The following is a 57,671-nucleotide window of genomic DNA, read 5'->3' on the forward strand; positions in this document are numbered from 1 at the left end:
TGATAAGAACGATGCACATCGGTACAAAATGGCGGTTGATGTGGATTATGTTGCAGTGATTGTAAGAAGTTTTCACTGCCACGCCCCGCCCGTTGATGGGCGAGTAATCCGGTGGCGGTATAATGGCTGGAATTGACAAACCCCGCCTCACTGCGGCGAAGGTATTCTTGCCCGACCGCATTGTAGCTGAATTCCAGTGGCGCATGTTGGTTGATTTGCAGTGAAGTCAGCTCACCGAGTTGCCCAAACTCGTAGTTCAGTTCACGCTCACCAAAGCGTGTGCGCGTGGGCGACTGCTCATTCGTATCCCATTCATGCTTAATTTCTTGGCCGTTGATCCGTTCACACGTTAAACGTCCTTGCGCATCATATTCAAACTCTACCACTGAATCGGGATTGGTGGCTTTCACCAATTGTAAGCGTGCGTTGTATTCATAGGTTGTGGTGGATAAGCATTTATGTTCAACACTATTATCAAGCCATTCACTTTGTTCAACAACCAAACCAGATGCATCATAACGCCAACGTAATTCGTGTTGGTCTGGATAACATGTTGCTATTCGGCGACCTAACTGATCATAACGGTGCTCTTGCACACGCCCAGTAAAATCGGTTTCACGAATGATTTGACCGGCGAGGTCACGCTCGTAGGTGTATTTATCACCTGTTGCGTTAATCACCGCTTTTAAACGTATCAACGAGTCATATTCAAAACAGATTTCAGTACCATCAGGGCGAACCATGGCGAGCAGTAAATCAAAGGGGCCATAACGATAACGGGTGATTTTACCTTCACCGTCCGTGACGGCAACCACACGGCGTTCACTGTCATATTCAATATGTTGACGCGCGTCATCCGGTAGCAAAATATCGCTGACACTGCCATTGACGCCTGCATGCTCTGAACTGTAACGATAGTGGGTGGTATGTTTTAGGGCATCGGTATATTCTTGCAAGCGTCCCAGCTCATCAAACTGATATTCGGTGCTGTTTTGGTACGGGTTGGTCGTTTTGATTAATTGATGGTTATCATTATATTCATATTGCCACTGCGCTCCATTGGGTTGAATGGCTTTGAGCAGCTCACCGTGTTGGCTGTATTCGTAGGCTTGAATGTGGCCTTGAGGGTCTGTGATGTTCGTAAGGTTACCTTGGCTATCATAACTTAACTGCCAGACATCACTAGTCGGAGACACCATTTCAATAAGTTGTCCACGTTCATTATATTGATATTCAACTGAACGATCATCGGGATAAATAACTTGGGCTAAGTTACCATCATAATGATAAAGATAACGGGTCATTTCCCCTAATGCATTGGTTTCACTGATTTTGAGATTATTTTCCCACTCTGTTACGGTTTCTCGTCCTAACGGGTCAATGGCATGGGTAACCAACCCTGTATCGTTATAGTAATAGTAAGATTGCCCCCCTTCATTATCATAGAAGGTGGTCATGCGATGAATATCATCATAGATAAACCCACCGCACCAATAGCCTGATGGGGAGTGATTGCGGACAGCCCGTCCTTGTTCATCATACTCAAGGTAATAATCCGTTTGGTCGGTGTCGTGCCAACGGGTCATATACCCTTCGTGAGAATATTCGTGCCACAAATGGTTTTGCTGAAAAGCATAACATTCGTTTAAATACCCCTGTTCATCATACTGACACGTTACGAGAGGTTGTGTCATTGATGAATCCACTAACGAGATACTCTGGAGTCGATGTTGTTGGTATTTCAAACGTAATAAGGCTTGCCCATTACGCGTAATAAGATTTAATCGGTGCTCATTATCGTAGTGAAAATCAATGCGCTGCTGATTATTATCTGTAATAGCAGAAAGGCGACGGGTTGCGCCACTGTGATAATTAAAATGCTGAGTAAGTTGAGTGCGGTTATCGAAGAGGGAGATTTCTCCCTTTAGATCACCCGATAGCAAGGCGTGAGCATAATAGGTATGGCGAATAGTAAAGCGCTCACTATATACAGGGTAAGTGATCGCCACGCCTTCCTCGTTCCAATAAACCAATTTATTTGACGTGATATCTAAACGGGTTGACCAGTTATCCGTCCATTTATGACCAAAGAGTCCTTGTTGTGAACTGGTTGAACGGTAAATACGGTATAATTGAATAGGTAATATACCAGGTAATGACAATACCGACCAAACCTGAATAAAATCCCCTGTAGCTACATTCACTGGATCGAGTTTACATACCGCATTACTTGTGGGTCCATCTGGTTTATTGGTGTTGACCGCATGCTCATTTTTAGGAGGCGTGGCAATTGATGCATTTTTTGTTGCTGGTGCCTCTTTTTTAAAAAACCGCGGCAGCGCTTTAAAACCTGTTTTCACTAAATTTACAGCCGCTTTGGTCAAAAAGGCATATTCAATAATTTCCTCTGCCACGGCCCCCATTTTCTGCCCTTCACTTGTTAATTCAAATTGAGGAAGAGTTGGCAAATTTTCTTTTTTCTTAAGCTCCTCAGCCAATTCTAGCATTTTTTGAGTATGCTCTTCAGGCAGAAAAGGGGACGCAAGATAAGCTTGAGATTCCATCTCATAAGCACCTTGCAGAGCTGCACCTTGTAATAATAATTCGCCCAATGAAATGAGTGAATTAGAAAAGTTTTTAGCACCACCAATGATGACTTCACCAGATTGCTCGTTAGCCATTCTCTCCATTTCATTCATTTGAACATATGCTTCCCCCCAGCGCTCAAAAAAAGATTTTTCATCATCCTCTTTTTCTTCTTGTCTATTAATTAACACTGCTTCGGTTGCAATATTATGCGCTTTCTCTACGGTATACAGCAGTCCTGGCACATTACCATTATTCATCATCACATCAGAGCCGTGATAAGCTACTGCGTTACCATAAAAACGTACGGTTGGCGAACCGCTGGTGATAACACAATCACCTCCACCTTGGCTTGTACCTGAAATAATGCCCGAACCAGCATTACTTTGAGTACCTTTAATGACACTCCCGACGGTTAACGACGGCACGCCATTAACACGAACACTTTTGACATACGACTGCTCTGAACTTAATTGCTGATAACTATCAAAGGGAACTACGCTATTACCCACTTTACAGACATCAGGCCCCGATGAGACAACACAATAATCCCCATTTTTGTTTCCGACGACTTTTTTCATGCCTGACATTATCCTTATGGTAGCTTGTAAGCATTAAGTTGCAGCACGGTCCCTGCCTGTAAAGCCACTTGACTGTAACGCCATGTCAAATACAACTTGCGCTCATCGAGTGACACATGCACTGTATCAAGATTGAGTTGATGATATGCATTAGCTAGATCCGGAACTCGCTGTTCTGCTAAAAAGCCGATTTTCGGTAAGGTTAGTGTGACTGTGGGGCTTTCAGCAAATACGCCTTTTAGCGTGAGAGTTTCATCCCCTTTAAAATAGGCTTGCTGTTGGTCAACAGGTGCGCCCATTAAAAAATCAGTTTTAAAATCAGCGGGGTAATAAGGACGAGTTTCATTGATCCACCTATCGTCATACGTTCCCGCATATTGAAGCCGTTGTTGCCACCATCGGCTGTATAAGCCAAAGCCCGCAACAGGGGAAGGTACTCCAATTTCATGTTCTAATTGTGGATAGCTAATTTGTGGCGCCCCATATCTCTCAGACGTATTCAATTTTATCACGTCATGCCAACCTAACCCTATCGGGTTATCGGGATAAACTTGCCTGTCATGATGATAACCGCCAAATGCATGTTCATAAATTAGCGGCAATGCCGTAATCGGCAAAGGCTCTGTGAGCCGCCATGTATCTTGGTATTCCCAATAACGCGGTCCGCTCAAGGTCAGTTGCTTATTTAGCGAACCAAAGGTAAAACCACTTTTCCACTGAGGGACAGCTTGCCCTTCGAGTGCACGTGCGGTGCCGGTCAGATAAAACTCCCCTCGCGGTTTATAAAACACTAAATCCGTTTCGACTAATAAACTGCTATTTTCAGGCGTAGTACGGTATTTATCTGCCATCACAATCGGTAATTGTGTATCGGAAAACTCACAATAGCCTGTCGTTGGATCAATATCACACGTTGCCTTAATGACAACAGTAAACCAATGCTCATTCATATAACCGAGCTTTTCAAAAGCAAAATGAGAAAAAGGTGTTTTATTTATCACTTGAGCTAACATGAAAAGACCTCAGTTAATATCCACATCTTTACCCGTAATCTGTACTGGGCCTGATGCTTCGAACTTAAATTCCGTACCATTAATCGTGACATGGCCACCACTGTCCATGCGTAGAACACTTGCGCCACAACGCAGCTCAATCACATCCCCCACATTGATTGAGAGCGTGTTCCCCACCGTGATGCTCTTGTGTTGACCCACCGTTTCCGTGTTATTTTTATCAATATTTTCAGTTCGGTTGCCTTTGACCAGCATGGCTTGATTGTTATCAATAACCTCTACATGGTCATGAAGCACATGTGTGGTACGGTCATTCAATACTTTAGTATTCATATCCTTTTGGGCATGAATAAACACTTCCTGTTTGCCGTTTTCATCCTCAAAGCGCAGTTCGTTAAACCCTTCCCCTTTATGGGTTTTCGTCCGAAACGTGGTGCGAGTTTTATTTTCAGGAAAACTAATTGGAGTGGCATTACGCCCATCGTAAGTACAGCCCGTAATAATCGGCCTATCAATGTCTCCATTTAGGTAACTAATTTGCACGACCGTCCCGATGCGTGGTACTGCTGAAAATCCATAGCCGCCACCGCTCCACCCCATGGCAACGCGCACCCAACACGAAGCACTGTGGTCAGGCTCGCCACGTCTGTCCCAATGAAAGTGGACTTTCACCGCACCATGTTCATTGACATAGATTTCTTCACCCGGAGGTCCCACCACAGTCGCTACTTCATCACCATCCGCCGTGGGTTTATAACGATAAGGTGGCCGCCATTCTTGTGTTCCAGGGATAAAAGAAACGCTGTTCGACAACTGAGTACCGTCCCCTCCGCCATTGTCTGCCAGAGGTTGGACACCATGATGGCTCACGCTAATCACTTGCCAACGGTCATTCATCGGGAGGTGTGGATGATTCGATAAAGTGAAGATTTTACCCGGCATCAAGGCAAAACAATTTGTTGTGGCACTACCCACCTTGCTTCCATTACGTAACTGTTCAAAACGAATTTGGGTGAGTGGTTTACCTTCTTCATCCAATTGGAAGCGACCGTAACTTTCAAAAACACTGTGTTGCCCACCCTTTTCTAATTTATTTTCATGTTTGAGCGGGTAAGAGGGGCGAATAAAATTATTGTCTTTATGAATGGTTTCATCCACACACAAGTATTCACCGTACTGCCATGTCATAGCGGTACTGTCGCTGATATCCGTATCCGCTTGCGGGTTATACATCAGGTTAATTCCCGCCGTCATCCCCATATGTTCGTCACTGTAAAACAATTGGTTTTCTTCAAACCAAAAGTTAATCCCTTCCTCAAAGGCGAGGCGACACCAAAAATCAAAAGCAGACTCTCGTTTTTGGGTGGTGTAAATACGTTTAGGATGTAAATCATCACGGTAAAATTTACAGTCCGATTTCACATGCGCTTCATCCAGCAGGATTTTTAAAATCGTCGGCACATTTTGGTTTTGAAAAATTCGGCTATCTTGATTAAGGGCCATCACCCACATTTCCGGGCGAATATCAAAGTGATACCACGTCTTCACGCCATCTGTGTTCCCTTGAACCGCGCCAGATAAAATGCCATTCACTTTACGGACCTGGACACCATCACGCTTGACGGTTAAGGAAGAGGCGACACCAAGGCGTTGCTGAAAATCGATAAACGGTAAGGCACTGACGGCACTAATCGAAAGAGAAAATAAAGACGATAACCCTTCCGTTAAATTAAATTCGGTGACTTGAAAAGTTTCCTCGGGTAGCCCTGCAATCGAGCAAGTAAACACCAAGCCACTTTCTAGACTTCCCATACCTAATGCATCTAACAAGGCGCCATGAGCTGCCTGTAATGCCTGACTTTCTGAATAAGTTTGCCCACCTCCGAGCTTCAACCCACCACCAAATCCACCACCATGGATAAGTGGGTTATTGGCCACACTGCTCAATTGGGATGTCGCCTGAGTTGTCATGGATGCCGCTGTTGATACCAAAGCCCCACCTTGCTGTGCTAATGCTGCTGCTTTTTGTACTTTGCTAGACACCAACTCATTGACTTGAGATTGCACTTTATTTTTAACTTGATTTACCGCTTCATCCTTTACAATAGAAACGGGGTCAATAGTATTTTTTTTGGGGTCTTTGCTAAACATCACTAGCCTCCATGATGAATGGATAAAGAGTGGAGAACGAAATAAGGCAATGACGAGCCCCAAAAGGACTCGCCCAAAAGGTATTAAGACTCGAGCGGTGCACGCCAGTCATCGGCACCTGAAGTACCCGCCACAGTATGTTCCCAGTCCACTTTACGGTAAGACAGTGATACTTCGATAAGCTGAGTGAAATCCGCTTTCGCAGGGTCTTGGCAATGTGGCATTTGGCAATCAATATTGACGATAGTGGCATCGGTTAACGTAGTAGTGAAGAAATGCTCTTGTTTACCTTCAACCGATGTGCGGTACCATTTCAGTTCAACTTTCGGCAGCATTTCACCGGAGGCTAATGCGTTATACAGCAGCGGAACCGCTTTATTTAACGCCACCGTGAAACGAAACGGTTTATGTGCACGTTGACCTGAAGGTTGTCCGGATTGTGGGTCAGTAGGTACAGTCACAACGTGAGAGAACTCTTGTACAAGCATTTGGTCTTCATGACCTTGTACATAGATATTACCCACAGAATCCGCAGTAAACGCACCTGCAGTGATGTTGCCTTGGGTTTTTCCTTCAATGGAAATATAACATGGAGTTGGCATAGCGATATCCTTTATCAAGAATGACAAATTGAATTAATTAAGCATAATTAACTAGTAATTTCCGTCATCTCAGCCAGTGCGCACGGTAAGATTTTAGTTAAGGATAATAAAAGCTTATGAATGGGCTGTAAATACGTGAACAACTTACGTATCTCCCTAGGATAAGTGACTTAGCGTAAACTGGTTGAAATATCGCTATATTATTCTGATAAAAAAATTAAAAACCAACCAAAACAGGATAATAATCGGGTAAAAAACACACTAAAATACAGTGAGCCCTGTAAGTTCTAATGTACATAGAAATAAACTATGTTACTAAATATTTCAGCCCAAGAAATAATTACAATATATTGATTTTATTAGCATAATAACCTCAACACCATACAAGCCTTGTAATCTCAATCTTTTCATCTTCATTTTAATGGCGTATTAATCTAAAAAATAACCTTTAAATAAAATTAAATTCATATTAAATAAAATTAACTTTATTTAACTCTTATTGAGTGGGTTTTTCATAACATTAATAACAACTTCATCAGTATAGTGCTCGTATATTAGCTATGATCAAGGCATTCTATGAACCGATAAGTCCTCCGAAGGCCTTTCTGAAACCGAAGAAGCCGAAGTGGAATATATTAGTAGGCGAGCAAAATACGCCAACTTGAGTAGTTGGCGTATTTGTTTTTATTACTTTGCTGATACTGACTGAAAATAATCTTTAACTCTAGAGGATTTAAACAGAATATAAGTCAAGAAAATCATTATTATTGGTAATAATAATGCACCTATAACTCCGCCTGTTTTCTCTGCCATGCTTGAAAATCCATTCCCATCAAGTGCGTTATTAATTCCTTTAAATGCAGAAAAAATTGACATTAGCGTTATAATTGACCATAAAATTTTCAATAAAGCTGCTCCGATTTTTTTCTTCATTAAAACTAAAACCACAGTTAAAACTTCTACTGTAGGTAGTACAAGTTGATACAATGTCAACCCAATAATTAATAACGCCCCATCAGAGCTACTCCAGACATCGACTGATGAACTTAATCTCAACATGCTAGAAACGTAAAAAAAAGCACCCGTTATATGTATAAGCATGAAAAGGGAAAAAATAATTAATATAACCCATAAAGAAGCGGGCATTTTCATAACGACCTCCTGTGTCAAAGGTCGTTATGCTAATTTAACTTAAGTAGAATGTCATTGTTTTGTTCAACACCTCCCTGCACTGAGTTATTAGCTTTTTCTTTTGCTAATAACTCACATTCCGTCTCTGCAAGGCTCTCTGCTCCAGCTTGTTTTTAATGGTAGATAGAATTACAAGGCAATTTCACTCGAACATCAGCCCTATACTCCACAGGAAATATATTCTGAGTCTGTGGTTATTTAGAAGCATGCTTGCGCTTGCGCCTTCTTTTACCGCTGATATCACGACTTTCTCTAGTATGAGATTTTCAGTTTTTGCTTCATTTTCAATTAAAGATCTTTGCTTCGATTAATATTTCTAATTGCTTTAACTGTTTGAGATTATATTTTAACCGGATAGTATTTCATTCATGCCTCTAATGATTAGCTGATGGCTATGAATATTTACCTTAAGTGTGTATAGTTTCTGATTACTCAATAAACTACAAAGAACTTGTATGCAGGATTTACTGGATGTAATTATTGATTTTCTCTCTTCGTTCAAATGGCGTACCGCAATAATGATTGTTGCAGGTGTCGTCGTGCTAATCAGTCGATTTAATGACTATTTTATCATCGGGTTCTTTTCTATTGCTTTAGTATTATACTTTCCAGAAATCTGGCGATTTATGAGCAAAAAAAGAAAACTAAGAAATCCTTTTAAATAACCAAGGATTAAATGTGCTGACGCCGACAATTGGGCTTATAACAACCCTTATCATTGATATTATCTTGATATATTTAATTTTTTTCTGTTTCAAAGGAATTCGACGTTCAAGTCTTTCAACCGTGTTTGTCAGGCTTGCTCTTGCATCATGTTATAGCATCGTGATGCTATATAGCATTTCAATTAGCTTACTGCTCTTAGGCTCGGTATTGAGATAAATGAAAAATCGACTCTAGAATTACTCGGCTGGCATAAAAATATCTTGTACTCAAAAGTTTCTAATGTATACCACGATAATTTAAGAGAAAATGAGTCATTAAAGAGCTCTACTTTTATGATCTATTAACAGCCAGCTGAAGCCAAATACAACCGATGCTATCTAAATGTATAAAATAGATACGGCGCTATCAGGTAAACTTTTTATAACGTGTTTCGGCTAATACATATACTCCATTATAACGACTAAGCCCGCAACGATAACAGCTTTCCTAGCCAATCGTTACTGTTCAACATTCGGACGCTTAGACTAGCCTTAGCGAACCGATAGCGCACTATAAGACGATATATCATTCTCGAGCGAAGAAACGGTGCCTTGACCACACCTCATTTTTTTGCGAATAATGCCAAGATACGGCTTACTGGTATCGGTGAGGCTGTCAGCACAATGTGTTTAAACCAATAACCGTAGGTGTGTATACGTACGGATGAAAACGCATCAATGCATGCCAGTAGCTTTTGGGGATCCACTGACTCAGAACGAAAGTAAACCAACTCGATACATTCCCTACCCATTTTTTCATCACATCGATACAATAATCGCATAATCACCTAGTATGACGACCCCAATAAGTATTCAGTCTTATAAATAACTGACAGAGTGCTGCATTCTTGATATGTGCTGGAATAAACCCACAACAACTCTATTAACAATGAATCCCCTTATAATATAAGATGTTTATTCATATTCTTTCCCCCGCCCTGTATTACCCTCGGCTCATGCCAATAGAGCGATACCCATCGTGATACCTCTTCGTGTTATCCTTTGCTAAGTAATCCATACGATCTTGTAATACAGATAGTTCTTGGATATAGGTCGAGCTATTTGGATTTTAATAAAACACAGTTCCTTTTGGAAAGTGGACTAAACTAGCATACTTCTTCACTAGTAGTTTTAACGCACTACACCATGCCTTCTGAATGAAAGAACCTAAACTTGTAGTCGAACTATAATGACCTACCGAATGGTAAAAATCTTTATTCAGTAATAGCAAAACATGATAATGCTTACGGTGATTACGCTCACCAATCTCACGAACCCAAATATAACGTAAGCGATTAGGAAACAACAACTCACACAGTTAGAAATCCGGCTACGACAAAGCATGGTTAAACGGCAGAAACAGATTGAAGAAGTAATGACCCCGTTTAAAGCCCAGCAAAACGTTGGGATACAAGAAACACAGAAGTATACTCATGAGTTAAAGCAAGCTCAGAAAAACTCGTCAGATTGGGCACTGACTCAAGTCTTTATTTGGAGTCTCGTTAATCCTGAAAAACCCGTATTGACTCACGCGCTATTTAGTCTCGAGGACTCAAGAGGAAGAGAAGACTTCACGCCATGGATAACCAAAGTTATGGGCCAATCAGCCCGTACGGATGCATTAGCTTGGGTATATCAAGATAAAATGAACTCAAAAGATTATATCAACCACTTAGCAAAAGCGCTCTTTTTCTACCAAACACAATCTATTACAAAACCTGAGTTTTCTCGCTACCGTTACTAATCGGCTCATCGTGAAAATTTGCCCAACTCTTCACGTTCTCTTTTGCGTTTACACTCTGTAGGCGCATTCATTAAGGTTAATTTATGTCAATTTTTAAACTTATCGCGACCTCCGTAAGCGTTGTGACACTGGTATCTATCACCTACTACGCCCAAAAGATGGTCAATGAGCAACTCACGCTTGAAGGCGAGTATTCCGACACTGAAATTCAAGCTGCTCGACTTGGGGCGACACTCGCGTGTACCACGTTATTAGGTGGCGCCATTGAGCGACTGCTTAACGGGCTATTTAGCGAACACTAAAACTTAACTATTTCAATGTAATAACAATATAGCGGCAGGCCAATAGGTCTGCCTTTTTTATTTCTCAATATCCCTAATAAGGTTTTCTTATGACACTCGATTCAATATCTGCAACACTCGTCCCAAACCACCAACGCACGCATTTCTGGCAAAGCCACTTTGGTACAGTAAAAGGTTTCGCCACGTTTGAGGTGGTGATTGTCACTATCATGGGGCAGTTCTGTGATGAGTATACAGGCGGCTATTGGGAATACTGCACCTTATCCAATGCTGGCGCATTTATTTATCCCGATTTGAGTTCTGAAAAACTCACGCTATTCAATATGCACAATGGCAATGAAGCGGGACTCAGCCCTGAAGCGGCAGGTGTCGCCGTCTGCTTGATGCTATATAGCCAATGGTCGTTCAGAACGGAAAGTGAACTACTGGTTGACCGTTTCTACCAGCTTCGTGATTATGCCATTCAACACCCTGAAAGTTCAGCTATTTTCCATCTTATCGATTAACTACTCCCTTGCTTCATTCTTTCAGCTTTACCTATCTTATTTATTTTCAAGGAAATTAACTATGACTCGTTTAGCTTCCCGTTTTGGTGCAGCGAATAGCATTCGTCGCGACCGCCCATTAACCACAGAAGAATTATTTCGTACCGTACCGAGTGTTTTCTCAGAAGAAAAACACGATTCACGTAGTGAACGGTACACTTACATCCCAACCATTACCTTATTGGATAGTCTTCAAAAAGAAGGCTTCTATCCGTTCTTTGCTTGCCAGACTCGTGTGCGTGATGCTAGCCGTCGAGAACACACCAAGTCTATGGTCACCCCGCATTTTGCAAGATAAAAATTTCAGGATTGGGCTTGCTTAAATCTATCCGGCGTCTGTTGAAAAATATATTTTCGCGCCATGATGAGAGTCGCGCCTAATGAAACTTAAAACACATCCGGCTTGTATCAGCCTGCTTCGTGGTCAGTTTTGTCATCAGGCCGTTGAGCCGTTTATGCCATCAATCTATATCTTCGCAAACCAGGAGTAACGTTAAAATCTTATGAATTAATTTCAATAAACTAGTTAGAACTGGGCATAGGGCTGTTTATGATAACTTACAGCCCATGCAATCCTCGCAAGTTTGTTCGCTAGGGCACATGCCACTACATTTGAATGCCGCCTAGTTAATAATTCCCTAACCCAATCAGCAAGCCTACCTTGCTGATTATTCAACCTTATCATAAATATTCTGGCACATTGTACAAGGAGCCTTCGGAGGTTTTTATTTCCTCTTTTACTTATCCCCATCAGGACATTTTTACCGCCAGTACTATACTGTCTTGGCACGATCCCCAGAGACGCCGCAAAATTTCGCCCATTTTCATATTGCTTCCCGTCACCGAGCTCGCAGCTCAACAGGCTAGCTGTTATTAAACCAATACAAGGAATACTTTGCAGATGTGATGCATTCTCATCTTGTAAAAGGGAATCTTCCAGTTTTTTATCCAGCGCGTGAATCTGAGCCAGTAAGTAATTGTAATGTTCATGCAGCATTAACAATAATCTGACGAGTTGCTCTGGCAATAAGTTATCCGCTAACACACTAGAAAGTCGCTTAATTACGGCTTCACCTTTGGGAAGACTGACGCCAAATTCAAGGAGGAAGCCGTGCATTTGATTAGCCGTTTTGACTTTATCAGCAACCATTGATTCTCTAAGCCGATGTAGGGCTGACATCATTTGCTGATTTTCCGTTTTCGGTAATACAAATCGCATAGAAGGACGGGATGCCGCTTCACAGATAGCTTCCGCATCAATGAAATCATTTTTATTACTTTTAACAAAAGGACGAACAAACTGTGGTGATATCAATTTCGCTTCATGGCCTAAATCAGCAATCCGACGAGCCATATATTGAGAGCCAGAGCAGGCCTCCATAACTACGGTTGCTGAAGAACATCCAGCCAGAAACTCAAACAATTTCGCTCGTGTAAACTTTTTGCGAAGCACCATCCTTCCAGCATTATCCTGACAATGAATATGAAAAGAGTGCTTACCAATATCAATTCCGATAAGAGAGACATTTTTCATGATGATTCCTCCCAAAAGACACATTGCTATCGTACTACGCACGGGACGGGGTGACCATCTCATTACACATGTTACGGTTACGTCGCCATGACCAAATCACAGGAATACAAGTACCTGAAATTATTCTCCTAAATAGTCATGATGGTTCAAGCAGCTACCAGATGTTGCCGAGGCTTTTTCGCCAAGTTTGTCAAAATGGTTTAGTGTGCGGCGATACCTTTGGTGAGGTGCGTGTACCCCATAAAGGTGATGTTATCGGCAAGGTAATTGAAGGAGCTTATGAAGTATTGGAAACCTTTGATACGGTTGCTGAAAAGCGTGAACAGATGCAATCTCTTCTATTACCGCCACCAGCACAGCAAGCCTTGGCACAAGCTGCCTTGACGTATCGCTTTGATGAGGAACATAAACCTATTACCGAGGAACAAGTATTACAGCCTCGTCGTTGGGAGGATAAGAAAGATGACCTATGGACTGTATATCAACGCTTGCAGGAGAATTTAATCAAAGGAGGCTTATCAGGCTGGAATGCGAAAGGCAAGCAAGCTCGCACTCGTTCGGTGAATGGCATTGATGGGGATATTAAACTGAATAAGGCACTGTGGGTAATGACTGAAAAGATGTATGAACATTTTAACGGAAGGAGGGTGATATAATAACCATCATACTATTCCAAAAATAAAAAGAATATCTAATACTATCTAACCGTAGCTGAGCAAAGCCAATCAATAATGGCATACTGAATGGCATATCGATATAACCTTAAAAGCAAAAACGCCACGCTAATCAATAGCATGGCGTTAAATAATGGCGGAGGAGGAGAGATTCGAACTCTCGGATGGTTTCCCATCGGCGGTTTTCAAGACCGCTGCCTTCAGCCGCTCGGCCACCCCTCCGCAATGACGTGCACTATAAACATCCTCACTTTGGATGTAAACCCCTAATTTGTTCGTTCGCCTTAAAAATATACGCATTTCAGCCTGTTAGGTGAAAATATCAACATTTTGATTCGTTTGCTTGGGTTATGGGATGATTTTTGCTAAATTTGGGCTCTGTTTTTTTAGGATTTAAAAAGTATGTTGCTGTTCAACAATCAAGAAATTGAAACGGACCCACAAGGTTATCTGCTTGATAGCCAACAATGGTCAGAGGAACTGATTCCTTTACTTGCACAAGAAGAAGGCATTGAACTCACTCACGAGCACCTCGAAATCATTCGTTTTGTGCGTAATTTCTACTTAGAATTTAATACATCTCCAGCGATTCGTATGCTAGTCAAAGCGGTTTCTCAGCAATTTGGCGAAGAAAAAGGCAATAGTCGCTATTTATATCGACTCTTTCCAAAAGGGCCTGCTAAACAAGCGACTAAACTTGCAGGCCTACCTAAACCTGTGAAATGTATTTGATATCTCACTCATAGCGGACATTAAAATCCGCTATTGGTGCTGTTTGCCAGTTTTCACTAAAGAAGTGGTCAATTTTTGCACCTGGTGGCCCCCCTGCTTTCAGCCAGTCATCGACAAATTCAATATCTTGCTCTGTACCATAAATCGCAAGCTTTACACTTCCGTCATCACGGTTACTTACAAAACCTTTAAGTCCATTTTGATTGGCCCAATGATATGTTTGATAACGAAAGCCACCCCCTTGAACTCGCCCATAAATATAAAAGTAACGACCTGATGTTGCCATGTTCGCCTCCTTTCAGAGCATAATTGAATGATTCTCTTTTTTAGCTGTTGTTTTTTACGCATTGAACAGATAATCTGCTGTTGAGGCACTGCTTTTTCATCGTTGCGTATAAAGACAGTGTATTGCGTTATTGCTAATTGTCCATACGTTAACTTGAAAACGCGCAGCACTGCCCACATATAGATTGAAGTACAAGCAAGGCTTTTAGGAGGTCGCTATGATGATCACCAGTAAATATGGAATCGGGCAACAAGTCAGGCACAAACTTCTCGGCTACTTAGGGGTCGTTGTTGATGTGGACGCTGAATACTCGCTCGAACAACCACATGATGATGATATTGCCTCAAACAGTACGCTACGCGATCTGCCTTGGTATCATGTTGTTATGGAAGATGACAACGGGGATGCTGTTCATACTTATTTGGCTGAAGCACAAATTACTTATGAATCTGCGGATGACCATCCTGAACAACCGTCGATGGATGAACTTGCAGAGTCAATAAGGTCTCAGTTACAGGCACCGCGTCTGCGTAACTAATTTTTCTTGTCATTAATGAACGCAACCGTAAAGCAGCAACTAAGCTGCTTTACTTTTTAGCGGCTGGCTAAAATCATTACTTCTCAAGCCCCAAAGCTGGAATTTCTTGTTTTGGGCACTTATCCATTACAAACGTTAGCCCTGCTTCTAACGCAATTTTTTGGGCTTCTTCACTGATCACGCCTTTTTGCAACCATAAAACTTTCGCTTTGGCAGCAATCGCTTCCTGTGCAATACCAACAGCAGCTTCAGCATTACGAAACACATCCACCATATCTATTGGTGTCGGTATATCACTTAATTTCTCATAGACTAATTGCCCTAACAACATTTGCCCAGCTAATTTAGGACTGACAGGAATAACGTTATAGCCTTGATGTAATAGATATTCCATAACTTCATAACTGGGTCTATTTACTTTTTCGCTCGCACCGACTAACGCAATGGTCTTCACGCTTTTTAAAATTTCAGCAATTTCTTGATCTTTCATCAAAATATCTCCCAAAACCAGTAAACTATTCACTTGCATTATGATATATCTGGTACATCTTTGCCCAATCAATTTTAACGATATTTAAAGTTCATCTGACTTAAGGGAAAACCATGGAATCAACAACCCGTATCATTGGTGCCTCAAAAAATATTGCTCTAGTTGCCCATGACCACTGTAAGCCCTCATTGTTGTCTTGGTCCAAGAAAAACACGCAGCGCCTACAAGCCCATAAACTGTACGCAACTGGGACAACGGGAAATTTGATTAATCAGCACACTGGATTACCAGTCACAAGTATGCTGAGTGGGCCAATGGGGGGAGACCAGCAAATCGGTGCCATGATTGCGGAACAAAAAATTGATCTTTTGATTTTCTTTTGGGATCCGCTCAACGCTGTTCCTCATGACCCCGATGTTAAAGCCTTGCTACGTTTGGCTACAGTTTGGAATATTCCTGTCGCCACTAACCCTGCAACCGCAGATTTTCTCATCACTTCACCATTTTTTGATGAGGCAATCGATATTGTTATCCCTGATTATCAAAGCTACTTAACCAAACGTACTAACTAATACAACAATGACCCTGTGCCTAAGGCTTTCGGCACAGGGTCGTACCATTACGGTTTTTTCTGTCTCGGTACGCCCAGCAGCCTAAGTTCTTCAACAAACTCAGATGGTTGCTCCGGGTTATAGAGTAGCCAAACTTGCTGCTTTGCTCGTGTTATTGCAACGTACAATAGACGCCGTTCTTCAGCATGCTCAAATGATTCAGGTTGTGGTAATAAAGCCCGCTCAATAATCGACTCTCTTGCCGGTGCTGGAAAGCCATCTTTTCCACTGTTTAATCCACAAATAATCACGTGATCAGCTTGTTGCCCCTTGGAAGAATGGATCGTCATAAACTGAATATTCAGCTTAGGCCAACGTGTTTGCGCTTTATTTAGAATCTCAGGTTTTAAATAATGATAACGAGCTAACACCAGTATCGTTTCATTATCAAGCACATACCCACTCATTTTATCAAGCAAACGTTCCAATGCATCTTCATACAAAAGCACTACTGATTTTTTATTGCCTTTAGTTAAGCTATTTAAAGGTTTATCAATCTGAATCGGATTCTGCAAAATAAACTGATTCGCAATGTCGCCAATGCGTTCATTAAACCGATACGTGGTGTCCAGAGCACAAAGCTCCCCTTCACCAAAGTTATGCTCAAACGATGTCGTTAAATCTAATTCAGCACCACTGAAACGATAAATAGCTTGCCAATCATCACCTACCGCAAACAGCGTCGTTTGCTTATTTTGTTGGCGCAAAGCTTGTAATAGCTTGGCTCTTAACGGCGAAATATCTTGAAATTCATCGACTAAAATATGCTTCCATGGGCTAATAAAACGCCCTTTTTCAAGGATATTAACCGCTTGATGAATAAGACCCGAAAAATCAATCGCGCCTTCTTCTTTTAAGGCCCCCTTCCATACTTTTAATAATGGAGCCATTAATTTAATACGTTTTTGAAATAGCTCTCGCACCTCTTCTGGCGCGTTATCAACCATCTCTTTTTGGCTGCCACCATGCATGCGCATCAAACTTAGCCAACTTTCTAATCGCGCAACGACTCTCTGCGTGATTTTTTCATTTTGCCAAAACTCGCCCTCTGGGATATCCCACACAAGTTCTTCACTTAACCACTCTCGCCAACCTTTGGCTTGCGCTTTTTTACTCGAACACTGTTCACGCCACTCTTTTAACAATAACGCCTGACGCTTTTTCGTATCCGTTTCTAATTCACTCACTACAGGGGATTTTTTACTGCCTTCTCGAATAATGTGCAACGCTAAAGCATGGAAGGTTTTTGCTTGAATATTATCGTGCTGTAAACGAGCCTGAATACGTTCATTCATTTCATCGGCAGCTTTACGGCCAAATGCCAACAATAAAATTTGATCAGGTTGCGCCAGCCCCCGTAAGACCAACCACCCTGCACGAGCAACTAAAACCGAGGTTTTACCGCTTCCTGCGCCTGCAAGTACAAGGACATTATCTTCACCATTAATGACAGATAACGATTGTGAATGATTGAGTGGCGATGATTCCACTTGCTGAAAGAAATCGTGATAGCGAACCAAAACAGATTCACACCACTTTTCATTGATTTGCTTACGACACTGCTGGCTATGATTCAGCCATTGTAGACATAATTGATACTGTGACGAACAGTTTTCAAACTGTGAAATTCTGACTAGGGGCAAAGGCAATGACGAAAACTGCTGCTTAATGTTATCTTTAATGGCAGTTAATTGGCGTAAACTCAACCACGCATCTTGCTGTGATATTTGCTCAATTTTGTTCACCAAGTGAGAGAGAACCTCTGCACTCACCTCGCTCATTTCACCACTCCATTGCTGCCATTTTTCATTTAAATAATGAAAGAATCGCTGAGTTTGCTTCCATTCAGTACCATGTAAACGAACCACCTGTTCATTCACAATTTCAAATTCCAACTCCCCCCAGACAATGCCCCGCTTACAACGAAGATCAACCAGTTCATTAAAAGGGATAAGATATTGGTGATTTTCACCGCTAACTTCAATACCAGCGTTGAGTAAGCGAACCCGATTGTAGGGATGCTGAGCCAGACGCTGTCCAATCTGTGTTGATTTCAGTTCCATACGTCCTGCACCTGAAAATATCAATGATGAAAATACGGTTGGCTTGATTCCAAACGGTTTTTTATTCCGAGCAAACACGCTATCCTATAAGGCATAGGGATTTTCTTACCTTTGAGGTACTTTGTGCTAACGCTGCTAACCAGTTATCGTCGTGTGCTATATAACAGCCATATTTTATATTATATCCGAATCTTTATAGCCCTGACAGGCACAACCTTATTGCCATGGATCTTAGGGCAAGAGCCAAAGGTGACCATTCCACTAACATTAGGCGTCGTTGCTGCTGCATTAACTGACTTAGATGATAGGCTAACTGGCAGAATAAAAAATTTAATTATCACCCTTTTTTGTTTTTTTATTGCCTCAGTTTCTATTGAGCTTTTATTCCCTTACCCCGTATTTTTCTTTTTTGGTCTAGCATTTTCCACTTGTGGCTTTATTCTTTTAGGTGCATTAGGTCAACGTTACGCTACCATTGCATTCGGTGCGTTGTTAATTGCTATCTACACCATGTTAGGTGTTCCCATTTTTGATACCTGGTACCAACAACCAGCACTTCTTCTCACTGGGGCAGTTTGGTATAACCTTTTAACCTTAATCGGCCATATTTTGTTCCCAGTTCGGCCACTACAGGATGCAATTACCCAATGTTATCAACAGCTATCAGCTTATTTGGATGCAAAAGCCAACTTATTTGATCCTGACCTCGAGGATGATTATCAGCAATCTGTTTACGATTTGGCAATTGTAAACAGCAACTTAGTTAATACAATGAACCAAACAAAGAGCGCATTACTTAGTCGATTAAAAGGCGACCGAGGGCAAAAAGGGACGCGCAATACTTTGCACTACTATTTTGTTGCTCAAGACATTCATGAGCGTGCTAGCTCATCCCATATTCAATATCAACAACTTAGCCGTACACTTCGTCATCATGATATTTTATTTCGCTTTCAACGCTTATTAACGATGCAAGCCCGCGCTTGCCAACAAGTTGCTCAATCGGTGTTATGGCGCAAACCATACCAACACAACCCGCGCTTTGAGCGCACATTTACCTACCTTGAGAACTCATTACAGTTACTCAAAGAACAATCACCAACACGCCACGAAGTCAAAGCTCTACATAACTTACTTAAGAATTTGAAAGGCATTGATGTTCAACTTAAAGGTTTAAGCCTTGAACAAGGTTCTTGGCAACAAAACAATAAACAAATTGAGCAATTATCTGATGAATCGCTTTCAGGCTTTGGTGATATCATTTCCCGCGTAAAACACCACTTAACGCCCAAATCTTCTTTGTTTCGCCATGCTGTACGAATGTCAATTTTGCTTTGTACTGGCTATGCCATTATTCAATTGTTTGATATGGAAAGAGGTTATTGGATTTTACTCACCAGCTTATTTGTCTGCCAACCTAACTACAGTGCAACTAAACGACGCTTGGCGTTACGGATTATCGGCACTATTGTAGGTATTCTTATCGGCTTGCCACTCCTTAACTTAATACCATCAATGGAAGGGCAACTGATCCTCATCGTCATTTCTGGTTTACTATTTTTCATGTTCCGTAGCAGCCAATATGCGCAAGCCACACTTTTTATTACCTTATTGGTTTTATTCAGTTTTAACTTACTGGGTGAAGGCTTCGATGTCGCTCTCCCACGCATTATCGATACTTTAATCGGCTGCTTTATTGCATTACTGGCGGTGAGTTTTATTTGGCCTGATTGGAAGTTTCGTCAACTTCCTCAAGTGGTGCAAAAAACCATGGATAGCAATTGCCGTTATCTCGATGCGATTTTATTACAGTACTACCAAGGAAAAGACAATGGTCTAGAATATCGAGTGGCTCGCCGTGAAGCGCATAATAACGACGCAGAGTTTGCTTCCATTGTTTCCAATATGGCATCAGACCCTAAATCCTATCGGATAACACAAGAGCAAGCTTTTCGTTTACTCTGTTTAAATCATACCCTGCTAAGCTATATTTCAGCCCTTGGTGCTCACCGCGAACAGATGCAAAATGAAGAAAATTTAGCCTTATTAAATGATGCAATTTGTTATGTCGAATCTTCCCTGCAAATTACTACGCTAGACCCGCATATCGTTGATAAAAAATCAGAAAAATTACGTAATAGCCTCTTACACCGTATTGATAATATTTCAGCAAGCGATGATGAAAAAACATTATTAATCATGGAACAAACAAAACTATTGCTTGAGCTGATCCCAGAAATCAAACAAATGATTCGACAAATCAGTTCATCATAAAATATACCGATGAGCGGGTATTAGAATATAAAACAAGCTTTTAATACCCGCTTAACTTTCCGTTCTATACAATGCAATGTATTGAATATCTTAGCGAATAACCTTTCTTACTGTGATATCAAACCACGGTTAATTCGAAGCTGTTATACCAAGCAATCAACTCTTGTTTAATTATTTTCGGTAATACTGCGCTATGACAGCCTTCAATCGCAGCAGCTAAACCAATCAGTAACTTAATACTTGGCTTATGCCGCCCGTGTTGTTTTAACTTCATAAAACAGGCTTTGGCTCCCACCATGCGTAGATCATCCGCATGCAGAATCCCAATCTTCCCTAACGCCCTTTCAACAGACATATTCATATTTGGTAAGTCTTTAATTCTACGTGTAATAACCTGCTTTTGTTGCAATTCCTCAACGGCAGAGTGGTAGGCAATCTCAATAAACTGAAAAAGTGCTTTTTCGTCACACCACATTTGTTCTGAAAGTTGGTAATAACGCATTTCCAATGGGATACCTTTTTTCGTGTAAACCAGTCTATCAAGCCCCGATGCCTCAAAATGACTTCTTGCCAACAAGCAACCTCTTAAATAAAAGTGGCCATCAAGCAACAAACCTACAATCACGTCATCCACTAATAAGCAATACCCGCCAAAATGGTTTTTGCGTTTAAGCTGACCGAGACGGCCTAATAAACGGGACAAATAAAAAATTTTTTCTTCCGATAGTAGCATTTACCTTAACTCCTTTTTGGGTTTGGTTAATTTTCATCCTTGAGAGAATTAATTTTATTATTTCTTTCATTACAACCAATTACGCATAGCCAATTCTGAGAGTTTCCATAAAAAATGCCAAGAAGAATGCATAGAAAAACACCAAAGTTGCGAAGCGCTTTGAAAAAATAGGCTTGATATTGGATGGATATACAGTTACTGTATGTTCATACAGCATTGTAACGAGGTGAATTATGAGCATCTATTCTTGGAATGACACAACAAAACATTCTCTTAATAATTACGCACAATCTTTCCAAACCACTGAACAGGCCAATAGCCTGGTACAGCAAGGTATGGTGAGTGAACTTGTCTACGATGAAAAGCACCCAATTCTGGACTTCATCTTGTTACCTATGCTCCGCCAATTTGGTATTCAATCGCGTTGGTTATTATGGCTAAGCCCAAACAAAAAACTCAGTAAACACTGGTTAGAACAAGCGGGTATTCCTACGCACAAAGTCATGCAAGTAAGCCATATGGAACCCATTACAACCATTGATGCCATGGAAAAAGCATTAAAAAGTGGTAATTACAGCGTGGTTTTAGGGTGGCTACCAGAATTAAATGAACAAGATTTTGTTCGTTTACAAGATGCCGCACAAGAAGGCCATTCTATTGGTTTTATAATGCGCCCACAAAAAGCCTATAATATGGTGAGTATGCAATCTGGACAGCTAAACAACTTAAAAATTCATTCAAATCATTATCACTAGCCAAGATTAAGAATTTTCTTACTAAATTTAACCTTTAGAAATATTTATTCCTAAAGTGAAATGAAAAGCATTGAAGATCAATCAGATAGATAAAAAACAATCATAATTAGAAATATACATATCTCTCTGATTTATACACTAAAAAAATACTTTTTTTAACGTTTATTGCTCACTCTACTTGTATCTTTTTAAGTTCGTTGTAGACTTTAGCTTGTTAAGCTTATGGCATTATTTTTTACTTTTATAATTTTTTTGTAGATAATGTCTGCGAAACCTAGCAAGTAAATTGAACCAATGGCAAATAATAAGGCTCACTGAAGCCATGCCAATATTGGATGATAACGAGGCGTAAAAATGAAAAAAACAGCTATCGCAGTAGCAGTGGCAGTAGCCGCTTTTGCAACAGTTGCACAAGCAGCTCCAAAAGATAACACTTGGTATACAGGTGCTAAATTAGGTTGGTCTCATTACGAAGACACTAAATTCAACTCACCAGAAACTGATTTACACGTAGGTAAAACTACCGATCGTGATACTTTAGGTGCTGGTGCATTTGCTGGTTACCAATACAACCAGTACATGGGCTTTGAATTAGGTTACGACTGGTTCGGTAAAATGAAATACAAAGGCGCTGGTAACAGCGGCGACCTGAAATCTATGGGTGTTTCATTAACCACTAAATTAAGCTATCCAATCATGGATGACTTAGACGTTTATACTCGTCTGGGTGGTATGGTTTACCGTACAGAAGCGAAAGCTAACCAAACTGAAGGCCGTTTCAAAGACACAGACACTGGCGTTGCTCCTGTATACGCATTGGGTCTTGAGTATGCAATCACTCCAGAGTGGGCTACTCGTTTAGACTACCAATGGGTTAGCAACTTAGGTGATAAAGACAACATCGGTACTCGTCCAGACAACGGCATGCTGAGTGTTGGTGTTGCTTACCGTTTCGGTCAAGAAACTGCTCCAGTAGTTGCTCCAGCTCCAGTTGTTGAGCCAGCAGCTCCAGTTGTTGAAAACAAACGTTTCACACTGCGTTCAGACGTTCTGTTTAACTTCAACAAAGCAACTCTGAAACCAGAAGGTCAGCAAGCGCTGAACGAACTGTACAGCGAACTGAGCAGCATCGACCCAACTCAAGGTCGCGTACTGGTTGTTGGCTTCACAGACCGTATCGGTTCACAAAACTACAACCTGCCACTGTCACAAAAACGTGCTCAGTCAGTTGTTGATTACTTAGTATCTAAAGGCGTTCCAGCATCTGCAATCGCAGCTGAAGGTCGCGGTAAAGAAGATCCAGTAACTGGCAACAAATGTGACGCAGTTAAAGGCCGTGCAGCTCTGATCGAGTGCTTAGCGCCAGACCGTCGCGTTGAAATCGAAATTCAAGGTACAACTGAAGTTGTTACTCAACCAGGCGCTTAATTCTTAGCCCTAGTTTGAATTTTGAACTAAATATAAAAAACCCCAATTTCGATTGGGGTTTTTTTTAATCATTGGTTTTTTGAGTCAAAAATGCGTGCTTTTTTAGTTCTACCCGATACCTATTCTGCTAACCAGTTATTGCAGTTCCATTTTTTATTAACTCACCAGCGAAGATCCCTAACAATCTCCCCTCGACACATTACTCACCATTACTTTTTTGCTGTGCCAAGTATTGCCTGAAGATCCTGCTTTAGTGTACTCATTTGGTTTTCATATTTATCTTTATGCTCTGCATCTTCTATCAACTGGATGATCGTTTCTGACAATGTTTTATTCCGTTTTACCGCTAGGTTTGATAAACGCTGCCAAACCGAAAAATTCAAATCTATTGATTTTTTACGTGTATGCGGGTGCTCTGCATTAAAATGGCGTTTACGTCTGGCGCGAATACTCTGCTTCATTCGGTTATCAAGATCAGGATTCATATGTAATGAAATCCATTTGAGCACTTCGCTCGGCCTATTTTCTGTTTTTAACAGCAATTCGATCGCTTCTTTTTCTGCGCTTCTTTCGATGTAACGGGTTATCGCCTCGCCAGCACGTGCTTTATTAACGAGATACTCCCATTTCCAGCCACATTCAAGATTTTCAAGCTGCTGATATTTCATAATTTTTCCTGAAGAAAACCGAACCTATCTTTATATTAGCAATAATATAAACAAAATGCTCAAGCAGAAATTCAATTTAACTAAATAATCATTTTTACCGTAAAGAAAATAACCGTTTTTTGTCTAAATAGTGTAGAATCCGCATCCACCTGTTAACAAATTAATAATCCTGCATGTCCACTTTTGAAAACATACTCGTCATCTATGGGGTTGGCGGCCTATGTGCTATGTTATTCACCCTATTTGTCACGAAAGATCCAAACTGTTTTATGCGTCTACTTAGTGCTCTACTAATTGGCTTCACTTGGCCAATGACACTCCCTGTTGTGCTCATGTTTTCGTTATTCTAATCGATATTTCAACAATTATTGCTGCAAGATTGCCTATCAAAGGCTAATATAACAATCTTGCCCACTGGGTAATTTACTGGCTTGAAAATCGTTTATAAAACAAACAACACGAATGGTCAATTGACCACATAAACACAATCAAGTACATGCGCCCAGCTAATTGGCAGGCATTTCGTTTATAACTCTATTAATAGCAGATAATCATAGTGATCAGTCAAGAACTAACATGGCAAGGCCTAATTCCTAATTTATCGTCATTTCAGACACATTTTGTTTCTTCAGGATCTCTGAACTCCGCAACATTTTCCGATACTCAACCACGGTTGTTTGATGGAATGCAGCGTTTCGTTAAAGAGTTAGCTCACACTCGCTTTATGTTTATCAAATCTGATGAAAGTGAGGAATATCTTTGCACTTATGCAAATACAATTAACTCATTACTAGAAAACACACCCGTCATTGATGGTGATTATCAATTATCTGAAGATAAGCACGCTTTTCAGTGGAAAAGCGGTATTAAAAGCCGTTTTTCAACTCAGCAACCTATTGCTTATCGCCATTGGGTAGAACCAGAGCAATTATTTGGTTATGTTACCCCATCATTGCAACTCGTACCGGGTCTACTTCACCAAGTCAATGGTGGTGTGCTTGTCATCGCCGCAAATGCATTAATTAGTCAACCACTTATGTGGAACCGCCTTAAAAATATGGTTAACCGCCGTCAATTAGAATGGTTACCCTACTCTGAAAATCAGCCACTGCCTATTAGTATAGAACCTCAGCCTCTTGAACTTAAAATCGTGGTTGTTGGGGATAGGCTCGCGTTAGAAGAACTTGAATATAGTGCGCCAGAGATCTTTGATAGCGCTATTTATGGTGAATATGAACCTGTCATGTTCTTCGAAGATGAAGAACAATTGTTACTATGGATGAGTTATATCAAATCCATTATAGAAAAAAATTCATTACCGAATATTGCAGCCGATGGATGGATCCCATTTATTCAGCAAGCAACACGTTACTGTGAAGATAAATTCAATCTACCACTCGATACGCCTTGGTTAACTCGCAGCTTGATGGATGCATCCCATTACGCAATCGACGGGTTGCTTACGTTAGAATCTTTTACCAAAGCAATTGAAAACCGCTTATGGCGACATAGTTTTCTGGCTGAACGTACACAAGATGATATTTTACAAGAACAAATTTTTGTTAAAACTGAAGGCGAAGTGATCGGTCAAATCAATGGATTGTCTGTCTTACAGTATCCCGGTCACCCTGAAGCGATTGGTGAACCATCACGCATTACTTGCGTCGCTCACTTGGGTGATGGTGAGTTTACAGATGTTGAACGTAAAGCAGAGCTTGGCGGTAATATTCATGCCAAAGGTATGATGATTATGCAAGCCTACTTAAACTATGAGTTGAAACTGGAGCAACCTCAGCCATTCTCAGCATCAATTGTTTTTGAGCAGTCATATGGTGAAGTTGATGGTGATAGTGCCTCCCTCGCTGAACTGTGTGCGTTAATCAGCGCCTTGGCATTACAACCTATTGATCAGCAAATTGCTGTGACGGGTGCTGTTGACCAGTTTGGTTATGTGCAACCTATCGGTGGCGTTAATGAGAAAATTGAAGGCTTCTTCGATATTTGTGAAAAACGTGGTTTAACGGGCGAGCAAGGTGTCATTATCCCCATGGCTAACGTGCGTCATTTATGCACCAAAGCGGAAGTGGTTGAGGCCGTAAAAGCAGGTCAATTCCATATTTGGCCTGTCGAACATGTTGCTCAAGCCATTACACTGTTAACGAAGCAGCCTTACTTTGAACAGCAAGTGGAAGAAGATAATGTACACTTGTTAGCTTTAATTCAAGAACGTATTAACCAAGCAAATTCCCCTGATAAAGCCAGACTTCCTTGGTTCTTGAAGTGGATGAGTTAAGTAAAGATTGCGTAAAAAATAGCAGATCGGAGTTGTTCAGCGTACAAGTGTAAGCTATCCTGTACCCCTACACATAATAAAGGCTATCTGAAGAACATGGTTGATAAACGCGAGTCCTACACAAAAGATGATTTAATTGCTTCTGGAAAAGGCGAGTTATTTGGGGAAAATGGTCCTCCACTACCATCAGGGAACATGTTGATGATGGATCGCATCGTCAAAATGACTGAAGATGGTGGCACCTTTGGTAAAGGTTATGTCGAAGCTGAGCTCGATATTAATCCTGAACTTTGGTTCTTTGGCTGTCATTTTACGAATGACCCAGTTATGCCAGGCTGTTTAGGCCTTGATGCTATGTGGCAGTTAGTTGGTTTTTACCTTGGCTGGCTGGGTGGCGAAGGCAAAGGCCGTGCTTTAGGTGTGGGTGAAGTTAAATTCACAGGCCAAGTTCTGCCAACAGCGAAAAAAGTCACCTACCGTATCAGTTTTAAACGCGTGATTAACCGCAAACTAATTATGGGCTTAGCGGATGGCGAAGTGTTAGTTGACGGTAAATCAATTTATACCGCAACAGACTTAAAAGTAGGCTTATTCAAAGATACCAGCGCTTTCTAAGTTACTGAAATGCAAACCTCCGCAATCGCGGAGGTTCTTAAATTGATTGACACTTTTAATTTAAAAACCCGCAAATGGTTCAAAAAGACAGGCAGGTTATTTAACCTAAAAGATCAGATAATAGTGGGATTAAACAACGGCTACGGTTCGATCCTCCATCGCTTTACGCCAACCACCTAGCCAATGCGAACGAGCATCTATAGCCTGATACGGACACAACTCTTTAGAGCGCCCTGCTAAACCTGCTTGATAACCTCTTGATAAAGCTCTTTCTAAACGGTCTCGCTTCTGTCTTTTCATGCCTTACTTCCCTCATCATTTAAATGGAAAAGAAAACAGCACCTACTATTTCTTAATAGGTACACTATAGAAATAGCGCCCACCGAACAGAAAATCAAGTAAAGATTTTCATATATTTGTCATAATTAGCATAAGTGTGACTTGTATAGCTCATTTACGCCAACTATCTGAATTTATTAAATTTCAAAAATATCTCTTTAATAATCATCATTTTAGAATAACCAAAATCGACTATTTTTAAGACTATCCTAAAAGGGTGTTTAAACAGAATTTCTAATGCAAAAAAAATGCACCTCAGGTAATAGTCGTAACTACGTATACCTAAAGTGCACTTAGAAAACTAACTAAATGATGATTAATTAGTGTTTATTGACTTCTTCAGCAATCCCTTTAGCAACTTGCTGCCAGCCCACTGCCAATGTACGGACTAGTTCAGGATAACCATCTTCCTGTTGATCCAACTGGATATCAAAATTACGACGGATCACATTTTTATCCTGTGAGTACGTCCAGAATCCCTGAATAAGCACCTTTCCATCATAACGGCCATTAAAAGCCGTAAGGGTGATATCCAAGGTATCAGGTGAATTTTGTAAAGGCTGCAACGAAACTAACTTTTCAGGCAGTGCTGCTGATAGTTCACTCACCATTGACTGCCCAAGCTGTTGCTCCAGTGGACTTGCCCATAAGTGAGTGCTCGCATTGGTGTAACTCACGTCTGTTGTTTGGTAAGTGATGCCGTTAGACGTCAATACATCCGATAGCATGATACGCTGCAACCAGACCTGTCCTTTATCCATCACCTCTGCAGATTGCGTTTTAGAAGCGTTTATTGGCAATTGATAATACATTTTTTCTGGTGTGCTACTACACGCTGCCAACAACAAAACAAATATCGATATCAGATATCTCATTATTTTTTAACTCCTTTTGGCTGTACATCCTTCGTCGGTTCGGCTTCAAAGACTAATGCATTACTCTTATTGTTTAACGTTCTTAGCAACGGCTGAACTTCTCTCAAGACTTGGTCTAATCGCTGCATATTATCCACCATCTTATTATAGGCAGGTGAACCTGGCTGGAAGCCTTGCATTGCACGGTTCATTTCTTGCAATGTTTTTTGCAAGTCATGCGGTAAGTTTTGGAACTCTTTGCTCGCCATGACTTTATTCAACTCAACGAGCATCGCATTGGCTTCTTTAACCACTTTTTGCCCTTCAGCTAACGTTTGTGTGGTTTGGTTCAACATAGGCTCAATTGGCATATTGTTGATTTTATCCAGCACTGCGATAACTTTTTGCTGAATCTGAGCTAAACCACCGCTGGTTGTTGGGATAATTTTATACCCAGCAACCACTGTCGGGCCTTTATACGGCTCAGCATTTGGTACGAAGTCTAAATCAACGAATAGTGCACCCGTCAGTAAATTACCTGATTTTAATGATGCTCTAAGCCCACCCTGCATCGCCAGTTTTAATTCATTTTTTAAATTAAAATTCGCACCAACGTCTTTAGAGAAACGCTCAGGTTCAATATGAATAAGGACCGGAATTCTAAAGTCATTGTCCAGTGATTGATCTAGACCCGCTGTATAGAACGGAACCTGTGCAACTGTTCCTAAACGGATACCGCGGAATTCAACAGGGGCCCCCGGTTGTAAGCCACGCACGGAATCAGAGAAAAAGAGTACAAAGTCTTGGTACTGGGTATACAGTGAGTTTTGAATGCTGCTTTGGTTATCAAACAGTTCAAACTCTGCATTTTCCTTAACATTCGCGCCCGGTACCCACCCTTCAGGAACATCAAAACTCACCCCACCCGTTAATAAAGTGGCAATTGAGCCCATCTCAACATGTACTCCCTGAGATGACATATCGAAAGCGATACCGCTGTCTTTCCAGAAGCGCACATTCGAGCTCACAAGCTTATCGTACGGAGCGTTAATGAATAATTGATAGCGCATGTCGCGCTTATCCATGTCGAAATTACTGGTTTCGACGGAACCCACTCGGTAACCGCGGAATAAGACAGGATCGCCCGGATTGAGCTGCCCCGCTTTATCACTGGCTAAAATAACGCGGATCCCCTTGGCATCAGGGGAAGCCAAAGGTGGTGTATCTAATAAAGTGAATTCAAAGTGTTCTTTTGCCGCAAGCCCCGGTTGAAGCTCAATATAAGCCCCTGAAAGTAACGTCCCTAAGCCCGTTACACCATCACGCCCTATTGTTGGTTTAACAATCCAAAATGCCGAGTCAGTACGAAGTAACTCTTTCATTTCATTATTTAAACGGGCTTTTATGATAACGCGACTAAAATTGTCATCTAACGTTACACTTTCCACAACGCCGATATCGACACTGCGGCTTTTAATTTTCGTTTTACCTGCTTCGATTCCTTCGGCATTGTAAGTGATCAACGTCACTTCTGGGCCTTGGTTACTAAAGTGGTAAAATAAGACCCATGCACCAAGTAAAATGGTGACAATTGGGATCACCCATACAGGTGACCAGCTTTTTAGCTTACTGACTTTGGCATTAGCCTGTGGTGTTTCTTGTGAGGTCACCCGATGGCTCCTTCTTGTTCAGCAGTATTCACTGCATTTTTCGCATCACAACGATCCCAAGTCAATCGAGGGTCAAATGTCATCGCCGCAAACATCGTTAAAATCACGACAACACCAAAGAAAATAATCCCCACCGCAGGAACGATGCTCATTAACTGCCCCATTTGGACTAAAGAGGCCAAAATCGTAATCACAAATACGTCAATCATTGACCAACGACCGACATACTCCACCAGCTCATAAATAAAATGCATACGATGTGGATCGCGGTTGCCATAACCTTGCGAATCAAGGCATAACCAAGCAATACCAATCATTTTTAACGTAGGAACCATGATACTGGCAATAAAGATAACCATTGCCACAGGGTACGAACCATCCCCCCATAACAAAATAACCCCATCAATAATGGTGGAGTTTAAACCGCTCCCGAGTGTATTAGTCGTCATCATCGGCAACACATTTGCAGGAATATATAACATAATCGATGTTACGAGCAGCGCCATTGTCCATTGTAAACTTTGGTGCTTACGCACACTGCCACGAGAATGACAGCGTGGGCATTTAGATTGCTCAGCCGGCAAAATCGCAGTACAGACCAAACATAAACGTATATTTTGGCTAATGCCTGTTTGACCGACTTTTAACGGGCGTGCTAATTTTGGTGCCGCTTCAATGCGATTCCATAACCAGTGCCTATCTAAGCATTGGAATGCCCTCACCTGTAACATACAAAATACACAGTAAGGTAAAAAGCTTAGGCCAATGCCAATATCGCCATAAGCAATCAGTTTGACAAAACTGACTAAAACGCCCGCTAAAAAAATCTCCGCCATACACCAGGCTTTCATTTGGAATAAAATCCGTGTGATCACCACTTTAATTCCTTTAGGAATGTGAACTTGCAACCCTAAAAGGATAATGGTGACCATACAAAAGGCCGGTATGATTAAGGAGAAGAACAAGAAGAATAGTGCTAAACCGCTATAACGCGTTGAGGCAATAATTTCGATAATTTGAAAAAGCGAAATTTCGTTTTCAATACCCGCCGCGCTCATTTTCACAAAAGGAAATAAGCACGCGATGAATAGCATGATCAACGCACTAAACGCATAGGCAGCAGGCTGCTTATACGGATATCGCCACTTTGAAACTAATGTGGTCTCACAACGCGGGCAAGTTGCTTTACTACCTTGTTCCAATTCTGGAACCGCAACCAGCATATCGCACTGAGGACAAAGCACATGTTCATGAGACTCATGGGTACACAAAGAATATTCGCTCCTCTAATTTATCAATTTACTCAACCATTTTTAAGCAATTCAAGTTCTTGCCAGCGGTCAAACGCTTGCTCCAGCTCGGTTTCTTTTGCCGATAACTGGCTCAATGTTTGCTCAGTAACATCGTGAGGTTGATTGAAGAAATCAGCATCGCCAACTTTAGCTTGTAACGCTTCAATTTCCGTTTCCAATTGCTCAAGCTTCGCAGGCAACTGTTCCAACTCACGCAATAAATTATAACTGAGTTTATTTGGTCGCTTTGCCGCTTCTTTCGGTTTTGCCGTTTTTTCTTGCGCTGCCACTTTACTCGTTTGTTTGGCTTCCAAACTCACGGTTTGTGCTCTTTGCTTTTGAGCATCAAAATAACCGCCCACAAAACGGTTGATCACGCCATCGCCTTCAAAGATCCAGCATTCTGTTACGCTATTATCGACGAATTCACGGTCATGGCTCACCAATAGAACGGTTCCTTGGTAACCATCCACTAACTCCTCAAGTAATTCTAATGTTTCGACATCAAGGTCGTTGGTCGGTTCATCGAGGATCAGTAAGTTACTTGGTTTTAGGAATAATCGAGCTAATAATAACCGATTACGCTCACCGCCAGATAAGGCTCTGACTGGGGTCATTGCACGTTTTGGTGGGAACATAAAGTCTTGCAAATAGCCTAATACATGGCGCGGCTTGCCATTGACCATCACTTCCTGCTTACCTTCCGCTAGGTTGTCCATAACAGTTTTATCTGGGTCTAATGCTGCGCGGTGTTGGTCAAAATAAGCCACTTCAAGTTTTGTACCACAGTGCACACGCCCGCTATCCGCTTGTAAATCACCCAGCATTAAACGTAACAGTGTGGTTTTACCGCAACCATTTGGCCCAACTAATGCGATTTTGTCGCCACGCATCACCTGCGCAGAAAAATCGCTTACCAACACTTTATTATCGATTTGGTAATTAACGTTTTCCATTTCAAAAACAATTTTACCCGAGCGAGCGGCTTCACCCACTTGCATTTTGGCGGTTCCCATCACTTCACGGCGCTCTGAACGCTCAACACGCAGTGCTTTTAGAGCACGAACACGACCTTCATTACGAGTACGACGCGCTTTAATGCCTTGGCGGATCCACGCTTCTTCTTGAGCCAGTTTTTTATCGAATTCCGCATTTTGCATTTCTTCAACGCGCAAGGCTTCTTCTTTACTGATCAAATAATCATCGTATGTACCCGGCCATGAGGCGAGTTGCCCGCGGTCTAAATCGATAATACGAGTTGCCATGTTACGAATAAATGAACGGTCATGGGAAATAAATACAATGCTGCCTTGGAAATCTTTAAGGAAGTTTTCCAACCACAAAATAGTTTCAATATCTAAGTGGTTCGTTGGCTCATCTAAGAATAAAACACGTGGGTTGCTCACTAATGCACGCCCCAGCGCCGCTTTACGTAACCATCCCCCAGAAAGGGAAGAAAGTTCCGCATCCGCAGGTAAGCCCAATTTTTTCAGTACATCGCTGATACGAGAATCCAATAACCATAAATTACGGTTATCAAGCACTTCTTGTAATTCAGCCATTTTATTTAAGTTTTTTTCGCTAGGATCTTCTTCCACCACTTTAGCAATATGATGATAATCCTTCAGGTATTGCGCTTGCTCCGCAACACCTTCTGCAACGAAATCAAAAATAGTGCCTTCCACATTACGCGGCGGGTCTTGCTGCAAGCGTGCAACAACTAAATCCTGCTCGTAAATCAGTTGGCCATCATCTAAAGGTTGTTCTTTCGTCAGCACACGCATCAAGGTTGATTTACCCGCACCGTTTCGGCCGACCAAGCAGACGCGCTCGTTATCTTCAATATGAATTTCAGTATTATCAAGTAATGGCGCATCACTGAACGAAAGGTATGCACCCGATAAATTAATTAAAGCCATTGATTCTATCCTTTACTCTGCGTGGCGAATTAACCAGCAGTTATGAATTTGACGATTACGTGCAAAATCTTCAGAAAGCGTTTTCGCAGTGATTTCTTGTGCTTGTAGTCCTAACTCCGCGATTGCTTCCATATCCATTTTGAAACCGCGTTTGTTGTTTGAGAACATCACGGTTCCGCCGCGGCGTAATAGTCGTTTTAAATATGTAATCAGTTGCACATGGTCACGTTGCACATCAAACGTGCCATCCATGCGTTTTGAGTTTGAGAATGTTGGCGGATCAATAAAGATCAGATCAAATTGCTCATCGCTATTTGCTAACCAACCTAAGCAATCTGCTTGAATTAAGCGATGTTGACGCCCCGTTAACCCATTCGCTTGTAAGTTTTTCTCTGCCCATTCAAGGTAAGTACGGGACATATCGACCGATGTTGTGCTTTTCGCGCCGCCTAAACCTGCATGTACCGTTGCTGTACCTGTATAGCAGAATAAGTTTAAGAAATCAGCACCTTTGCTCATCTCCCCTAACATACGACGCGCAATACGGTGGTCTAAAAATAACCCTGTATCGAGGTAATCAGTTAGATTAACCAGCATTTTGGCATTGTATTCTTGCACTAAGAAGAAATCGTCTTTTTGTGCCAGTTTTTCGTATTGCTGTTTGCCTTTTTGGCGTTGACGCGTTTTCAGTACCAATTGATTTGATGACAGTTCTAACACGTTCATGGTCGCAGTGATCACGTCAAATAAACGCTGGCGTGCTTTACGCTCATCCACCGTTTTTGGTGGCGCATATTCTTGGATGACCACTTTGTCGCCATAAATATCGACCGCAACATTATATTCAGGCAAATCAGCATCATAAACGCGATAGCTTTCAATACCCTGTTGTTTTGCCCACTTAGTTAACTTTTTCAAATTCTTACGTAAACGATTAGCAAAGTCAGGGGAGATTTCTGCAACCGTTTCAGAAGGCGTAGCCGCTAATTGGTAATTTTTCTGTACACAATCTAATGGGCCGTTTTTTGCTTTGAACTCGCGCTCTGAACGTAATTGCAAACAGCTTAATAATTCAGGTGAAGCACTGAAAATCGATAAACGCCAACCAGGGAAACGCGCTTTCACGACGCGGCCTAATTGGCTGTGTAGCGCAATTAACGCCGGTTCACTTTCTAAACGTTCACCATATGGTGGGTTACTGATAATCGTTCCCACTGCTTCTGTTTTAACCGGGTTTTCCAACGCAGCCGCATCACCTTGGTTAAAGGTAATGACATCTTGAAGGCCTGCACGACGCGCATTTGCTCGCGCCATTTCCAGTACCCGTTTATCAATATCAAAGCCATAAAAACGTGAAGTGTTCTCTTTTAAACCTTGGCGGAAACGCACTTGTGCTTCCGTGGTTAGCTCGCGCCATAATTCGGCATTAAATTTCGACCATGCATAAAAGCCCCAGTGGTTACGATGTAAACCAGGCGCTTTATCTGTTGCCATCATGGCAGCTTCGATTAATAACGTCCCCGAACCACACATTGGGTCAACTAATGGCGTACCTTGCTGCCAACCTGAGCGGTTAATAATTGCAGCGGCTAACGTCTCTTTTAATGGGGCTTGCCCTGCTAAGTCACGGTAGCCGCGAATGTGCAGTGAATCACCACTTAAATCTAATGCTACACTCGCTTTTTCTTTATTCAGGTACACATTAATGCGAATATCCGCCTGTTGACGAGCAACATCAGGGCGCTGATCTAACTTGCGAACGAAGCTATCAACGATGGCATCTTTCACTTTTAAGGCGCCATATTGGCTATTGCGAATTTCTTCGTTAGTCCCTGTAAAATGCACCACAAACGTATCATTTACAGAAAAAATTTCTGACCAGTCAATCGCCTGTACACCAAGGTATAAATCCAAGTCACTGTAGACATCAAAATCATTCAAAGGCAATAAAATACGCGATGCCAGCCGACTCCACAGTAAGCTTTGGTACATGACCCGTTCATCGGCCTGAAAATAGACGCCCCCTTGGGTCACTTTACACTGGCTGGCACCGAGTGCTTCCAGTTCCGTTTTCAGTAGTTCTTCTAGGCCACGAGCTGTGCTGGCAAACAGAAAATTCATAGTATTTATTACCGATTTCGATGAAAAATTGTTGCGCATTATAGCTAATCTTATGCAGTTGTCATAAAGTTGCTGCGCACAATTATAAGGATTAAAAAATGATCACGCTTTCGCGCCTTTATACACACCCAGTAAAATCCATGAGAGGGGTGCGTTTATCTCATGCCTTCGCTGATATTAGCGGTTTGACTTTTGATCGTAATTTTATGATAACCACGCTGGAAGGTAAATTTATTACGGCGAGAAAATACCCGCAAATGTTACTGTTTACACCAGTGATGCTCAACAATGGACTCCATCTTCGAGCGCCTAATGGCGAAAGTGCGACAGTATTGTATCAGGACTTTAACGAGAAGCAGAGCCCTACTGAAGTTTGGGGCAATCATTTTCATTCGCTCATTGCACCAGAAACAATAAATAGCTGGTTAAGCACCTTTTTTGATGAGCCAGTTCAATTGCGTTGGTTAAGTCCACAGCTTTCTCGTCGCGTAAAAGAATACCAAGACGTACCGATGTCATTTGCTGATGGCTACCCTTTTCTATTAATTAATGAAGCATCGGTTCAAGAATTACAACGCCGCTGCCCTGCCAGTATTAAACTCGAGCAATTTCGCGGCAACTTAATTATTACTGGCGCAAAACCATTCGAAGAAGACACATGGAAAACCATTCAAATTGGTGATGTTATCTTTACCTTAGACCGCCCTTGCAGCCGCTGTATCCTCACGACCGTTAGTCCAGAAAAAGGCATTAAACACCCCAATAGTGAGCCATTAGCGACATTACAAACGTTCCGCTCAGATGAAAAAGGCGATGTCGATTTCGGGCAAAATGTGATCATTCAGAATACAGGTGTTATTCGTGTTGGCGATGCCTTAACTGTATTAGAAACTAAAACCGCCAAACAATATTTGATTCAAGAAAGAGAAAGCGACCTTTCTGTGCAAAATGCGCAGTCTCAAATTAACAAAGTCAGCTTAGTTTTCGACGAAACCGAATATGAAGGTGATAATCAAAATGTGATCCTTGAACAACTTGAATCCCACGGTTTAAATATTCCCTATTCGTGTCGAGCGGGTATTTGTGGACGGTGTAAAATTAAATTAGTGTCTGGTGAAGTAACACCATTAAAACAGAGCGCAATTAGGGAAAATGGTTATATATTAGCCTGCAGTTGTATTCCTAAAACAGCGCTAAAATTAGCATTTAAGTAAAATTCAATTTAAGGATCTTTAACACCATCTGTAATTTTAAATTATGACGGTGTTAAAATTCCACCAACCAAATTATCAATCCATCGTAATAATAGAAATTTTATTCATTCTTTTTTTGATGCGATCTCACACGATCAATCAAATTACATTTCCATATAACTGTCGTTTAGCTCTAGATGAATATTCAAGCATACGATCATTCATGATCTTAATTGGATCACAAAATCTTAAAAGACGATCGGGTAATTCCAACACCGGTTCAGCCAATAAACATAAGCTTGCACAAGAACCCGCTTCCGCAATAATAAATGTGGAATAATGATGGCTGTTTTCTAAACACACCTGAATAATTTGCCCTTGCTTCGGCGTATTAATCGCGTGAAATGAAGAAAAATACCAACTTTTGGGCATCTGCGGTTTTAAAAAGCGATAAGCAACAAGACTATTAAGCACCAATTCAGCACGTTCTTCTTGTGTAATATTTAATCGTTTAGCTTGCTCATCAAACAAATAAAATTCCCCAGCATCCTCTATACTAAATGGCATTTCATTACGAGCAAATACCGTCAGCATTTTAGCTGGAAAACATGAACGAAATATCATGCCGTTGGCGAGATCTAACATCACCCTGTCATGGTCATGATCAAAATACCAACGCCAATGATCATCAGGTTTAATATTCATAAACGGATCCTTTAGCGATTTAACGGTAAATATATATAAGAACGATCATCAATACGATCTTTCTTAAATTTACTCTACAGCTAACTTTTATACGCTAAATAATTCGCCTTGCAGACAACCGAATAATGTTATTATCGAATAACACATTCGCTGAAATTGAAATAAAATTGATATAAAAATAGCCACTATTAGCAATATAGTTTAAAAGGGGGCATAAAGAAACCCCCTTGTTAAGTAAATTTACAATTTACTAGATATGATTGACAATATCTTTAATTAATCTTGGTCCATGATAAATAAAACCAGAGTAAATTTGAATTAATGAAGCACCCGCATCCATTTTTTCACGCGCTGCGGTTAATGAATCAATTCCCCCCACACCAATAATCGGAAGTTTGCCATTTAATTCACGCGAAATAAGTTTAATCACTTCGGTACTTTTTAATTGAACAGGTCGCCCGCTTAATCCACCCATTTCATTACAGTGATTCAACCCTTGAACAAGAGAACGGTCTAACGTGGTATTCGTCGCAATAACACCATCAATATTATGCCTAACTAGGCTATCTGTAACTTGAATAATTTCTTCTTCAGATAAATCAGGGGCTACTTTAACAGCAACAGGAACATATTTATTGTGTAACGATTGAAGTTCTAATTGCTTTGCTTTTATACCACTTAATAAATCATCGAGCGCTTCGCCGTATTGCAATGAACGCAAACCTGGTGTATTTGGTGATGAAATATTAATAGCAATATAACCCGCATGCGCATACACCTTATCCATACAAATAAGGTAATCATCTTTGCCTTGTTCAACTGGCGTATCTTTATTTTTGCCAATATTAATACCAATTATTCCACCATAATTAGATTTTTTGACATTCTCAACAAGGTTATCAACACCCTTATTATTAAACCCCATTCGGTTAATGATCCCTTCCGCTTCAACTAAGCGAAAAAGTCTTGGCTTATCATTTCCTGATTGGGGACGAGGTGTCACAGTACCAATTTCTACAAAACCAAAGCCCATTGCACCAAATGCATCAATACATTCACCGTCTTTATCCAACCCCGCGGCAAGCCCCAGTGGGTTTTTAAACGAAAGTCCCATACATTGGGTTGGTTTGGTCGCTACAGATTGGCGGATCAGACATTGAAAAGGAGAATGGTTTAAACGTTGAAGCTGGCGAAAAGTCATTTCATGCGCTTTTTCGGGGTCGAACTGGAATAGTGCCTTGCGGGCAAGGTGATATAACATATCCAATAACCTATATTCTGCTAGTGCGTTTCAAGAAGAAAGACATCATGTCGCGCGCACCCAAACGCCACCCGCAATTAAGCTTTGGTGAACATGGAAGTGCAAACGATGTTTCGTCGGATAAAACGCGCTATAGACTACCCTATTTGAGTGCTACTTTACCATGAAAAGATCAATGTTTTACTTTTGCATCACGAATAGAAAAGTATTCGCGTGCAATTTAATGCTCTCTGGCAGTAAATAATAGGAATTAAAATTAAACTCATTATATTGATTTATAACTAAATAATTTAAAATGCATGTATTGCATACCCCCTCCAAATTTGTTCGAATAGTCTTTTTTCCTTACACTCTGGATATATTGTGAGTCATACAATTCAATGGCCTTTCCCTTTTAACAATCAGTTTGGAAATGGGATGGTTTACAGGCAGTTTGCCGTTTGTTCAACGATCTACGCCGTTGGTTTTGAAGCTATTAGCTCAGCAGCGGATTTAACACAGAAAAATATAAACATCTCTCAAGTTCACCCTCTCTTTCAATTTCCAGCTGCTGGTGTATGGGGAATAGTCTTTGATGAAATATCACCATATAACACTGATTTCAAAGGATTCCAACATATCCAACATAACGGACTTGCTGGGGGACGTGTCCTCTATTACGTTGCAAGTATAATTATTGAGCACTATAATACGTGTAAAGCAGGCGCATATATCTTCTCCGCTGCTGAAGACAAGCAATGCCTACGCCAAACAGATCTCACCCGTATCTATGATGGGCTGTTAGGTTTAGGTGGGAAACAAAAGAGCAAATTATTCGCAAATTTGTTTGCTGGATGGAAAGCATATAGCGATACACAGATAGGAGGAAGAAGTTATGTCATCACGACTGAAAACTATTAGCTGTCACTCAGCTTCTGTCCAATTTCTCACGGTTGAAATGGGAACGAAACTCCAAAAGGTTGCAGGGCAAGATTTAAAAAACAAATTAGAGTCAGGGGAAATACAACGAATTGATGGGAAATTCATTGGTGATTCGCTAAATGTAAAGCGCCCCTCTAAGTTAAGAGCACAGCAAACAAAAAAACAAAATATTGCTTAACTTTTTACAACTCCAGCACTCCCTCCATATAGATAAAACCTACAAATCACCGAAAAATCAAAAAGGGAAGATGGTTAACCTTCCCCCTTTGATCAAAGCAAAACTACTTATTTTACTTTTCAATGCGATTTTAAATGCAACTCACAAAACCCTTATGTAAAAATCGCATAGCAAACGTAACAGTCAAACTCAGCTTTCTAACGCCTTGGTAATTTTTTCAAATAAATCCCCCGATAAATTATCGAGTTCTTTTAATTGCTCTAACACTTTACGCATTTGAGCTTGGCGTTTTTCATCATAACGTTTTAAACGAATGAGTGGTTCAATCAAGCGAGAAGCAACTTGCGGGTTACGCGTATTCAAATCCACCAAAATTTCATACAGGAACTGATAACCGCTACTATCCTCTGCATGGAAATTAACTGGGTTACCTGCCGTGAAAGCACCCACTAATGAACGAACACGGTTCGGATTACTCATGCTAAATGAACGGTGATTTAATAGCTTACGTACATTCAATAACGTACCTTTTGCTGGGTTTGAACCTTGCAATGTAAACCATTTATCCATCACCAACCCATCGTGGTGCCAGCGTTCATCAAAATCAGTCATCAATTGTGCGTGGCAAGGCAGTTGTGCTTCATTGGCGGCTGTGAGGGCTGCCAGTGAATCCGTCATGTTATCTGCATTTTTATACTGTTCTTCGACCAGCTTATTCGCCATCGCTGCATCGTCGTTCGACGCTAAATATTGCAAACAAACATTTCGTAACGATCGTTTGGCAATATCTTGATGATCAACTCGATAACCTTCAATGTTAATCGAACGATAGACTGTCAGAAATTCATCTGACATCTCATTCGCTAATCGATGGTGAATAAAGTTGATCACTTCATGGATAGCAACAGGATCGATAACTGCAAAGAGTTCTGCAATTTCATTTTCTGAAGGCAGCGTTAAGATCAAGGCTGCAAGCGCAGGATCAATTGATTCACTCAATAAAACGGCACGGAAAGCATCAACGACTGATTCAGGCAAAACAAGTTCTTCACCTTTTTGGAACTTCGTGACATTGATTTTTGCATAGTTGTTGATCAACTGCTGAGCCGCATCCCAACGGGAAAACTCGTTGCTTGCATGTTGCATCAAAAACGCTAATTGCTCATCCGTATAGTTATAATCTAACTTAACTGGCGCAGAAAATTCGCGTAATAAAGACGGCACAGGGCGAGTTGCAACCTCATCAAACACAAAAGATTGAGTTTCTTGGGTGATGTTAAGCACTGAGTTTACTGGGCTACCATCACGTTTTAATGGAATTACCGCCCCTTCCTCATCATATAACTCAATATCCAGAGGAATATGCAGAGCCAGTTTTTCTGTTTGGTCTAATGTCGGAGGCGTCATTTGACTAACATGCAATGTATATTGCTGTTTTTCAGGCGAATATTCATCACGCACCGTTAATACTGGTGTACCTGATTGGCTATACCAGCGGCGGAATAAAGACAAGTCGACATTTGAAGCATCTTCCATTGCTTGTACAAAATCATCACAGGTGGCAGCGCTACCATCATGGCGATGAACATACAACTGTATACCGGCTTGGAACATTTCTTCGCCAAGTAATGTGTGGATCATCCGAATAACTTCAGACCCTTTTTCGTACACTGTTAACGTATAGAAGTTATTCATTTCTATTACTTTTTCAGGGCGAATTGGGTGAGCCATTGGGCTTGCATCTTCCGCAAATTGTGCCGAACGCATCACTTTGACATTATTAATTCGGTTAACTGAGCGGGAACCTAAATCCGAGCTAAATTCTTGGTCACGGAAAACCGTTAGGCCCTCTTTTAAGCTCAATTGGAACCAGTCACGGCAAGTAATACGGTTGCCCGTCCAGTTATGAAAATACTCATGGCCAATCACAGACTCAATATTCAAATAGTCTTTATCTGTGGCTGTATCACTTTTGGCTAATACATATTTGGAGTTAAAGACGTTCAAGCCTTTGTTTTCCATTGCCCCCATATTGAAGAAATCAACGGCGACAATCATATAAATATCAAGGTCATACTCTAAACCGAAACGCTCTTCATCCCATTTCATGGCATTTTTTAGCGACTGCATCGCCCATGGAGCACGGTCTAAATTACCCTTATCAACAAACAGTTCTAGTGCCACTTCACGACCACTGCGGGTGACAAAAATATCTTTTAATACATCAAAATCACCGGCGACCACTGCAAATAAATAGCTTGGTTTTGGGAATGGGTCTTCCCACTTAACCCAATGGCGGCCATTTTCTAATTCGCCCTCTGCAATGCGATTACCATTGGATAAAAGATAAGGATAACGTGCTTTATCTGCTGTAATGGTTGTGGTGTAACGCGCTAATACATCAGGGCGGTCTTGGTAAAAAGTAATGTGGCGGAAACCTTCTGCCTCACATTGCGTACATAACGCATCACCCGATACATACAAACCTTCTAACGCTGTATTTTTTTCAGGGCTAATTTCATTCACGATACGCAACGTAAAAGATTCAGGTAATGATTTAATAATCAGCTTACCTTCAGTTTGTTGATAATCGCTCCATGCTTTTCCATCAATTTCGATACTGACTAATGATAAATCTTCGCCATGTAATTCAAGGGTTGATGATTGAGGGTTAATGCGCTTTACCTGACTCACTGCGGTTACTACTGTCTTGACAGGATCAAGGTTAAAATCGAGGTCAATCTCTGTAATCGTATAATCAGGTGCTTGATAATCCTGACGATATTTCGCTTGTCTTAGCTGGGTCATAAGTAACCTTTTAATTCGTTATGTTCGATATCGCACTACTTCGCTGCTTTATACAATACTATAAGACACCGTAATGTGAACGGATTTGAGAAACATTTTCATCAAATAATGTTATCTGTTTTTTGTTCAATGTTACTTTCTTATATTTAATAGTCGCTGTTTTGTTACAAAATCGTTTGTTTGTTGGTGCTATTGTACTATTAAATATTTCTCGACATGTTAGTATCTTTTCGTGATTAATCGTTTTGTATCTAAAACATTAGTCGTTCTAGCTTCAAAATGGGTTTCTCTGATTTAACGGCTTTACATGAAAGCAAATGAGCGAATTAAGCTGAATATGCCACAGCAATACAGACAGGTAGAATAACGCTTCTATCTTTTGTTAAAGTGGGTATACTTTTGCAACTTTAACGATTTAGCAAATTGCTAAATATAAGTAGATAAGCTCCGCGAGGATGTCTGCGCGCCATGAATTTAGACGCTACACCGATTATTACATCACTGCTCGATACCGATGCTTACAAGCTTCATATGCAGCAGGCTGTTTTCCACCGATACTACCACGTACCGGTTGTTGCTGAGTTCCGCTGTCGTAGCAGTGAACTCCTAGGCGTCTACGCCGATGAAATCAGGCAACAAGTTCAGTTGATGGAACATTTGTCCCTGACTGACGATGAGTTCACATTTCTACGCCGCTTACCTTTTTTCCAAGAAGATTACCTCACTTGGCTAAAAACGTTCCGCTTTAAACCTGAGCAAGTTGCTGTTTCATCTAATCACGATGGGCAACTTACCATTCGCATTAGCGGCCCTTGGCGTGAAGTGATCATGTGGGAAGTCCCGCTGCTTGCACTTGTTAGTGAAATTGTGCAGCGAGATAGACACCCTGAAATCACGCCTGATGATGCCGTTAATCAGCTGAGAAAACTGTTAACCGTTTTCTATGCGCAAGCCAATGAAGACAAACTAGACTTATCTGGCTTTAAATTAATGGATTTCGGCACTCGCCGCCGTTTTTCTTACGCGGTGCAATCTGCCATTGTTTCCATGCTGAAAAACGAGTTTCCTTACCTTATAGGCATCAGTAACTACCAACTGGCCCATGTGCTTGATTTAATCCCAGTAGGCACACAAGCACACGAATGGTTTCAAGCACACCAGCAGATTAGCCCAGAGCTAGCAAACAGCCAACGTGAAGCCCTGCAAAGCTGGTTAGATGAATACCCTGACCACCTTGGAATAGCGTTAACTGACTGTATCACCATGGATGCTTTCTTGCGCGACTTTGATGTCAATTTTGCGAAGCGCTACCAAGGATTACGCCACGATTCAGGTGACCCTATCGAATGGGGTGAGAAAGCCATTGCCCACTATGAAAAGTTGGGCATTGACCCGATGAGCAAAACACTGGTTTTCTCTGATAGCTTAGATTTACAAAAGGCACTCGACTTATATCGCTATTTTCATCAGCGTATTAATCTCGTATTTGGGATTGGGACAAGGCTAACCTGCAATATTCCTCACGTCACGCCGTTGAATATTGTGATCAAGTTAGTTGAATGTAATGGGAAGCCCGTTGCTAAGTTATCTGATAGCCCTGGTAAAACAATTTGTGAGGATGATGAATTCGTTAATCAACTCAGAAAAGCCTTTGACCTGCCTAAAATGGAAAAAGCTTGTTAATCCCCTATTTTCCTTCACTCAGCACAAGAATCTGCACTTTTCTTGTGCTGGGCTAAAAAACCCGCTTTTTCTTTTATTCACTTACTATTACTATAGTTTTTGAGCTCTAAAATAATCGTTCGATTCCACTGAAATTATTTATCGCGATTTTTTACTTGTTTCCTAACAAATGGCAAGTAACATAGAGCTTTGGCCCCTGAAATATGGGATTTCGTAAGTATATCCCTACTTAACTATTTTAACCGTCATACACGCCTTGTTTTGCGCCTTAATAAAGAACGCTGCAATACAATGAACGAAGTGGTTTTAATACAATTTGAATGGCATCCTAAATAATTCGAGTTGTAGGAAGGCGGCAAGCAAAATGAGCCCTAGGAGCATACACAAGTATGTGACTAGGGTCGGTTTGTGAAGCCAACGCATCTACGGCTCGAAGTATGACGGATTGAGATAGTCAAAGTAGATATTATTAAATATGAAGAGAGTGAATTATATGATAGTAGCGCCTGTAGTCGACGTACTGCAAGGCCGTGTGGCGGTAGGCTCTGAAGTCACCGTTCAAGGCTGGGTACGTACAAGGAGAGATTCAAATGCTGGTTTTTCTTTCCTCGCCGTTTATGACGGCTCATGCTTTAATCCGTTACAGGCTATCATTAATAATAATTTACCGAATTATAATGACGAAGTCCTGCATCTCACCACGGGTTGTTCAGTTGAAGTCACGGGCACGGTAAAAGAGTCTCCGGGTCAAGGCCAATCATTTGAATTAGAAGCTACTGCGGTTAAAGTCGTTGGTTGGGTTGAAGACCCTGACACCTACCCAATGGCGGCAAAACGCCATAGCGTTGAATTCTTACGTGACGCAGCACACCTGCGCCCACGCACTAACTTAATTGGTGCGGTTGCACGTGTTCGTCATACTTTAGCGCAAGCTATCCACCGCTTCTTTGATGAACAAGGTTACTTCTGGGTTTCAACCCCAATCATTACCGCTTCCGATACCGAAGGTGCAGGTGAAATGTTCCGTGTTTCTACACTGGACTACAACAACTTGCCACGTAATGATAAAGGCGAAGTGGATTTCAGCGAAGATTTCTTTGGTCGCGAAGCCTTCTTAACGGTTTCTGGCCAGCTAAATGGTGAAGCCTACGCAACTGCACTGAGCAAAGTGTACACCTTCGGCCCAACATTCCGTGCTGAAAACTCCAACACCAGCCGTCACTTGGCGGAATTCTGGATGGTTGAGCCAGAAGTTGCGTTTGCAAACTTAGATGATGTGGCTGGCCTTGCCGAAAAAATGCTGAAATTTGCATTTAAAGCGGCACTGACAGAACGTCGTGATGATTTAGAGTTCTTTGCACAACGCGTTGATAAAGACGTTATCACTCGCTTAGAAAGCTTTGTTAACTCTGATTTCGCGCAAGTGGATTACACTGATGCGATCAAAATCCTTGAGACCTGCGGTCAGAAATTCGAAAACCCAGTTTACTGGGGTGTCGATATGTCTTCTGAACATGAGCGCTACCTTGCTGAGCAGCACTTTAAAGCGCCTGTCGTCGTGAAAAACTACCCGAAAGACATCAAAGCTTTCTATATGCGCCTCAATGAAGACGGTAAAACCGTTGCTGCGATGGATGTCCTTGCACCGGGTATTGGTGAAATCATCGGTGGTTCACAACGTGAAGAGCGTTTGGACATGTTAGATGCACGCCTTGCAGAAATGGGTATGAATAAAGAAGATTACTGGTGGTACCGTGATCTGCGCCGTTACGGCACTGTGCCTCATTCCGGTTTCGGCCTTGGTTTTGAGCGCTTAGTTGCCTATGTAACTGGTGTCGGTAACGTTCGTGAAGTGATCCCATTCCCACGTACCCCAAGAAACGCAGCATTCTAATTTCTGCTTTTCTGTGTTTTCTGTATTAATGCAATAAAATCACGAGCCAGCACACGTTGGCTCGTGATTATTAATCCCTGAGATACTTTCACTTCATAACTATCTCATCTCGTTACATTCAGTTTCAGTCATCTGATAAACAGATCACATTTTTTACGTTATTGCCTTATAATTTCCCGTTATATTGCACCAACATTGATATTGCTAAGAATAATCTGCTTTTTTGCTTCATTTTTGTTTTTTGCCAACCAAAAATCTTCAGTGAAATTTATCTAAGTTGCTCAAAAAAAGCTCAAATTGTCTATCAAAAAAGTTCCCTAAATTTTGTAATATTTTTTAAACTGGTACGATGAGTGGTTGTTTTTCACTCTATTTTTTACATTTAGAAACATCTAGTTACCATTTGTTTCAGAATCTTTGATTTTGTAGCACTTTGAGGGTAGATAAATTTATTTAGCAATGGAACACTGGTCGCCGACATAGACGACACTAATCTCTCATAAATAGTTCCAATTATTTTTGCGAATTATTTTTGGCAGTGGCAGGTGTCCGAATAACACCAATGAGGGTAATAATAATGATGAAACGCAATATTCTTGCAATGGTTATCCCAGCTCTGTTAGCTGCTGGTGCAGCAAACGCAGCTGAAGTATACAACAAAGACGGTAACAAATTAGACGTTTACGGTAAAGTTGACGTTCGTCACTACTTTGCAGACGCTAACTCAAAAAATAGCCAAGACGGTGATGACTCACGTGTTCGTTTAGGTGTTAAAGGTGATACTCAAATCACTGATCAGTTAACTGGTTTTGGTCGTTTCGAGTGGGAAACTAAAACTAACAAAACTGAAAACAACAACGATAACAAAAACCGTTTAGCTTACGCGGGTCTGAAATTTGCTGATTTCGGTTCAATCGATTACGGCCGTAACTACGGTGTTATCTATGACACGAACGCATGGACTGACGTCTTCCCATTATGGGGTGGCGACACTATGGCTCAGTCTGACAACTTCATGACAAGCCGTAACCGCAACCTGTTAACTTACCGTAACAACAACGCGTTCGGTTATGTTGATGGCCTGAGCTTTGCTCTGCAATATCAAGGTAAAAACGGCGACGACAACTTGTCTAGCTCTGGTAGCGTGAAAAAAGACAATGGTGACGGTTACGGTTTATCTACCGCTTATGACTTAGGTTGGGGCGTGACTCTGGGTGGTGGTTACTCTAACTCTTCCCGTACTCCAAACCAAAAAGCTATGGCTAGCACTGGTGGCGATAAAGCTCAAGCATGGGATGTTGGTGCTAAATTCGACGCTAACAACGTATACTTAGCGGCAATGTACGGTGAAACACTGAACATGACTCGTTACGGTGACTTAGCTTCTGGTGTTGCTAACAAAACTCAAAACGTTGAGTTAGTTGCACAATACCTGTTTGATTTCGGTTTAAAACCATCTATCGGTTATAACCAATCTAAAGGTAAAAACTTAGGTTATACTTCTAAATCTGGTGACAAATATGACAACCAAGATTTAGTTAAATATATCTCTGTAGGTTCTTACTACTACTTCAACAAAAACATGTCTGCAGTTATTGATTACAAAATCAACCTGTTAAAAGACAACGACTTCACCAAAGAAAACGGTCTGAACACAGACAACGTACTTGGTTTAGGTTTAATCTACCAATTCTAATTATCAGTTAACTGATAATCGAGAAAACGGTAACATGTTTTTGCAAGCAGCGCTTCGGCGCTGCTTTTTTATTTCTACGTTATACATCCCCTTGTTATACCAACCTCAAAACCTGTTCACCTTCCCAGTTATCAACCCAAATCATCGATAAGACAGGTAAATTCACCACCTTTATGGATATTTCTGGTTGGATTACATGCAATTCCTACCTAGCTCACAAGATCTCGCCAATTTTTCGTAAAACGGTTGGCAAAACCCCTTTCACACGTTAACCTGATTACTCGACTCGTTCGACTAAACCCGTTTTCAGCTATACCCAGCATTAACACACTGTATGGGGCATCTGACAAGTAAGGTTGCCATAAACACCCTTGCTTTGCCTCACGACACAGGTTTATGTTAGGTACCACAACCGAGCTTTGGAATCGACAACATGTTTGAGAAAATTACTTCTGCCCCCGCTGACCCAATTTTAGGTCTTGCTGATAGTTTCCGTGCTGATCCCCGCGATAATAAAATTAACTTAGGTATTGGCGTCTACAAAGACGAATCAGGGAAAACCCCTGTGCTTGATACCGTCAAAAAAGCAGAAAAATTCCTGCTAGATAACGAAAACACCAAAAACTATCTTGCGATTAGCGGAATGCCAGAATTTGGCCGTGTAACACAAGAATTGTTATTCGGTGCACAACATGAAATTGTCACCTCAAAACGTGCACGCACAGCGCAAGCTCCGGGCGGTACAGGTGCCTTACGTATCGCGGCTGATTTTATTGCGAAACAAACCAATGCAAAACGCGTTTGGATAAGCAACCCAACGTGGCCTAACCACAAAAATATTTTTGAAGCGGCTGGCTTAGAAGTTTTAACCTATAACTACTACGATGCAGCAAAACATGGCATGGATTTCGATGGCATGTTAAACAGCTTATCTTCTGCAATCGCAGGTGATGTGATTGTTCTGCATGGCTGCTGCCATAACCCAACAGGGATTGACCCAACAGCCGAACAATGGGCAAAACTGGCTACACTGTGTGCAGACAAAGGCTTATTACCTGTTTTTGACTTTGCTTACCAAGGCTTCGCAAAAGGCTTAGACGAAGACGCTGAAGGCCTACGTATCTTCACCAAAAATAACCCTGAAATGATTGTTGCTAGCTCATTCTCGAAAAACTTCGGTTTGTATAACGAGCGTGTTGGTGCTTGCACAATTATCGCAAAAGACAGTGATAACGCAGAGCGCGCATTTAGCCAAGCAAAAGCGGTTATCCGTGCAAACTACTCTAACCCACCAGCACACGGTGCAGCAGTAGTCACCACCATCCTTGCTGATGACGCGTTAAAAGCAGAATGGATCCAAGAATTAACAGCAATGCGTGAGCGTATTAAACGCATGCGTCAGCTATTAGTGAAAACATTGGAAGAGAAAGGCGCTAAACAAGACTTTAGCTTCATTATCAACCAAAATGGTATGTTCTCCTTTAGTGGGCTGACAAAAGAGCAGGTAGAGCGCTTACGTAGCGAATTTGGTATCTATGCAGTGAGCTCTGGGCGTATTAACGTGGCAGGTCTGACTTTAGAAAACATGGTTCCACTGTGTGATGCCATCGTGAAAGTGTTATAAGTTTTCGAAACACGATAGTAAAGACAAAAAGGCACTCATTAAGTGCCTTTTTCAATAACGCTAAATTTTACCGTTAACTAGCTGATCTACCCATTCAAAATGTGTCAGACGTTTTTCTGCTAACGCTGTTTTTAATGCATTATCTGATGTGCTTTCATACTCATAACGTTGCTCAACCATTAATTGGGTCAGTTTATCAACGGTTTGCTCAGACTTGTCTCGCCAACTTTCATGGGCTTTATGATGAAACTGAATGTTCGTCTGGTTAACCGTCGACATTAAATGGTTTTGATGATGAATATGCACCCACTTTCCTGTAGTCGATTGAATCGATGTTTTGGTAATACCTTGTGAGATAAGCACGTCGTTCATGCTATCTGGTTTAAAGTTAATCAGATAAACATGGTTATTACCTTCAATATCATGAATATTCACGTCTCCCTCGCCATCACCATATACAAGGTATACATCATTGCCTTTACCGCCCGAAAGTCTATCTTCACCTTGTGCAGAAATTAATAAATCACCATTTTCTCCACCCACTATTTCGTCGTTTCCTTCGCCACCATAAAGGACATTCCCGCCACCTAAAGTAATTAACTTATCGTTGCCTTTTCCACCCTTAATAAATCGGCCTTGTTTACTCTTATCAAGGATCACATCTTCTCCCTCTAGTGAGTCGACAAGCCAAGGGGCATTTATCTCTATTTCTTTAAATATTTGTACGTCATTTCGGTTTGAGAGCGTTAATTGGATATTTTCTGTATTAATGGCAACACGGCTTTGCGGTGCAATTTCGTTTAATTCCCCCTCAAGGGCAAAAATAGGTTTCCAGTCATTATTTCCCATTCTTTTTTCTTCTAAAAAACGAGAACGAAGGTCATTAAAGAGCTTATCCATCCCACCTTGCATTAACGATCCTAGATGATCCGAGGGTGCAGAATATAAATGAACTTGGTTTTTGTTAGTTGTAGCTCTTCTTATGATAACAGTCTTACCTGGCCCATCCAACGATGATAAATCCCCAAGCGGCGTCACACCATCTGTTTCTAGAATAGTGTCTTCACTATTAAAATTAATTAAGTGAATATGGTTATTTCCCTCTAGGTCATCAATATACACAAGACCAGCTTGGCTACCATCGATTAAATAGTGGTCATCCCCTTTTCCGCCTTGCAAGGTATCAAAACCAGTACTGGAAAGCAGTAAATCATCCCCGCCTCCTCCTGTGAGTTCATTTTCCCCAGCGCCGCCATATAAAACATTAAATTCTCCAGCGCTGGTGATTATATCATCGCCTAAGCCACCCGATATAAAGCTCACATGAGAGCTATAATTTATAATAGCATCATCCCCGTCTAGGCCATTAATTAACCCATTTTTTGCTATATAGCCTTTCGGTAAAACAATTGTATCTGAGCCATCAGTTTCTTTGTTTATCGGTACTATCGGCGTAATGGCACATTGACCTTTTCGTAAATTAACCTTAAACAAATTGCTATGTTTATCTTGGATAACAACCGCATGTTGCATACTTTCATCAAAGTTTTCTAAGCCAATAGAGAATTTTGTGATATTAAACCTGTCTTTTGAAACAATTTTAGATCCATCCATTTGCAGTTCAAAGGCATTAATTGTTGGGAGCAATAAAACCACTTTATCATTTTCACCATACAAACCTCTTACCGTAGAAAAATCAAAAACAATGTCCTGCTGATAAAGTTCAATATTATCCAACCGATAAATATCTTGGCCTAAGCTGACCTTAATATTATTTCCCCCCGAAACATAATTGAGCACATCATTACTTGAGCTTCCCTCATATGTTAAACCCTCAACAAGACCTAACCATTTAAAATCGCCCCAACTTGGTTTAGCGTATATTCTATTTTGATTTAAAATCATTGCAGAATCTGAAGCCGATATATATACCGATTTTTCATTACCCATTGCCTTCTGATCAAATGATTGTAAATAGGTAATGTCAAATATCTTTTCTTCTATTGTTTTTTTTGATTTTCCATCTATCTCTTTAAGTCTACTATTAAGTAAAAAACCATCTCTAGTTCTAATTTGATAATTATGATTAAGTTTTTTACCTTCATTTGAATCAACATACACATTATTTAAATTTATTGTTATGTATCCATCAAAATTAGCTAGTTCTTTTCCATTAAAGTTCATTACTGGCATAGCTATCTCTAATACCAGATTATTTCCATCCACATAAACACTATTTATTTCACTCAGTTCATAATCCAAATTCACAACACTGCTAGACACGGTATCTTCATAAATATTGACAACCCTATTATGGAATTCATGGCTCTTATCATTGAAAACCTTTTTCTGTTCTAAATATTTTTTTTCTGTATTGTACTCTTTTTTATATAAAAAATGATTTTCAGCTTCTATTTCCCAGTCATAGCGACGTATAAAATATATATCGTCCCCATCACCACCATAAGCATTACCATAGCTCAATAGCAGTTTGTCATTTCCTTCATAACCCTTGATATTATCGTTACCATAACCACCATCGAGAATATTATCACTCTCGTTCCCATCAATTTCATCATCCGTTTTATGTCCCCAAATAATAATATTCTCTATACTTTTAATATTTGCAACACTCTCATGTAAGTCGTTTAAATTTCGACCTGATGAATAGGAAATATATTCAGATGCTAAATTAACAGTAATATGTTTAACTAAATTAGATTTATCCTTGATAATTAGCGTATCATTCCCATCTTGTCCATCTAGACATTTAAAATTTTCACTCGTTATTTTAACTAATAAATCAGAGGGCTTAGCCGTTAGTATACTTTTATCATTTAAATAAAAAATATCATTTTTATCACCACCTGCTAAATATTTACCTCCAGATGATATTTGAAATGCATTAGTCTGATTTTTTTTACCAATAATAATATCAACACCACCTCCAGTATCAAAACTACTACCACCATTCTGGCAATCTATAATAGTTTTTCTAATCAAGTCTATATCGGTTAGTTCCATTCCAACATAGTGGTATGGATCACTATTATCGCCGAACTCACCGCTATTTTTAAATTTTTTAATGACCGCATACAGTTTCAGCTCTCCAACCCCTGGTGCTTCAAGTTGTTTTTTTAATGTTGATACACGGCGACCACCTTTAATTTTATGGCGCTGTCTAAATTCTGAGAGTAATAACGAATTATATGACCTGTTCAAATTAAAATATTCAGATGATGATTCAGTAGCAACTAATTTTCTGTCCAATACAGGTTTACACTCAGCTTTAAAATTACTGGGTAAATCATCACTTGTACGTTTTCTTACTTCACCATTAACATTGAGTACATATTCTGTTTGTAAAATATCAATCTCTTCTTGAGTAAAACTTGGTGCACCTTGTTTCGTATACTCAACAAATTGGTCATTATAACCACTTGTTTCTTTTGTACCTCCAAAATAATCTGTTTTATACCCTGCTATCATCCTTTCACCATCACACACTAGGTAAAAACGTTCTTCAGGTCCTGTTATCGGTTTTTCTATGATTTTTAAATGATGTTGAAAGCCCTCAGGGCCCATAATTTGCTTAAATATACCTTTGGATTTTAACCATTCTTCTTGTTTAAATAATTCTATATATTGAACTATTGCTAATTCATTTTTTGTACGCAACGTCGGTTCTAACCCAAGGGCCCCTCGTATCCCTTCCTCTAATTCCCGGCTCCAACTAATGTCAATTTGCTGTTTGATATTTTCTACAGCCCTTACGCCGTTATAAACCCAACCGCCAACTAATAGAATTCCACCAATGACAAGCCCCATAACGGGTATGGTTGAAGAAGCTATCAGTACCCCGACAACAGTGACACCATTCACCACAAAGCTGGCGATAGATAAAGCGGCATTCACCATTAAGTCTTGCCGTTGTTTAGGGTCTGTCACGCTATCTAATTTTGATAAATTGTCATACGCCTGATAAGCATCAAACCCCATACCAACTAAATTAAATACGATAACAACACCTGCCGCTAAGCGGGAACACACTAATGAAGATGCCCTTGCACTATTGGCAATTTTAAGCAAAACTGGCTGTAACATCATATCGCCGTAATTTGCAAAAGCACTGCCACAGGTAATATAGAGCTGCTTTTCAACCTCTAACCGTTCTTCATCCGTTAAATCAGGATTATCCAACTGATTAATCAATGAATGTAAACTAATTAAAGTCTGTACAGCACCAATCCCCCCCATAACTTGGCCTGCACGATTACCTATCCGTTGAAAGCGCGATAATTTAGTACCTACTTTATGAAGGTTTGTTATTAGCTCCGTAGACTGTTTGTCATTTTTAATATCAATATCTTTGGAGATAATCTTAAGCTGTTTTTTTAATATGTGTGTATTCTTAAAATCCGTCTCATAATTAATGATTGAATCAACATCATTAGATTTTTTATGCAGTATTTTTAATAAGCTCATGCCATCATCGTTTTGCGCTTGTAACATTGTTAACTCGGCGGCTAGATTCTCAGCGTTAAAACGAATTTTGTGGCTCCACCCTTCCGATATTGTGTCAAGCAAAGTTAATGGTCTTCCGTCAATTGTTACCCCCAATCCTTGTAGCTTTGATAAAGATATTTTTTCACCATCAATATAAACCCAACAGTTAACCGGGTCTGAAAAGTGTTTGTTTTTTTGAATTTGTTCTTTCTGAGTTTTATACTGACCAATATTTTGTTGCAACGCAGGTACGTCAATATCAATAAGCTGGAGATCAGCTCTGATTCTGCCATTTGAATCTGAACTAAATCCTGCATATTCACTACGCGTTATTTTTTTTCCATCCGGTAAAATGATCTCATCCTTAAAATAATTAATCATAACCTGGTGAAACTGTTTTTTTGCTAAATTAGCATCTGCATTTTTAATGCTAAGCTGAAAACCATTAGGGTCATATAAACTGTAAATATGATTTCCATCTCGAATAGAATGATTAACGGTATAGCTTACTGATTTTCCTTTTATTATTAAGATAGAATTATCTATGGTGTGATAATGTCTATTATTTGCATCAATAACTGAAAGTATCGATTGGTCAGCGGCTTCTATGCCACTTTTAGTGATATTTTGTATAATATCTTCATTATAAATTTGTATTTTTTGTAGTAATTCTGCTTCCCCATCAGAAAGCATACCCCGTTGTTGTTTCTGTTCTAATTCTGTTTTACGTTCAAAAAACAAACAAGCCGAATCCTCTCCAGCTAATTGAAACTCCACACCATATAACAATCCCATATTCACGTCATAATCATTTACATGGTTCAATCCTCGTATTGAATTATGATTAACTTTATTTAATTTGATATCCGAGTATTCGCTATTTTTTTTATTAACTATGTTATTAAACTGCTGATTTTTTAGCATTAATGAATCGGCATATTGTTCTATAATATGCTGCAGCTTCATATCTTTTAGTGGGGCATTTTCACCTATAAAATTACTATCATTTAATTGACTAATTTCTGTTAAATGATTTTTTAATAATAAAAATTCATTTTCATTATTAATTGCCGATAAAACTTTTCCACTGTCTAAACCACTTATGGATGGAAATAAAGACTCAAGTTGATTTCGCGATTTTAGACTTAAATCTTTTAATGTGGTTTTTCCATCATTTAATGCTTGTAATATAGTACAGGTATCATGTGCTTGAATTTGTATTTTAGTGGGTAAGTTATAATTAAATATGTCATCCCATTCTTGGCGGCTCGTTGCATTATCACTATTAAAGTATTGATTAACCTTTGGCGAAATAATCGGGTCATTCGCTGCAATAGCTAGTTTATGATAATTTAATACCTCATTTTCATCGGTAAAATAGCCTTTAAGATATGGATGATTTTCTAAATTGATATCTTTAATGTCAATATCTTTTAACGCTATTTTTTCCAGTAGTGAAATGAGTTGCTGATTGGAGCGGCCTGTAAGTGTTGTTGTAGGAATGTCACTATTCACCACGCCGGGGTTAGTTGGAGCTTCGTAGGTAAATTTAGATTTAACTTCACAGTTAATACCTTGTACTTTAAGCTCGTCAGATAAACGGCTAAGAAATATTTTATGCTCATCTGCTTCTGTTCCCATTGCCGGTCCAACGGAATGAAACAGAATATTTTCAGGACCTATCAGCGGATATTGTTTTTTGAGTGTCGATAACTCAATAGATAATACATTTGTGGGCTTTCGTACTGTTTCGGCATCACCAATCATCACCCAATTCGTTATTTTTTGTTTTTCCACTAAAGATATTAAATGTTCTTTACCATATTCCAAAATATATTTTTTACTTTCCACATCCATTTGAAAAATTAGCGTATTTTGAGGATTCCTAGCGGCTAAACTCTCTGCTTGTAATAAACCTTTTTTATCTCCCGTTAGCCTAATAATAACGATTAATTCTTCTGAATGCTTAATTGTATTTTCTAATGTTTTTTTTTGAATATTTTGTCTGTTAACCATCTTCCAAATGGGAATATCTGTAATGCCGAGTTCATTTAATCGCGCAGAGAAAGTAGTATAAAAATCATTGGGCAAAATACTGCTATTATTTTTAAGTTCCTGAACAAATAATTTATAAATATCATTATTATAAGCTACTTTTTTAAGTAAATTATTATCAAGAATGCGCGTATCAGGATCCCTAAACATATACATAGGGTCGGGCTCAATATAATCATTTAACTGAGCGAGCGACAGCTCACCACGGCGAAGCTCATTAATAAAATATAATGTACTCGAGTTATTATTGATCCTGACTTGCTCACTGCCTGAGTGGTATTGATAGACAAATTTGTAACCTTGAGTATTTACCGTATCTCTTACAAAATCAATCGGATAAATAACCTTAGACCCTAAATACATATTCCCGACTTGCCGATTATAAGAGACGACAGGAGCGCGTATATTATTCTCAGCAAGTAAGCTAGTCGCTTTTAGTGCAAAATTTTCATTAACACCCCCTCGACCTAAATTACACCCAAGCATGACAAGTTTATCTGGTTTTGTATTTTTTAAAACTTTCCTGCGTAAGTACATTAATGCTTCTACATATTGCTGTGCACTTTTTCCCATATAAAGAGTTGGCTGATGATTGCCATAATATTCTCCATGGCCAATTGTTATCCAACGTACTTTTTCTACATTAATTCTATTTAGATCTCCATGTAAGATTTTATATTGCTTCGAGCCCATATCATACTGAATAACCATCGAGTCTTCCGGGTGTTTAGAAAATGCATAAGCGGTTGCTTTAGCTGACTCTGTATCACCTCCATTTTGAATAATAATATTATAGGTATATTCAGTCTGTTTTGCCGGTCTATTCGTTTCCGCATCATTAGCTTTATTTTGGCGGTATATTAACATCGGGTCTAACCAAGTATCTAGATTGTCCATCTTTGGAGAATGGCTTTCTGGTAATCGGCTATTTTCATGCTCTTCCTGCATGTTTAAATAAATATCATCAAAGTCTGTATCTAACTGGACAGCTTGTTTTTCCGTGTTTGAATCATTATTACTGATACTTTTCTTTCGTATTATTTCATCTCTCCCTTCAATAAAGCTGACTGATAATTTACGTTTAGGATCGAAATATTGACCATTATCCCCTTCACTCCATTTTTTATTTAATGGAGCCCTATAGCCTTGATTTATTAATAACTGTTGAAAGTTAGAAAGATCTTCAACGTTATTAACAATGATTGCACCTTGGGGGTTCATATGAAAATAGGTATCAATAGATTCCGTCGTGCCTGTGAGGGCTCTTTTTCCTTTTAATCGTTCCGGTAATAAAAAGGTAATGGGAAAATTTTCATTCATTATACTCGCAGGGTTAGCATCATCGGCACCATGGTGGATCAGCTCCATCCCCTCAGCTAGACCAAGCTTTTTATTTAACTTATTTTTTATTTCTTTATTTTTTTTATTTGTAATTCCATTATCCCTTCCTTCTTTCCTATTATATTCCATTTCATTATTATATAATTTTTTTTGTTCTGAATTTAGTTCATCATAATTTACGTTAGCCTTCCACTCTTCCCATGTTAGCATTGGTGTTACTTTTACATAATGCTCTAAATCTGACATCGGAAAAATAATACTGAAAACATCATAATCGGCGGTCATTGCCTTTCCTGTTTTAGGGTCGCCAATAACATAAAATGGTTCTATTTTGTTATTCTCTTGATGATATACATTCCATACGTCCACTCCATCTTTCATGCTTTTTTTTAGAAAAAACACTTTTTCAGTCCTATCAAAAGATGCTGTTATTTCTTTATATCCATCTTGTTTTTTTGTATCTGAAAAATAGATCGTATTATATCGTATAAGTTCCTC

At 40.3% G+C, this 57,671-nt stretch carries 41 protein-coding genes, 1 tRNA gene and 2 pseudogenes (1 of these 44 running past the window's edge); 21 read left to right on the forward strand and 23 right to left on the reverse strand.

Annotated features, from left to right (window positions below; translation table 11 throughout):
* The 6 genes from AC4IFO_RS16615 to AC4IFO_RS16640 form a co-directional block, all read right to left on the reverse strand.
* A partial coding sequence (locus AC4IFO_RS16615) for a DUF6531 domain-containing protein (RefSeq protein ID WP_490736040.1) occupies window positions 1–3,167 on the reverse strand: 3,167 nt, incomplete at its 3' end.
* 14 nt (window positions 3,168–3,181) lie between these two features.
* Window positions 3,182–4,180, reverse strand: coding sequence for a DUF2169 family type VI secretion system accessory protein (locus AC4IFO_RS16620; RefSeq protein ID WP_490736042.1), 999 nt, complete (start codon window positions 4,178–4,180; stop codon window positions 3,182–3,184).
* Between the two features lie 9 nt (window positions 4,181–4,189).
* Window positions 4,190–6,331 (reverse strand): type VI secretion system Vgr family protein, encoded by a 2,142-nt coding sequence (locus AC4IFO_RS16625; RefSeq protein WP_490736044.1) that lies wholly within the window; start codon window positions 6,329–6,331, stop codon window positions 4,190–4,192.
* Between the two features lie 83 nt (window positions 6,332–6,414).
* On the reverse strand, window positions 6,415–6,933 hold the full coding sequence (locus tag AC4IFO_RS16630; RefSeq protein ID WP_490736046.1) for an Hcp family type VI secretion system effector: 519 nt from the start codon (window positions 6,931–6,933) through the stop codon (window positions 6,415–6,417).
* Between the two features lie 687 nt (window positions 6,934–7,620).
* The gene (locus AC4IFO_RS16635) at window positions 7,621–8,085 is read right to left on the reverse strand and encodes a hypothetical protein (protein ID WP_490736048.1); all 465 of its coding nucleotides are present in this window, start codon (window positions 8,083–8,085) and stop codon (window positions 7,621–7,623) included.
* A 1,812-nt stretch (window positions 8,086–9,897) separates the two neighbouring features.
* Window positions 9,898–10,137 (reverse strand): YagK/YfjJ domain-containing protein, encoded by a 240-nt coding sequence (locus tag AC4IFO_RS16640; RefSeq protein WP_490736050.1) that lies wholly within the window; start codon window positions 10,135–10,137, stop codon window positions 9,898–9,900.
* A 33-nt stretch (window positions 10,138–10,170) separates the two neighbouring features.
* On the opposite strand from AC4IFO_RS16640, the gene AC4IFO_RS16645 reads away from it, so the two are divergent.
* The 4 genes and pseudogenes from AC4IFO_RS16645 to AC4IFO_RS16660 form a co-directional block, all read left to right on the forward strand.
* The gene (locus AC4IFO_RS16645; RefSeq protein ID WP_490736052.1) at window positions 10,171–10,572 is read left to right on the forward strand and encodes a hypothetical protein; all 402 of its coding nucleotides are present in this window, start codon (window positions 10,171–10,173) and stop codon (window positions 10,570–10,572) included.
* Window positions 10,573–10,655: 83 nt separating this feature from the next.
* Window positions 10,656–10,874 carry a hypothetical protein gene (locus AC4IFO_RS16650; protein ID WP_490736054.1) on the forward strand — a complete coding sequence of 73 codons (219 nt, stop codon included), beginning with the start codon at window positions 10,656–10,658 and terminating at the stop codon, window positions 10,872–10,874.
* Between the two features lie 89 nt (window positions 10,875–10,963).
* Window positions 10,964–11,380, forward strand: a complete 417-nt coding sequence (locus tag AC4IFO_RS16655) for an antirestriction protein (protein WP_490736056.1) — start codon at window positions 10,964–10,966, stop codon at window positions 11,378–11,380.
* Window positions 11,381–11,441: 61 nt separating this feature from the next.
* Window positions 11,442–11,696: pseudogene (locus tag AC4IFO_RS16660) on the forward strand (DUF932 domain-containing protein); the annotation flags it as partial.
* 249 nt (window positions 11,697–11,945) lie between these two features.
* Here AC4IFO_RS16660 and AC4IFO_RS16665 read toward each other — a convergent pair.
* A complete protein-coding gene (locus AC4IFO_RS16665; RefSeq protein ID WP_036958425.1) occupies window positions 11,946–12,953 on the reverse strand; it encodes an IS110 family RNA-guided transposase in 1,008 nt (335 codons plus the stop codon).
* Between the two features lie 65 nt (window positions 12,954–13,018).
* Here AC4IFO_RS16665 and AC4IFO_RS16670 point away from each other — a divergent pair.
* Window positions 13,019–13,609: pseudogene (locus AC4IFO_RS16670) on the forward strand (DUF932 domain-containing protein); the annotation flags it as partial.
* A gap of 152 nt (window positions 13,610–13,761) precedes the next feature.
* Here the strand turns inward: AC4IFO_RS16670 and AC4IFO_RS16675 are convergent.
* Window positions 13,762–13,849 (reverse strand) — tRNA-Ser (locus AC4IFO_RS16675).
* 180 nt (window positions 13,850–14,029) lie between these two features.
* Here AC4IFO_RS16675 and AC4IFO_RS16680 point away from each other — a divergent pair.
* Window positions 14,030–14,359 carry a TusE/DsrC/DsvC family sulfur relay protein gene (locus tag AC4IFO_RS16680; RefSeq protein ID WP_219249198.1) on the forward strand — a complete coding sequence of 110 codons (330 nt, stop codon included), beginning with the start codon at window positions 14,030–14,032 and terminating at the stop codon, window positions 14,357–14,359.
* A gap of 4 nt (window positions 14,360–14,363) precedes the next feature.
* On the opposite strand, the gene AC4IFO_RS16685 is transcribed toward AC4IFO_RS16680, so the two are convergent.
* The gene (locus tag AC4IFO_RS16685) at window positions 14,364–14,645 is read right to left on the reverse strand and encodes an acylphosphatase (RefSeq protein ID WP_490736059.1); all 282 of its coding nucleotides are present in this window, start codon (window positions 14,643–14,645) and stop codon (window positions 14,364–14,366) included.
* A 217-nt stretch (window positions 14,646–14,862) separates the two neighbouring features.
* Here AC4IFO_RS16685 and hspQ point away from each other — a divergent pair, with 217 nt between their 5' ends.
* Complete coding sequence (hspQ, locus tag AC4IFO_RS16690; RefSeq protein ID WP_206086681.1) at window positions 14,863–15,183, forward strand: heat shock protein HspQ; 321 nt, start codon at window positions 14,863–14,865, stop codon at window positions 15,181–15,183.
* A gap of 76 nt (window positions 15,184–15,259) precedes the next feature.
* Here the strand turns inward: hspQ and AC4IFO_RS16695 are convergent, their stop codons facing one another.
* A complete protein-coding gene (locus tag AC4IFO_RS16695; protein ID WP_490736061.1) occupies window positions 15,260–15,673 on the reverse strand; it encodes a CoA-binding protein in 414 nt (137 codons plus the stop codon).
* 113 nt (window positions 15,674–15,786) lie between these two features.
* Between AC4IFO_RS16695 and AC4IFO_RS16700 the strand changes: the two genes are divergently transcribed.
* Window positions 15,787–16,245, forward strand: a complete 459-nt coding sequence (locus AC4IFO_RS16700; protein ID WP_490736063.1) for a methylglyoxal synthase — start codon at window positions 15,787–15,789, stop codon at window positions 16,243–16,245.
* 47 nt (window positions 16,246–16,292) lie between these two features.
* Here AC4IFO_RS16700 and helD read toward each other — a convergent pair whose 3' ends face one another.
* The gene (gene helD, locus AC4IFO_RS16705; protein WP_490736065.1) at window positions 16,293–18,347 is read right to left on the reverse strand and encodes a DNA helicase IV; all 2,055 of its coding nucleotides are present in this window, start codon (window positions 18,345–18,347) and stop codon (window positions 16,293–16,295) included.
* Window positions 18,348–18,470: 123 nt separating this feature from the next.
* Here helD and yccS point away from each other — a divergent pair, with 123 nt between their 5' ends.
* Window positions 18,471–20,621: a YccS family putative transporter gene (yccS, locus tag AC4IFO_RS16710; protein WP_490736067.1), complete on the forward strand. Its 2,151-nt coding sequence runs from the start codon at window positions 18,471–18,473 to the stop codon at window positions 20,619–20,621.
* Window positions 20,622–20,739: 118 nt separating this feature from the next.
* On the opposite strand, the gene AC4IFO_RS16715 is transcribed toward yccS, so the two are convergent.
* Window positions 20,740–21,354: a TfoX/Sxy family DNA transformation protein gene (locus AC4IFO_RS16715; protein WP_490736069.1), complete on the reverse strand. Its 615-nt coding sequence runs from the start codon at window positions 21,352–21,354 to the stop codon at window positions 20,740–20,742.
* A gap of 233 nt (window positions 21,355–21,587) precedes the next feature.
* On the opposite strand from AC4IFO_RS16715, the gene sulA reads away from it, so the two are divergent.
* Window positions 21,588–22,109 carry an SOS-induced cell division inhibitor SulA gene (gene sulA, locus AC4IFO_RS16720; RefSeq protein WP_490736071.1) on the forward strand — a complete coding sequence of 174 codons (522 nt, stop codon included), beginning with the start codon at window positions 21,588–21,590 and terminating at the stop codon, window positions 22,107–22,109.
* 354 nt (window positions 22,110–22,463) lie between these two features.
* A complete protein-coding gene (ompA, locus tag AC4IFO_RS16725) occupies window positions 22,464–23,537 on the forward strand; it encodes a porin OmpA (protein ID WP_490736073.1) in 1,074 nt (357 codons plus the stop codon).
* Between the two features lie 209 nt (window positions 23,538–23,746).
* On the opposite strand, the gene matP is transcribed toward ompA, so the two are convergent.
* Window positions 23,747–24,205 (reverse strand): macrodomain Ter protein MatP, encoded by a 459-nt coding sequence (matP, locus tag AC4IFO_RS16730; RefSeq protein ID WP_490736075.1) that lies wholly within the window; start codon window positions 24,203–24,205, stop codon window positions 23,747–23,749.
* Window positions 24,206–24,378: 173 nt separating this feature from the next.
* On the opposite strand from matP, the gene AC4IFO_RS16735 reads away from it, so the two are divergent.
* The 3 genes from AC4IFO_RS16735 to fabA all read left to right on the forward strand — a co-directional run bounded on the left by AC4IFO_RS16735 (window position 24,379) and on the right by fabA (window position 27,113).
* Window positions 24,379–24,555, forward strand: coding sequence for a GhoT/OrtT family toxin (locus AC4IFO_RS16735; RefSeq protein ID WP_490736077.1), 177 nt, complete (start codon window positions 24,379–24,381; stop codon window positions 24,553–24,555).
* A gap of 206 nt (window positions 24,556–24,761) precedes the next feature.
* Window positions 24,762–26,498: an AAA family ATPase gene (locus AC4IFO_RS16740; protein ID WP_490736079.1), complete on the forward strand. Its 1,737-nt coding sequence runs from the start codon at window positions 24,762–24,764 to the stop codon at window positions 26,496–26,498.
* A gap of 96 nt (window positions 26,499–26,594) precedes the next feature.
* Complete coding sequence (gene fabA / locus AC4IFO_RS16745) at window positions 26,595–27,113, forward strand: bifunctional 3-hydroxydecanoyl-ACP dehydratase/trans-2-decenoyl-ACP isomerase (RefSeq protein ID WP_490736081.1); 519 nt, start codon at window positions 26,595–26,597, stop codon at window positions 27,111–27,113.
* 129 nt (window positions 27,114–27,242) lie between these two features.
* Here the strand turns inward: fabA and rmf are convergent, their stop codons facing one another.
* The 6 genes from rmf to rlmKL form a co-directional block, all read right to left on the reverse strand.
* Complete coding sequence (gene rmf / locus AC4IFO_RS16750; protein WP_219249215.1) at window positions 27,243–27,413, reverse strand: ribosome modulation factor; 171 nt, start codon at window positions 27,411–27,413, stop codon at window positions 27,243–27,245.
* Between the two features lie 359 nt (window positions 27,414–27,772).
* The gene (gene pqiC, locus AC4IFO_RS16755) at window positions 27,773–28,327 is read right to left on the reverse strand and encodes a membrane integrity-associated transporter subunit PqiC (protein WP_490736084.1); all 555 of its coding nucleotides are present in this window, start codon (window positions 28,325–28,327) and stop codon (window positions 27,773–27,775) included.
* Window positions 28,327–29,976 (reverse strand): intermembrane transport protein PqiB, encoded by a 1,650-nt coding sequence (pqiB, locus tag AC4IFO_RS16760; protein ID WP_490736086.1) that lies wholly within the window; start codon window positions 29,974–29,976, stop codon window positions 28,327–28,329. Before pqiB ends, pqiC begins: the two co-directional genes overlap by 1 nt.
* Window positions 29,973–31,247: a membrane integrity-associated transporter subunit PqiA gene (gene pqiA / locus AC4IFO_RS16765; protein ID WP_490736088.1), complete on the reverse strand. Its 1,275-nt coding sequence runs from the start codon at window positions 31,245–31,247 to the stop codon at window positions 29,973–29,975. The genes pqiB and pqiA overlap by 4 nt, the downstream gene beginning before the upstream one ends.
* A gap of 32 nt (window positions 31,248–31,279) precedes the next feature.
* Window positions 31,280–33,187, reverse strand: coding sequence for an ABC transporter ATP-binding protein (locus AC4IFO_RS16770; protein WP_490736090.1), 1,908 nt, complete (start codon window positions 33,185–33,187; stop codon window positions 31,280–31,282).
* 12 nt (window positions 33,188–33,199) lie between these two features.
* On the reverse strand, window positions 33,200–35,308 hold the full coding sequence (gene rlmKL / locus AC4IFO_RS16775; protein ID WP_490736092.1) for a bifunctional 23S rRNA (guanine(2069)-N(7))-methyltransferase RlmK/23S rRNA (guanine(2445)-N(2))-methyltransferase RlmL: 2,109 nt from the start codon (window positions 35,306–35,308) through the stop codon (window positions 33,200–33,202).
* 98 nt (window positions 35,309–35,406) lie between these two features.
* Between rlmKL and AC4IFO_RS16780 the strand changes: the two genes are divergently transcribed.
* Complete coding sequence (locus tag AC4IFO_RS16780; protein WP_490736094.1) at window positions 35,407–36,522, forward strand: YcbX family protein; 1,116 nt, start codon at window positions 35,407–35,409, stop codon at window positions 36,520–36,522.
* A gap of 138 nt (window positions 36,523–36,660) precedes the next feature.
* Here the strand turns inward: AC4IFO_RS16780 and AC4IFO_RS16785 are convergent, their stop codons facing one another.
* On the reverse strand, window positions 36,661–37,206 hold the full coding sequence (locus AC4IFO_RS16785; RefSeq protein ID WP_490736096.1) for a cell division protein ZapC: 546 nt from the start codon (window positions 37,204–37,206) through the stop codon (window positions 36,661–36,663).
* 250 nt (window positions 37,207–37,456) lie between these two features.
* Window positions 37,457–38,467, reverse strand: a complete 1,011-nt coding sequence (gene pyrD / locus AC4IFO_RS16790; protein ID WP_273804745.1) for a quinone-dependent dihydroorotate dehydrogenase — start codon at window positions 38,465–38,467, stop codon at window positions 37,457–37,459.
* A gap of 363 nt (window positions 38,468–38,830) precedes the next feature.
* On the opposite strand from pyrD, the gene AC4IFO_RS16795 reads away from it, so the two are divergent.
* Together AC4IFO_RS16795 and AC4IFO_RS16800 are read left to right on the forward strand one after the other, a co-directional pair.
* A complete protein-coding gene (locus AC4IFO_RS16795; RefSeq protein WP_490736098.1) occupies window positions 38,831–39,367 on the forward strand; it encodes a hypothetical protein in 537 nt (178 codons plus the stop codon).
* Window positions 39,342–39,566 (forward strand): hypothetical protein, encoded by a 225-nt coding sequence (locus tag AC4IFO_RS16800; RefSeq protein ID WP_490736100.1) that lies wholly within the window; start codon window positions 39,342–39,344, stop codon window positions 39,564–39,566. Before AC4IFO_RS16795 ends, AC4IFO_RS16800 begins: the two co-directional genes overlap by 26 nt.
* Before the next feature lie 189 nt (window positions 39,567–39,755).
* Here the strand turns inward: AC4IFO_RS16800 and pepN are convergent, their stop codons facing one another.
* Window positions 39,756–42,374, reverse strand: coding sequence for an aminopeptidase N (pepN, locus tag AC4IFO_RS16805; protein ID WP_490736102.1), 2,619 nt, complete (start codon window positions 42,372–42,374; stop codon window positions 39,756–39,758).
* A 468-nt stretch (window positions 42,375–42,842) separates the two neighbouring features.
* Between pepN and pncB the strand changes: the two genes are divergently transcribed.
* The 4 genes from pncB (at window position 42,843) to AC4IFO_RS16825 (ending at window position 49,271) form a co-directional block, all read left to right on the forward strand.
* Complete coding sequence (gene pncB / locus AC4IFO_RS16810; RefSeq protein ID WP_490736104.1) at window positions 42,843–44,057, forward strand: nicotinate phosphoribosyltransferase; 1,215 nt, start codon at window positions 42,843–42,845, stop codon at window positions 44,055–44,057.
* Window positions 44,058–44,550: 493 nt separating this feature from the next.
* Entirely contained in the window at window positions 44,551–45,951 is a 1,401-nt protein-coding gene (gene asnS / locus AC4IFO_RS16815) for an asparagine--tRNA ligase (RefSeq protein WP_219249237.1), read from the forward strand.
* A gap of 577 nt (window positions 45,952–46,528) precedes the next feature.
* Complete coding sequence (gene ompC, locus AC4IFO_RS16820) at window positions 46,529–47,647, forward strand: porin OmpC (protein WP_490736106.1); 1,119 nt, start codon at window positions 46,529–46,531, stop codon at window positions 47,645–47,647.
* Window positions 47,648–48,080: 433 nt separating this feature from the next.
* The gene (locus AC4IFO_RS16825) at window positions 48,081–49,271 is read left to right on the forward strand and encodes an amino acid aminotransferase (protein ID WP_490736108.1); all 1,191 of its coding nucleotides are present in this window, start codon (window positions 48,081–48,083) and stop codon (window positions 49,269–49,271) included.
* 60 nt (window positions 49,272–49,331) lie between these two features.
* Here the strand turns inward: AC4IFO_RS16825 and AC4IFO_RS16830 are convergent, their stop codons facing one another.
* A protein-coding gene (locus tag AC4IFO_RS16830) for an anthrax toxin-like adenylyl cyclase domain-containing protein (RefSeq protein WP_490736110.1) crosses the window boundary here: on the reverse strand, window positions 49,332–57,671 show its 3' portion. It continues 438 nt past the right edge of the window; 8,340 of the gene's 8,778 nt are visible here — the last part of the coding sequence; the start codon falls outside the window, past its right edge; its stop codon occupies window positions 49,332–49,334.

The sequence above is a fragment of the Providencia sp. UF-224 genome, from assembly GCF_058245955.1.

What these genes read in the sequence shown, in the direction of transcription:
- AC4IFO_RS16620 (WP_490736042.1), bottom strand. Translation starts at nt 4,180, where the DNA reads ATGTTAGCTCAAGTGATAAATAAAACACCTTTTTCTCATTTTGCTTTT.
- AC4IFO_RS16625 (WP_490736044.1), bottom strand. Translation starts at nt 6,331, where the DNA reads ATGTTTAGCAAAGACCCCAAAAAAAATACTATTGACCCCGTTTCTATT.
- AC4IFO_RS16630 (WP_490736046.1), bottom strand. Translation starts at nt 6,933, where the DNA reads ATGCCAACTCCATGTTATATTTCCATTGAAGGAAAAACCCAAGGCAAC.
- AC4IFO_RS16635 (WP_490736048.1), bottom strand. Translation starts at nt 8,085, where the DNA reads ATGAAAATGCCCGCTTCTTTATGGGTTATATTAATTATTTTTTCCCTT.
- AC4IFO_RS16645 (WP_490736052.1), top strand. Translation starts at nt 10,171, where the DNA reads ATGGTTAAACGGCAGAAACAGATTGAAGAAGTAATGACCCCGTTTAAA.
- AC4IFO_RS16650 (WP_490736054.1), top strand. Translation starts at nt 10,656, where the DNA reads ATGTCAATTTTTAAACTTATCGCGACCTCCGTAAGCGTTGTGACACTG.
- AC4IFO_RS16655 (WP_490736056.1), top strand. Translation starts at nt 10,964, where the DNA reads ATGACACTCGATTCAATATCTGCAACACTCGTCCCAAACCACCAACGC.
- AC4IFO_RS16665 (WP_036958425.1), bottom strand. Translation starts at nt 12,953, where the DNA reads ATGAAAAATGTCTCTCTTATCGGAATTGATATTGGTAAGCACTCTTTT.
- AC4IFO_RS16680 (WP_219249198.1), top strand. Translation starts at nt 14,030, where the DNA reads ATGTTGCTGTTCAACAATCAAGAAATTGAAACGGACCCACAAGGTTAT.
- AC4IFO_RS16685 (WP_490736059.1), bottom strand. Translation starts at nt 14,645, where the DNA reads ATGGCAACATCAGGTCGTTACTTTTATATTTATGGGCGAGTTCAAGGG.
- hspQ (WP_206086681.1), top strand. Translation starts at nt 14,863, where the DNA reads ATGATGATCACCAGTAAATATGGAATCGGGCAACAAGTCAGGCACAAA.
- AC4IFO_RS16695 (WP_490736061.1), bottom strand. Translation starts at nt 15,673, where the DNA reads ATGAAAGATCAAGAAATTGCTGAAATTTTAAAAAGCGTGAAGACCATT.
- AC4IFO_RS16700 (WP_490736063.1), top strand. Translation starts at nt 15,787, where the DNA reads ATGGAATCAACAACCCGTATCATTGGTGCCTCAAAAAATATTGCTCTA.
- helD (WP_490736065.1), bottom strand. Translation starts at nt 18,347, where the DNA reads ATGGAACTGAAATCAACACAGATTGGACAGCGTCTGGCTCAGCATCCC.
- AC4IFO_RS16715 (WP_490736069.1), bottom strand. Translation starts at nt 21,354, where the DNA reads ATGCTACTATCGGAAGAAAAAATTTTTTATTTGTCCCGTTTATTAGGC.
- sulA (WP_490736071.1), top strand. Translation starts at nt 21,588, where the DNA reads ATGAGCATCTATTCTTGGAATGACACAACAAAACATTCTCTTAATAAT.
- ompA (WP_490736073.1), top strand. Translation starts at nt 22,464, where the DNA reads ATGAAAAAAACAGCTATCGCAGTAGCAGTGGCAGTAGCCGCTTTTGCA.
- matP (WP_490736075.1), bottom strand. Translation starts at nt 24,205, where the DNA reads ATGAAATATCAGCAGCTTGAAAATCTTGAATGTGGCTGGAAATGGGAG.
- AC4IFO_RS16735 (WP_490736077.1), top strand. Translation starts at nt 24,379, where the DNA reads ATGTCCACTTTTGAAAACATACTCGTCATCTATGGGGTTGGCGGCCTA.
- fabA (WP_490736081.1), top strand. Translation starts at nt 26,595, where the DNA reads ATGGTTGATAAACGCGAGTCCTACACAAAAGATGATTTAATTGCTTCT.
- rmf (WP_219249215.1), bottom strand. Translation starts at nt 27,413, where the DNA reads ATGAAAAGACAGAAGCGAGACCGTTTAGAAAGAGCTTTATCAAGAGGT.
- pqiC (WP_490736084.1), bottom strand. Translation starts at nt 28,327, where the DNA reads ATGAGATATCTGATATCGATATTTGTTTTGTTGTTGGCAGCGTGTAGT.
- AC4IFO_RS16770 (WP_490736090.1), bottom strand. Translation starts at nt 33,187, where the DNA reads ATGGCTTTAATTAATTTATCGGGTGCATACCTTTCGTTCAGTGATGCG.
- rlmKL (WP_490736092.1), bottom strand. Translation starts at nt 35,308, where the DNA reads ATGAATTTTCTGTTTGCCAGCACAGCTCGTGGCCTAGAAGAACTACTG.
- AC4IFO_RS16780 (WP_490736094.1), top strand. Translation starts at nt 35,407, where the DNA reads ATGATCACGCTTTCGCGCCTTTATACACACCCAGTAAAATCCATGAGA.
- AC4IFO_RS16785 (WP_490736096.1), bottom strand. Translation starts at nt 37,206, where the DNA reads ATGAATATTAAACCTGATGATCATTGGCGTTGGTATTTTGATCATGAC.
- pyrD (WP_273804745.1), bottom strand. Translation starts at nt 38,467, where the DNA reads ATGTTATATCACCTTGCCCGCAAGGCACTATTCCAGTTCGACCCCGAA.
- AC4IFO_RS16800 (WP_490736100.1), top strand. Translation starts at nt 39,342, where the DNA reads ATGTCATCACGACTGAAAACTATTAGCTGTCACTCAGCTTCTGTCCAA.
- pepN (WP_490736102.1), bottom strand. Translation starts at nt 42,374, where the DNA reads ATGACCCAGCTAAGACAAGCGAAATATCGTCAGGATTATCAAGCACCT.
- pncB (WP_490736104.1), top strand. Translation starts at nt 42,843, where the DNA reads ATGAATTTAGACGCTACACCGATTATTACATCACTGCTCGATACCGAT.
- asnS (WP_219249237.1), top strand. Translation starts at nt 44,551, where the DNA reads ATGATAGTAGCGCCTGTAGTCGACGTACTGCAAGGCCGTGTGGCGGTA.
- ompC (WP_490736106.1), top strand. Translation starts at nt 46,529, where the DNA reads ATGATGAAACGCAATATTCTTGCAATGGTTATCCCAGCTCTGTTAGCT.
- AC4IFO_RS16825 (WP_490736108.1), top strand. Translation starts at nt 48,081, where the DNA reads ATGTTTGAGAAAATTACTTCTGCCCCCGCTGACCCAATTTTAGGTCTT.